General features: G+C 34.7%; 38 protein-coding genes and 1 pseudogene. 31 read left to right on the top strand and 8 right to left on the bottom strand.

The annotated features are described in order from the left end of the window. Both LEP1GSC202_RS00400 and LEP1GSC202_RS00395 read left to right on the top strand, forming a co-directional pair. A partial coding sequence (locus LEP1GSC202_RS00400) for an integrase core domain-containing protein (protein WP_015675666.1) occupies positions 1 to 564 on the top strand: 564 nt, incomplete at its 5' end. Positions 565 to 1,161: 597 nt separating this feature from the next. Then, positions 1,162 to 1,611: a MarR family transcriptional regulator gene (locus tag LEP1GSC202_RS00395; protein ID WP_015675691.1), complete on the top strand. Its 450-nt coding sequence runs from the start codon at positions 1,162 to 1,164 to the stop codon at positions 1,609 to 1,611. A 147-nt stretch (positions 1,612 to 1,758) separates the two neighbouring features. Here the strand turns inward: LEP1GSC202_RS00395 and LEP1GSC202_RS00390 are convergent, their stop codons facing one another. Continuing rightward, positions 1,759 to 2,415 carry a tyrosine-type recombinase/integrase gene (locus LEP1GSC202_RS00390; protein ID WP_015675672.1) on the bottom strand — a complete coding sequence of 219 codons (657 nt, stop codon included), beginning with the start codon at positions 2,413 to 2,415 and terminating at the stop codon, positions 1,759 to 1,761. Positions 2,416 to 3,233: 818 nt separating this feature from the next. Here LEP1GSC202_RS00390 and LEP1GSC202_RS00380 point away from each other — a divergent pair. The 27 genes from LEP1GSC202_RS00380 (at position 3,234) to LEP1GSC202_RS00235 (ending at position 38,646) form a co-directional block, all read left to right on the top strand. Beyond that, complete coding sequence (locus tag LEP1GSC202_RS00380; protein WP_156825317.1) at positions 3,234 to 4,031, top strand: hypothetical protein; 798 nt, start codon at positions 3,234 to 3,236, stop codon at positions 4,029 to 4,031. Between the two features lie 313 nt (positions 4,032 to 4,344). Continuing rightward, positions 4,345 to 5,553, top strand: coding sequence for an FHIPEP family type III secretion protein (locus tag LEP1GSC202_RS00375; protein WP_015675682.1), 1,209 nt, complete (start codon positions 4,345 to 4,347; stop codon positions 5,551 to 5,553). Between the two features lie 98 nt (positions 5,554 to 5,651). Beyond that, positions 5,652 to 5,963 carry a hypothetical protein gene (locus LEP1GSC202_RS00370; protein ID WP_015675684.1) on the top strand — a complete coding sequence of 104 codons (312 nt, stop codon included), beginning with the start codon at positions 5,652 to 5,654 and terminating at the stop codon, positions 5,961 to 5,963. 164 nt (positions 5,964 to 6,127) lie between these two features. Then, complete coding sequence (locus LEP1GSC202_RS00365; RefSeq protein WP_015675687.1) at positions 6,128 to 6,625, top strand: hypothetical protein; 498 nt, start codon at positions 6,128 to 6,130, stop codon at positions 6,623 to 6,625. A 1,557-nt stretch (positions 6,626 to 8,182) separates the two neighbouring features. After that, entirely contained in the window at positions 8,183 to 8,383 is a 201-nt protein-coding gene (locus tag LEP1GSC202_RS00350) for a hypothetical protein (RefSeq protein ID WP_015675680.1), read from the top strand. Positions 8,384 to 8,397: 14 nt separating this feature from the next. Beyond that, a complete protein-coding gene (locus LEP1GSC202_RS00345; protein ID WP_015675676.1) occupies positions 8,398 to 9,072 on the top strand; it encodes a hypothetical protein in 675 nt (224 codons plus the stop codon). Between the two features lie 944 nt (positions 9,073 to 10,016). Continuing rightward, positions 10,017 to 11,930, top strand: coding sequence for a hypothetical protein (locus LEP1GSC202_RS00340; RefSeq protein WP_156825316.1), 1,914 nt, complete (start codon positions 10,017 to 10,019; stop codon positions 11,928 to 11,930). 146 nt (positions 11,931 to 12,076) lie between these two features. Continuing rightward, on the top strand, positions 12,077 to 12,523 hold the full coding sequence (locus LEP1GSC202_RS00335; protein ID WP_156825315.1) for a hypothetical protein: 447 nt from the start codon (positions 12,077 to 12,079) through the stop codon (positions 12,521 to 12,523). 339 nt (positions 12,524 to 12,862) lie between these two features. Next, positions 12,863 to 13,306, top strand: coding sequence for a WapI family immunity protein (locus LEP1GSC202_RS00330; RefSeq protein ID WP_156825314.1), 444 nt, complete (start codon positions 12,863 to 12,865; stop codon positions 13,304 to 13,306). 26 nt (positions 13,307 to 13,332) lie between these two features. Continuing rightward, entirely contained in the window at positions 13,333 to 13,938 is a 606-nt protein-coding gene (locus tag LEP1GSC202_RS00325; RefSeq protein WP_015675665.1) for a hypothetical protein, read from the top strand. Positions 13,939 to 14,314: 376 nt separating this feature from the next. Then, positions 14,315 to 15,070: a ParA family protein gene (locus LEP1GSC202_RS00320; protein WP_341830630.1), complete on the top strand. Its 756-nt coding sequence runs from the start codon at positions 14,315 to 14,317 to the stop codon at positions 15,068 to 15,070. An 11-nt stretch (positions 15,071 to 15,081) separates the two neighbouring features. Then, entirely contained in the window at positions 15,082 to 15,897 is an 816-nt protein-coding gene (locus tag LEP1GSC202_RS00315) for a ParB/RepB/Spo0J family partition protein (protein ID WP_015675690.1), read from the top strand. A 572-nt stretch (positions 15,898 to 16,469) separates the two neighbouring features. After that, positions 16,470 to 17,084, top strand: a complete 615-nt coding sequence (locus LEP1GSC202_RS00310; RefSeq protein WP_015675677.1) for a helix-turn-helix domain-containing protein — start codon at positions 16,470 to 16,472, stop codon at positions 17,082 to 17,084. A 66-nt stretch (positions 17,085 to 17,150) separates the two neighbouring features. After that, positions 17,151 to 17,525 carry a tetratricopeptide repeat protein gene (locus tag LEP1GSC202_RS00305; RefSeq protein WP_039927745.1) on the top strand — a complete coding sequence of 125 codons (375 nt, stop codon included), beginning with the start codon at positions 17,151 to 17,153 and terminating at the stop codon, positions 17,523 to 17,525. Next, positions 17,518 to 18,375 carry a hypothetical protein gene (locus LEP1GSC202_RS20125; protein ID WP_244147597.1) on the top strand — a complete coding sequence of 286 codons (858 nt, stop codon included), beginning with the start codon at positions 17,518 to 17,520 and terminating at the stop codon, positions 18,373 to 18,375. Before LEP1GSC202_RS00305 ends, LEP1GSC202_RS20125 begins: the two co-directional genes overlap by 8 nt. 179 nt (positions 18,376 to 18,554) lie before the next feature. Further along, the gene (gene brxE, locus LEP1GSC202_RS00295; protein WP_015675661.1) at positions 18,555 to 19,178 is read left to right on the top strand and encodes a BREX-6 system BrxE protein; all 624 of its coding nucleotides are present in this window, start codon (positions 18,555 to 18,557) and stop codon (positions 19,176 to 19,178) included. Continuing rightward, positions 19,171 to 19,950 (top strand): hypothetical protein, encoded by a 780-nt coding sequence (locus LEP1GSC202_RS00290; protein WP_015675698.1) that lies wholly within the window; start codon positions 19,171 to 19,173, stop codon positions 19,948 to 19,950. The genes brxE and LEP1GSC202_RS00290 overlap by 8 nt, the downstream gene beginning before the upstream one ends. Then, entirely contained in the window at positions 19,947 to 20,564 is a 618-nt protein-coding gene (locus tag LEP1GSC202_RS00285; RefSeq protein WP_015675658.1) for a BREX protein BrxB domain-containing protein, read from the top strand. Before LEP1GSC202_RS00290 ends, LEP1GSC202_RS00285 begins: the two co-directional genes overlap by 4 nt. Then, complete coding sequence (gene brxC, locus LEP1GSC202_RS00280) at positions 20,565 to 24,176, top strand: BREX system P-loop protein BrxC (RefSeq protein ID WP_015675681.1); 3,612 nt, start codon at positions 20,565 to 20,567, stop codon at positions 24,174 to 24,176. Further along, a complete protein-coding gene (locus LEP1GSC202_RS00275; RefSeq protein WP_015675697.1) occupies positions 24,176 to 26,875 on the top strand; it encodes an Eco57I restriction-modification methylase domain-containing protein in 2,700 nt (899 codons plus the stop codon). The genes brxC and LEP1GSC202_RS00275 overlap by 1 nt, the downstream gene beginning before the upstream one ends. A gap of 7 nt (positions 26,876 to 26,882) precedes the next feature. After that, entirely contained in the window at positions 26,883 to 28,667 is a 1,785-nt protein-coding gene (locus tag LEP1GSC202_RS00270) for a GmrSD restriction endonuclease domain-containing protein (RefSeq protein WP_015675694.1), read from the top strand. A gap of 227 nt (positions 28,668 to 28,894) precedes the next feature. Beyond that, positions 28,895 to 29,674, top strand: coding sequence for a type IV toxin-antitoxin system AbiEi family antitoxin (locus tag LEP1GSC202_RS00260; protein WP_051125262.1), 780 nt, complete (start codon positions 28,895 to 28,897; stop codon positions 29,672 to 29,674). Beyond that, positions 29,667 to 30,578 carry a nucleotidyl transferase AbiEii/AbiGii toxin family protein gene (locus LEP1GSC202_RS00255; RefSeq protein ID WP_039927740.1) on the top strand — a complete coding sequence of 304 codons (912 nt, stop codon included), beginning with the start codon at positions 29,667 to 29,669 and terminating at the stop codon, positions 30,576 to 30,578. Before LEP1GSC202_RS00260 ends, LEP1GSC202_RS00255 begins: the two co-directional genes overlap by 8 nt. A 174-nt stretch (positions 30,579 to 30,752) precedes the next feature. After that, on the top strand, positions 30,753 to 32,327 hold the full coding sequence (locus LEP1GSC202_RS19825; protein WP_156825313.1) for a hypothetical protein: 1,575 nt from the start codon (positions 30,753 to 30,755) through the stop codon (positions 32,325 to 32,327). After that, positions 32,210 to 35,221, top strand: coding sequence for a PglZ domain-containing protein (locus tag LEP1GSC202_RS00245; RefSeq protein WP_083929960.1), 3,012 nt, complete (start codon positions 32,210 to 32,212; stop codon positions 35,219 to 35,221). Before LEP1GSC202_RS19825 ends, LEP1GSC202_RS00245 begins: the two co-directional genes overlap by 118 nt. Before the next feature lies 1 nt (position 35,222). Further along, positions 35,223 to 36,533, top strand: a complete 1,311-nt coding sequence (brxD, locus tag LEP1GSC202_RS00240) for a BREX system ATP-binding protein BrxD (protein ID WP_015675659.1) — start codon at positions 35,223 to 35,225, stop codon at positions 36,531 to 36,533. A gap of 1 nt (position 36,534) precedes the next feature. Beyond that, a complete protein-coding gene (locus LEP1GSC202_RS00235) occupies positions 36,535 to 38,646 on the top strand; it encodes a DEAD/DEAH box helicase (RefSeq protein WP_015675660.1) in 2,112 nt (703 codons plus the stop codon). Positions 38,647 to 38,680: 34 nt separating this feature from the next. On the opposite strand, the gene LEP1GSC202_RS00230 is transcribed toward LEP1GSC202_RS00235, so the two are convergent. The 7 genes and pseudogenes from LEP1GSC202_RS00230 to LEP1GSC202_RS00195 all read right to left on the bottom strand — a co-directional run bounded on the left by LEP1GSC202_RS00230 (position 38,681) and on the right by LEP1GSC202_RS00195 (position 49,013). Beyond that, positions 38,681 to 39,304 (bottom strand): hypothetical protein, encoded by a 624-nt coding sequence (locus tag LEP1GSC202_RS00230; protein ID WP_015675679.1) that lies wholly within the window; start codon positions 39,302 to 39,304, stop codon positions 38,681 to 38,683. A gap of 463 nt (positions 39,305 to 39,767) precedes the next feature. After that, a pseudogene (locus LEP1GSC202_RS20120) lies at positions 39,768 to 40,903 on the bottom strand (IS256 family transposase). 315 nt (positions 40,904 to 41,218) lie between these two features. Beyond that, entirely contained in the window at positions 41,219 to 41,545 is a 327-nt protein-coding gene (locus LEP1GSC202_RS00215) for a YnfA family protein (protein ID WP_015675663.1), read from the bottom strand. A gap of 328 nt (positions 41,546 to 41,873) precedes the next feature. Next, the gene (locus LEP1GSC202_RS00210) at positions 41,874 to 42,185 is read right to left on the bottom strand and encodes a hypothetical protein (protein ID WP_039927737.1); all 312 of its coding nucleotides are present in this window, start codon (positions 42,183 to 42,185) and stop codon (positions 41,874 to 41,876) included. Positions 42,186 to 42,626: 441 nt separating this feature from the next. Next, positions 42,627 to 44,633: a heavy metal translocating P-type ATPase gene (locus tag LEP1GSC202_RS00205; RefSeq protein WP_015675689.1), complete on the bottom strand. Its 2,007-nt coding sequence runs from the start codon at positions 44,631 to 44,633 to the stop codon at positions 42,627 to 42,629. Positions 44,634 to 44,677: 44 nt separating this feature from the next. Beyond that, complete coding sequence (locus LEP1GSC202_RS00200; RefSeq protein ID WP_015675664.1) at positions 44,678 to 47,785, bottom strand: efflux RND transporter permease subunit; 3,108 nt, start codon at positions 47,783 to 47,785, stop codon at positions 44,678 to 44,680. Next, positions 47,775 to 49,013: a TolC family protein gene (locus LEP1GSC202_RS00195; RefSeq protein WP_015675696.1), complete on the bottom strand. Its 1,239-nt coding sequence runs from the start codon at positions 49,011 to 49,013 to the stop codon at positions 47,775 to 47,777. Before LEP1GSC202_RS00195 ends, LEP1GSC202_RS00200 begins: the two co-directional genes overlap by 11 nt. Positions 49,014 to 49,625: 612 nt before the next feature. On the opposite strand from LEP1GSC202_RS00195, the gene LEP1GSC202_RS00185 reads away from it, so the two are divergent. After that, complete coding sequence (locus tag LEP1GSC202_RS00185) at positions 49,626 to 49,892, top strand: transposase (RefSeq protein ID WP_015675631.1); 267 nt, start codon at positions 49,626 to 49,628, stop codon at positions 49,890 to 49,892. After that, positions 49,889 to 50,653: an integrase core domain-containing protein gene (locus LEP1GSC202_RS00180; RefSeq protein ID WP_015675670.1), complete on the top strand. Its 765-nt coding sequence runs from the start codon at positions 49,889 to 49,891 to the stop codon at positions 50,651 to 50,653. The genes LEP1GSC202_RS00185 and LEP1GSC202_RS00180 overlap by 4 nt, the downstream gene beginning before the upstream one ends. Positions 50,654 to 50,707 lie beyond the last annotated feature (54 nt).

The raw sequence follows: 50,707 nt of genomic DNA, 5'->3' as shown, positions 1-50,707 counted from the left end.
TATCGACTATATTGCTTAGAAGGGCTTAAAATAAGGACAAAACCGAAGCGAAAGAAAAGAAATGCATCATCACAGCAACTACCATTGCCTAAGAATTCAAACGAAGTTTGGTCAATGGACTTTGTTTTCGAACGGACGATTGATGGAAGAAAGCAAAGAATTTTAACAGGTATTGATCATTTAACAAGAGAGAATACCATACTTCAGGCAGAGTTTACTTTTTCGTCAGAAAAGTTGATCAGATATTTAAACACCCTCGAAAGACTTCCAAGAGCATTTGTTTTGGATAATGGAACAGAATTTACATCCAAAGACTTCCAGAAATGGGCAGAAGATAAGGGGATAGAAATTCACTTTATTGAAAAAGGAAAACCAACACAAAATGCATTTATAGAAAGTTTCAATGGTAAACTTAGAGATGAGTGTTTGAATCTACACTACTTTAAAAATCAAAGAGAGTTAACCGATGCTTTGCGAATTTTCCAAAAGGAATACAACGACGAGCGTCTTCACTCTTCATTGAATTACTTGACTCCTTCAGAGTTTAAGCGATCTTATGGTTGAAATGTTTAGAGAAAACTAACTTATCCATTGGTACTGAAAATGGGGGCAGGTCACTGGAGGGTGGAAAAATTGCATTTCAGCAGAGGAAAAATAAATACAATTTAATCTGAAATATAGACATTCTTAAACCGCATCAACTTACCTTTATTGAAATCTAAATTTTGGATCTATCAGGTGATTTTTTTATTTTAATACGGCATAAATCACAATAATCATTTTTAAAGTATTCAATATACGAGACCACTTCTCTTAAATTAAAAAATATATTTTTAAAATTGCTAAATGAATAATCAGGTATCGAAGTCAACCCGCAGAACGAAAGTATTTTCTTCTCCGACACCAAAGTAAAAATATGAATTTCTTTTTCGATTTTATTTAATATCTTCTGGAAAAAATTCCATATCCGATGTTTAAAGAGTTTTAAATTTTAAAAGAGCAAAAAATTCAGAAATTATAACTCAAACTGAAAATCAAATATTTGATTACTACTAATTATATATTACGAGATATACAGCAAATATTTAAGCCAATCATACAAATCGAAATGGCGAATATTGAATGTTATAAGTAAAATTTAATTGCACCAGGTATTCAAAAATGAATGGGAGAGAAAATAAAAAAGGGAAAATCCCAGAGAATCTAATTAATAGACTCAACAGATCAATCAATATTGCTTTAACCAAATTCAATCAAGAAAATGATTTGGATTTGGATGATATGTACTTAATTAACATTTATAAAAAGGTAAATAAGTCTCCAAAAAGCAAAGGAATTGGAAGGTCGAATCCAGTCTTATGGGAAGATGATTTTACCGAATTAGAAGGTCTGATTCTAACTAAAATAGCAGAACATCCAACTACAAGAAGAGAATTAGCATTCAATCTCAATATTCAAGCATCTAGTGTTGCTGGAATTGTTGGCGGAAAATTGCTCAAATTTGGTTGGGTGGAAGTTGTACGTTACCGTAAATGCACTGTGACCCACAAGACTGTTCAAGAGCTTTCGATTACAGAAAAAGGCAAAATTGCTTTAGCCAATCATTCATAATATTGGGTTATCTGAAATATTGATTTTCAATATACTACTAATTATTTGAGGAATTGAAGAATTTATAACAGGAAAATAAGATAATGCAACTGTCTGATCAATTTAAATAATTTGAGGTATGATATGATTTGGTGAAAAATGGATCTTCTAATTCCATACAAGAAGATCGGTCGCATTAAAGTAAGGCTTTGTGTAATAATTTGCCGTTGTTATCGGACTTGCATGAGCCAAGAGTTTCTGAGTTGCAATGGAACCATACATATCCATCACTCTTTGAGCCACTGCATGACGAATGCTATGTGGATGTATTGTCCTTCCTGACACTGTTACCTTATTCCATGACTTAACTATGTTTTGGAGTGTTCTCGTTGTGATAGGATGCCTAGACTTTCTGTTTTTCTCTGGGAGAGATAGAAAAAAATAATCTGATCTTATCCCAATGTAGCTATGGTATTCTGCAACGAAGTTCATGGCTTCAGGATTCAAGACGACTATTCCCCATCCCCCGCCTTTCTTACGATATTTAGCTAATTTAAATTCTTCAGGTGAGTTGAATACAGAAGAAAATTTTAGCCCCACCACTTCCCTAGCCCGCAGACCCGTAGTTGACATTATTCCGAAAATGGCACGATTCCTATAATCAATTTCTGTTTTAGGATTCTTAAATTCATTCGCTAAATCCTTCATGGTAGCGTAGCTTAACCCTTTTGAGAGCATTACCCCTTCTTCTCTGGGTCTTCTAGGAGGTTTCTTTGATCCAGTTCTCTTATAGTCTGAAATCTTAATAACATTTGATGAATTCATTGCGTATCACCTCCGTTATACGTACAATTATATGTACACATAACATAGAGTCAACTCTTATTTTTTGCAATAAATTCTAGCTTAAAAGAGATGTTGTATCTAATCGCAATTTCTAAAAGTATTTCAAGGCTTACATTAGGTGGGTTCTTTTTGAGAAGATTTTGGACAAGAGTTTTTGATTTCCCTGTTTCATTAGAGACTTTTCTCACTGAGAGACCCAGTTCTTCAATTCTGAATCGAATTTGCTCTATTAACTCCTTTTTATTTGTAGCAATAGGCATATTTGAACAATATTTGAGACGGGGAGACAGTCTTCACGCCATTTTGCTTCCGAATTCCTACATTTTTCGGAATCCAAATAACCCGAAGTCCATTAATAATTAACTAAATAGGCGTTGCCAGTTCCAAATAAAAACGTTTTGAAAAGACAATTCGAAATAATAATTTTCTGAATTTCTATTGTTCCATTGTAATTCATTAAATGATATAATACGCAAGATTAATCATGAGCATAGTTATCTAGGTAAAAAAAGAGCTGAAATACCCCAGAGTTGTCTTCGATTGGCGAAAAAATTTTAAATATTAGAAAAAAAAATCAGAAAATCTATGAAAACCTAGTACATATACTAAGTTTTTGACAAATCAAAAAAGTCCGAAAATTCAACTTCTTAACTAATAGAACGTGAAGATGAGCTAGAATACAAAACGCGATTTGCTTCGGTTTTCAATTTTTTAGCTCTAGAAATAATTTTTTCTGAAACCTCATAGGTGGCTTGGGAGAAGTTATGCATTCAACTAAATATCTGAGAACCAAACATATGAATAAAGAATTTTCATTATCTAAAAAACACTCATGCAATAACCAATACTTTGAAAAACAACGTAATGATTATAGCAAAAGAGAAAATACTACTCAATTCATCAAGGATATAGATTCAATAATTGAGGAATACAGTGATATTTACCAACCATACCTGATTACATTCAATGTAGATAAAACATTAGGTTATTGCTACATAACTGAATATCCTGACAGAAAGATACTTACACAAATCTTAAAGAAGACCTTTAATCGTATCCATAACCACTTTTTTGGTAAGCTCGATAAACATAATTACTTAGATTTTATGAAAATTGGAACTTACGGAATCGGTATAGAAGAATCTTGTTTCGATCATTATCACTACATATTCTGTTTACCACCGTTTTTAATACCTAAACTTGAGGAGGAATTCAATAGACAAGTGAAGAAATTACTTTATGGATTTGAAGGTAAAATGCATTATAAAACTTATAATAAAAGTATCAAGAATTTTCTGGGATACGGAACTAGATATTACTCAAACCTAGAAACAAATAATGCAAAATTCGATGGTATAGACCTCGATGTTTCATGTTTGAATTTCTCACTCAATCAGCTAAACCATATAAGCGAAAATGAAATCAAAACCATGCACGAAAAAAATCTCGAATTTTATAAAAACAAATATTCTTTATCAGGTATCGCTAGCTTTAAAGCACCTAAGGTTACAATTGTGAAACCGACGCGAAGAATCAAAGAAACCCCGTTTTCAGATAGATCCTTGTATGATTTTAATTATCGAAGTATGTTTTAATCGAATTTCTAAGGTTAAATCTTTAATAATGTTAACCCACAAGTAATGCTACTAGATTCATTCTGCTAATGAACTTATGCCATTCCCAATTCTCAAATTCCCTTAAGGAAAGTCAAAACGACGCAATTCAATTCATATTTTTGCATCTGAGTGAACATGGCTTCTTTGCGGAACGGACAGTTGAAAAAGAAGCTTTGCCCTGAAAATCACAATGAAATTCGCGTAATTTTTAGAAATTATGAGAATTAATCGAAAAAGGAAAAAAAATGCCACTTGGACTTATTTTGTCCTACCCAATTGTTAGAATGAAAATATGAACCTAACTCCAGATACAATTGAAGCTCTCCTTCTCACAATTCCTTTTGTTTATCTAGTTTTTTTCTTCTCCTCTGATTATATAACAAGCGAATATACTAGAAGCTTTATAAATTCATATCTCGAAAGCAAGAATCCGAGAGAAATATCAATTGAAAAACAAAACCAACCTCAGAACGAAACAGAATTTAAGATTATAGACATTCTGAACTATCTAATTCAATATAGATTGCATTTTCGTTCTTTCGGATTTATTTTTATAGCGATTTTCTCATTACTGATTTCTTTTGAAATCATAGATTCGACGGAATTTTATCTGGGGATTTTATTCCTTGCACTTGTCACATCAATATATCATTGGGTTTTAAATTATTACAGAGAGAAGTTAATTGGGAGAAAGATAACCTTCTTCCAGGAATTCTCTAAAGTAACCATATTGATTTGTTTTTTATACTTACTTATAGAACCTACGAAAGGAGTTTTAATTGATCTATTCATTTATTTTTACATTTCCTTGGAACTATTCATTTTAAGTAGGATTTGCTTTGTAAGGGAACGGATTTATTTTAAATCATTTCCTAAATTAATTTTTATGATTTCTATTTTCCGTCTACTCATTACCTTTTCAATAACGAGATCGGTTATTTCTAAAGGCTTTTTTATCGACTCAAGCTTCTTTAATTTTATTTTCAATCTTTTACTAACTCTGGAGAACTCAACTCTCCATCCAATCTACGGTATAATTTCCCTCGTATTTTTGACAGTAATTGGATATACGCTTTCAACTTATGTTTATCAGATTACAAGTTTTGCTACAGAGCATAGTGTATTTAGAGAGCCAGCGGATCGAATGTTTATTGATTCGGCAATCAATATGGGTAACTTTACTGAAAAAGAAGCTAAATTCAATCAAAAGAAGTTATCAGAAGATCTTCATTTTATGGCTGAACTAGATAGTACTTTGAACAGTGTTATCAAGCAATTTCGGTTTTGTTTACTACTTTCTATTTTAATTCTCATCGGCAGTATCATGATCGGATTTATATTTCGAGGAGAATCATTCACTGAAATTAAATCTACGTATTTAATCTACTCTGTAAGCCTTATTTTGTTCTGCATAGTTTCTGGTTTGTTTTCCTTTTTAAGTATCGTCATAGCCATTCTAAAGCCACGTAAAATAGGATTCTCAAACCTAAAGGAATTATAAACATAAAGTTTATTCTAATTTGTCATACCTAGTGAGTATAATCCTCAAAATAATGAAATATACTGTGAATGAATTTTTAATTATCAGGAGTCATTTAAATGAAAACCATTTTATATCTTAAACCCGAAGACTTTGTCTTTCCTGCTTCCTTGTCGTTGGGGCAAAGATTATGTAGAGAATCTGAATCTGCAATCTATGATGAAATTTTTTTGGAAGTAAACGAAGGACATGCAATCAAACTTCGACCTGGACAATTTACTATAACCGATGATTTAGTTGCTCGTGCCACTGAACTTTGTAAGGACAAAGATTCATTGACTACATCTTATTTGCAAAGGAAGTTGCTCATCGGTTACGAGCTGGCAGACAAATTGAGATTGGAGATGATTTCGAGCGGGCTTACGAAATAAGTTCTTTGGTTAGAAAAGGTAATCCAAAATTCAGATCTACGAAACTTACTTCATTTAGAAAATGATTAAGTTTGGAAGAAATATTTTGCAAAGGCAAGCGATTAATCTTCCAAGTTCCTCACCGATTTGCTAAATAAACTTATGGCTCTTGAATGGATATTAATATGATGCAGATACTAGGGGCTGAGAAATTTATTGATACAAATTTAGAATACCTAAACGAAAATCTTAACTATCCTTTGGTTAAACTAAATAAACAAAGGGGAAATACGAAATATCGCTTTGATAAAGTAAACGAAAGAATTCAATTAAGCGTAACTTTTGATACTGCAGAAGTTTGGTATATTTTTGATAAAAATAAAAAAGATTGGCTATTTGATTTATCTCACTCAGTAAGTAAAGACTCGAATGGAGATCTTTTCTGTGAAGAATGTAAATCTCCGAAGTTTAAAAACGAATCAGAATTTTATCTTTATTATCTTCAAAAAGATTTGCTGAGAATTCAGAAGTCTTATTTTCAAAATGATTCTTATTTATTCTATTATAGAAACAGAAATCGAGAGATCTATTTCAGTGAATTTATTAAAAAAGACAAGTTACTCATTGAATTAAAGAAGAAAAATTTGGAGAAAATAATCTCAATTGAAAAAGTGGTAATTTGAAACTCTACAAGGGTGATCTTTCCCTCCCGTAAACTTGTGAATTCTTATCCACCCCTTCGATAGCTCTTATCCTCATTTGCTTCATTTTCCAAAAATCCCATCCTCACTAGTAAGTCTAGATCAGCTAGCAGGCATGAATACCTTCGCATGTTTGCAGTTATCTCATCTACATACGTAGGATGTACAAATTTGGACTGAAATTTACCTCCCTTCCGAGAAGGGAGTATAACATGGGGAGACGAAGCGAAATAAAGGTGATTCCCTTCTTCAAAATCTATTTGCAACTTTTGTTTAAAATCCCTCAATAGGCTATCACCTAAGTATGGGAAATTTATTTTGAATATTATTAGTCCATCATAGAGTTCTTCTGATTGTCCTGGAACTCTGGGTTGATTTGATTTCACATAACGAACTAAGACATCAATGTATTTTGTTTTAAATCTAAACTTTTGCAGTGCTCATACCTCCTCTTTGTATTAAATTGCCAATTGTAAATTCAATCAGATCTTTGATATTTTACCTAACTCTGCCATTGTGAAATATTTGATGAAAGCAAAATTAGAATCTCTATAAGCCCAAAGAAAACCGACATCTTCCAATTCTGGCTTATAGAGAAAAAGAAATTTAGAATCTAACTTCATAACAAACGAAGTAGAATTGAAACAGAGGAGAGCTTCTTTGTGTATCTTTAAAAAGCTACAGTTCTTTATTTTAATTTTACCTAGGTCTAGATCATTGATGGAACTTGTTTCGATCAACTTTGTAGGTAGAACCACTCGCGAATAAACTCTTTGCTGGTCACTAAACCATTCTCCGTTCCATTTTAAGGATTTAATGAATCCGTAAGAAGTAATGATTTTTTTAATAGGATACCTCCGATCCTTTATCTTCAAACTTAGAAGATCAAAGAACTAACGGCTACTATATCATTAAGCAGAAAATTGCAACCCTTTTTTCTTAGACTTTCAATTTAACGAGGAATTTAAGCAATAGAAAATGGATTCGCAAAAGTTTTAAACCATAGTTAGACGAGTTACTGCAGTTTTTGCATTCAGGTCAGAAGTATCTGAAGTCTTCCTGTCAAAAGCATAGACCATAAGCTACGGTTCCGTTTCCCAAAGGGTGATGTACTTTAGTCCCCTCCCCCCAACTTTTACACTTCGAACAAAGTTTAGAATTGAACTAAATAGATTTAGGACGAAGTTTTCTATTTTTTGCATGTGGCATCGACTCTTCAAAATACCAGTTTGGTATCTAATTTACGTATTAGAAAATTAATTTTTATACCTTTATCCATCATAGGACATTAGAAAATTTTATTTTTGTAACTAATGTTAATGGGAATTATTGTCATATTGCCGTTAAGTATAAAGTTGTGGAATTCTCGGATAGATACAGAAATTGGAAAAACGAAAACTTGGTTGGGGAAATTGTTGAAAAAGCAGTTTTGGAGCAAGCGTTTGAATTTCTACTTAACAAATAAGTAGGCAAATTAATGATTGACAAATTTGTCAACCGTTTAGAATTCAGAATAACCCAGGTATACTGGATTAAAAAATGTTAGAATACGGAAAAATTTTTACAGAAATTACCAAGAAAACTGTTCCCAAATCCGTGGAGGAGTCTTGGGATGCTGTTACCAAAACTAAAGGTATTAGAGATACAAAAATTAGAGAGGTTGGAAGTAATTTAACTCCTATGAGAGGTAATGTATTTCCAATCAGTAACCTAACAACAGACATCGATAAATACCTCTAGAAATAGCCTATCTTGTGTCGTTGAAGAAGAATGCTAAAGTTACCCGCTTCGTTACATTTTATCAAGAAAAATACATTCGCATATATTCTGATCTGACGTCTTTTGTAGCAGTCAAACCATCTCAAATTTTAATAGAAAATGAAAACATAAATTCGCATTTAGTTGTGTATTTATCTGAACCAACCTCTAAAAAAGGAATTGAGAATTTGGATAAAGCCTACAATCACCTTGTTCGCTGTACTATAGATGCCTCTAAAATGCTTTGGATTGAAATGAAAAAGCATTTAGAACAAGAATTCAAAAGATTTAATATTTCGAAATATAGCTATAATTTATCTGAAAGCGAATTATTAGACAATTATAGCAAATTCCTCAGTAAGGGACAAGAAGCTCGTAAAAATGAATTGAATGGTGTTGGAAAAACACCTGAAATGTGTATCGATGATTATTATCAAGCAATTGAATATGCTTGGGCAATTATTAAAAACCATGACAGAAATAAAGCAAAATCATTTGGCGTGTTTAGAATATATCAATGGATTAAAGGAAATATTATTCAAATTATTGCTTCTTTCCTTATTGGTATATTCGCTTCCTGCGCAAGTATAAATTTAGACTTAATTTATAGCCTATTCACTTCTAAAGAAAAATCTCAAACTGATCAGCCAAACTTAAACAGTAAAAAATAATCTTTAATTTGTTATTCCACTGTTATTTTCTTCATTAGTTTCAAATTTAGAACAGTTTAAACTTAAAATCTTCTACAAAATTTATTTTTTTAAGCAGTGTTTTTTGCGGAATATAGAAATAAGAGAATGATGATATTTGACATTAAAACTTAGGATTCCAATTCTTTAAATCTAAGGTAAAAAGCTGATTGGATTGATCCTAATGACTTACTAGAATCTTTCTTTCATCCTTAGAATTAATTCTCTAGTTCATGAATTGTTTTCGAAATCATTCAATGAATTCAAAGGTATATCTTTAATTTCGTCTTTAATAATCTCAGATACAATTGCGACATAAAGGAATTTGAACCATAATTTTAAATATAGTAAAACTCTTTCCTTTCCGCTTTTTTGAATAATTCGCTTACTGTTTAAAGGATTTCTTCTTTTTCAGTGCATAGTTTCGCTTCGATATATGAATAGTTGATTTTGTTCTTATAAAACCAATTTATTTGAAAATGTTCTATTTCATGTATTATTAGGGATAGGAAGATTTTTTTCATAGGGCATGAAGTATTGTGGTGCCTGAAAACACCATAAAATCAAATTCCACCGCTCCGAAATCGAAAGCCACCTCCGATGTATGAATTCTTTCTCGAAACCTCTAGAAATCTAAAAGAAAGCGAAATTAAAGGATTATCGGGAGCTTTTTGAACTAAAAAATCATAAATTTGTCAAGTAAAATTATGCAATAACATCTGATTGGTGATTCGTTTTGACATTTCAGTCTAAAATATGATCATGTCATTGTTACTTATGGGCAACTGTTATGAAAATAGGAGCATTTACATGCTTTACTCTAGGAACGAAGATACTTTTTATTTTTTAAAGAGAAACTAATTAATATTGTAATTATGAACACTTGTAAACAAGCATACACTGCATTCGAATCTAAATGTATCAAATTGAACGAAGAGAATGAAGAAAAATTCATCGCTTCAGTCAATTTACTCGTGGATTCTAAAGACAAGTCCAATAAATTCATATTATCAAGAGAATTTAATCAAAAAATAATTTTCCCACTTTTTACCAAAGTATTAGGTTTTTGCACAGATATAAAGGGCGGGTATATCAACAAAAGAATCAATCTTCCAGAACAAAAATACTCCACATTTACGGTTAACGACAATCAATTACTTTTCAGGTTGATTCTAGGACATTATCAAGCTTGTAATCAACAACCTACTTATAATCCAGAGATTATAGAGAATAAAAATTGGAATGAGCAAAAGATACAAAAATACAATGCGAAAACTAAAAACAATATTTCATTAAGGGAAAATTACAATTCTCATATCCTTTGCATCGACATTGACACTCACGAACTCAATAAACATGATATCTACAAAAACAACAAACTAGTTTACGGAGAAGATTATTATCGAGATTTAATTCAATTCCTTTATGAGAAACTTGGAGTACACCCTATCTTATGTCAAGTTTCAAAGCTTCAGAGAGGAATCTATCTTTACTACAAAACAGACGTTATCCGTAAAAATGAGAAAAAAGAACTTTTTGAAATTATTAAGAACCTTATATCTGAATTCGACGAACCTTATCATGGGAATAAACCTGGAAGAAAAAAAACTATAACCTATAAAAACATTACGGGAATCGAATTAAGGACTCCAAATCATTTAAACAGGCTACCATTATCCTATGATTATAAAGTGTATGATAATAACTACAAACGAATAAATAGCCTCGTAAAAATCTTTCAGAACGTTGCTCAAAACCTAAAAACAAATATTCTACTGTATGATGCAACAAAAAGAGCTTACCCGAAAAATGAGGATCTTGATGTATCCGATGAAGAGATTAAATCTCTATTGGTAAATGCATTCTCAGAGGAAGAAACAGAGCCTCCAAAAATTTGGAATAGAACAAAATCTATCAAACTTAATTCCGCTAATATAAAGGTACCGATAGAAGGAGGTTCTAAAAACAAAGGTCTCTTTCGATTGGCTTGTTTATTTCTCAATTCGGATAAAGCAGACGACCATCAGGTTTTTTACAATTTAGTCTACCTGAATAATCAATCGAGTGGCGATGTATTATTCTGGTTCGATGACTATGCAACTATAAAATACAATGAAAACATTGAAGATAAACAAAGTGATGAAATTTCCTGGATTCCGACTTACTATGGAGTAAAAGCATTAGATGGAATCCTAAATGGTGCAAAAAAATATTTAGAAGCCAATCCTTACGAACACAAGACCAAAGAAAATGAACCAAAGAAATATTACAATGAAGTGGTCTTATCTTCGAAAGACAAAAAGGTTTGTAATCTTATTATAAATGAACTAAAGAACGAGTTTTGCAAAAAATACCCCTACTCTTATTTACACAACGTAGTATTTGAAATAGTCTCAAAGATAAGATATGAAGAAAACAATAAACGGGAAATTAAGAAGGATGCGAAATTTAGAAAAGTTACAAAAGAGCAGCTTGGTTTAGGTACTCAATTTCCTAGAAACTTTCAAGACTTAGTAAAACAAAAGTACAAGTTAAAATGTAATCATTATAAAATGTTTAACTTAATCCTTAAGTCGCCAATCTTTAATCAGATATTTGCTACGAAAAGAGGATACTTATATGGTAAACTAGGAGGATCTTGTAGGCAATTTACTTTTAATAAAGATAGAATTGATTTAATACTTAATCTTAAAGAAAGAATTACTAAAGTAATAAGAATAGAAGAAGAAAACAGAGAGGAGATATCACCTAACCCCCAATCCTTTATATTATGTGAGTCAACAAATATAACAATCGGGGAAAATAGAATTGATATTCCGCCCCTGATAGAAAGTAGTTGAGCATTTTGCAAGAAAACCAATAGATAATCACAAATGATTAAAAAGTTTGGGTTGACAAAACAAAAATTTATCCTCGACATTGCGGGAGCTTTTCTAAAGAAGATTGAATATGCTCCTCTCTTGATTGCTTCGGGAAAATATGCAAAGTGTTGGAGAAATTACATATTTTTAGAAGTATCGGTAAGCATATAATGCCAATGGATTTTGACGCTGATGATCTTTCAATTTTTCTTACTTGGGTGGAGACTTTTCAAATTCAAAGCGGGATGAATGATAATGAAGAATTTGCAGGACGCTTTTTTACACGAATTCTCAATTCATTTAATGAGAATACGCCTGAGAGAAATTTGATAAAAAAACAAAATGAATTTTTAATTCGAGGACTTTATAGCGGTTATGATGGTATCGTTCCAAAAAATTGCACGGAAAAAATCCTCACTCCCCTAGCGAAAGATCTAATCGAATTTGGCTGGAGTCGCAAATTAAACCAGGTTAAATTAAAATTTGGTGAGCTAAGATTTTATATTCCAGAAAAAATCGATATTCTCGAACAACGTATCGAAAACGCCATGTTTGAATGGGGACAAATTTGAATTAATTTTTGGCTGAATCGGACAACTCAAGCCTGATACATTACAAGCATAACCTATAGCATAATATTCTATAATATATATGTATTTAATACCTATCAAATTAATATGCCTTAATTGATTCATCACTGGAGAATCAAGATTTTTTTAACTTTATCACGAGGAGCGGGTCAATTTTCTTCTGGAGTTCAATCAGTAATTTATTTCATCCTATTGGTTTATACTTGTAAACATTGAAATTCATTGTTTACCTACTCAAATTGGGAATAGTCTATCCTGCCTTTTCGTTAAATTTCAAGAATATCTAATTTTTTTGTCCTACCTCGATGATATGGTAATTACATGATCGAATTTTATTGCAAACGACTCAATCAATCGATTCGAATGAAAGCAACTGGGTACCAGTTCCCCTACGAAAATGAATCCTATTACGATGACAATTGGCTGAATTTTGAAATTGAAATTCAAAAGAATGAACAGCATTTTAAAATAAAAGATCCACTCTTTTTAACCTGGGAATGCATAGAGCTAGCAAAATGGTTTCAAAACTTTGATTCACATACCCTGAACACCGACATAATGAATCTTGAGAATACTTTCTGTTTCAGTCGGATTAATAAGACCAACGAAGAGAAATCCAATCTTATCATTCGAATTCATCGGACTTTAGTTCCATATTTGACAATTGCCGTAGAAGAAGAATTTTATTTCTGCCTTGATAATTCTGATTCTCAAAAGGTTTTTCTTGGATTTAAAAATATTTCAAATGAGTTTCCGATAAGATGAGAAGAACAGGGCTAATGGATTAAGATATGAATATTTTTAATACATTTCTATCAAAATGCAATCAGACGGACAACTACACTCGATTTTACCATACAAAAGAATATCTTAGGTTCAAAGGTAGAGAAACCCTAATAAATAAAGCCAAATTAACAGAACTTGGTCAAACCCTTGGTTATAACACGGATAGTTCTTCATTCCTTGCAAAAATTCACAAAAGAATCCATGGATTCGAGAGTTGCACAGGACGAATTCCGTTTAAATATTTAGAAGCAATCGATGTAAAACTAGAAGAATTAAAACTCTGCCAAGAATTGGATTTTGAACTTTTTGAAATTGAAAAATCCGAACCGAGATTTCCTAAAAAAGGGTTCCACAGATTAGCACCAGCCATTTTTCGAATGTCTGAATTTCAAGAGAATACATCCGAGGAAGACGCGATCCAATATATGATACAGGGTGACCTCTGGATGTTATATGCTTCAATCACTTATCCAGAATTACTTATTATTATTCTATCTTCGGGCAAAAAAGAACCTTCATATCACTGGTTGACCCCAGAATTTACTGTTGCTAAACAATGGCTTGATTTTGGAACTTTGGGATATGCAAATGGAATAACTAGAATTGGGTGATAATCTTTTTCGCTGAAAGGAATTTCTATAAAGAATCCCCTCCAGGGACTTACTTTATTCAGGACGTAATCAATGATTCAACTCGCTGAATCCAGGTAGTTTAGGAAACAAATAGCTAAAACAAAGGAAAGCGTCTGCAAATTTTCTTGTTTAGTTGAAATTCTTCTTATTAAGCACGATCGAACTTTATTAGGTGTTTACGAGAACTGCCTAAATTGCGAACAAACTCCCGATCGAGCGAAAGTGCGTTCGTTCAATTCTAAATTTGATCTGAGACTTAGCCCTCCTCCTTCTGATCTATCCTATTCCCCTCCAAAAAGTGCGACTTCGCACTTTTCTAAAAACTTTGCTTTTCATTTTTTATAACCCAGATAATATGAGACATAATATGGAAGTTTTCGATTTCTGGAATGTTAAGGGCGGATCGGGAAAAAGTTCGAATTGTTATGCGAGTGGAATTACACTCCGAGACGCTGGGAAAAAAGTTCTCTTCATTGATCAAGACCCTCAACGTTCCATTACTAAAACCCTGAATGCTCATGCAAAGAAAACTTCTACGCTCTTCGATGTGTATATGAGACAATCAAGTCTCCAGAGTTCAATAATTGAAACAGAAGGGTTTTCCATTTGCCCTGGGGATTTACGATTACTCAGAATCCAGGAATCCGTAGATCAGAATCGGCTAGCCGAAGAATTACAGACTATTTCAAAAAATTTTGACTATGTGCTGATTGATAACCAACCCACATGGAATGCAATTGTCCGAGCAGGAATTGTGGCATGCGATTTATTGATTATGCCGTCTAGAATTTCAATTTTTGATTTAGATGAAGTTAAGTTTTCTTACGAGGAAGCAAAGATCCTGCGTAAAAATGTTCCAATCAAAATTCTCCTAAATCAAGTGAGCAATGCCGAGAAAGCTTCAAAAGATGAAGTGGAGTATATTGAGATGTTTCTAGAAAAATTCAAATCAGATCTCTTAGAATCTAGAATTCCATTCTCTGCATTTATGAAAAAAGTCATCGATAGAGGCGAGACTCTATCAGGGAAAGACCCATCAAAGGCAAGGTTACGATCCTCACTATACTCATTCGTTGCCGAAATTACTAACAACAAAGTGAATTTGAATTAAGGGCAACAGAAATGGCAAAGCAACTCAAAAAAATATTCTCTGATTCTGAATTCAAAAGTGCGACATCGCACTTTGAGGGTATTCAACAATACCTAAGTCTTCCAATTCAAGACATCGAATTGAATTTATCGAAAAATATTCGTGATGATTACGATGAATCTTCATTGGAAGAATTGGCTAAGTCTATTTTAGAAAATGGTCAACTAGAGCCAGTGGGAATTTCTCCAGAAAGGAATCGCAATGGAAAATATGATCTTGTATATGGTTATCGAAGGTGCTTAGCTGTAAAAAAATACGCACCACATGTTTCAATCAAGGCAGTTACAGTCATTAGTGACACTGATGATGATACGATCCAATTACTAGAGAACATTCAAAGGGAAGATTTAACAGACTATGAAATTGCCAAGGCTTTGCTAACCATAAAAGAGAAGTCCAATTTACGAAATGAAGATATCGCAAAAAAAATCCACAAGAGTTTGGATTGGGTAAAAAAAAGAATCATTCATGGAAAGTCCGTAACCCAATTAGAGGGAGCGGGTCAAACTAATCCTGAAACTATTAGAAAATTGACTACTCATCAAATGAGTCAAATATCCTCTCTTGGCTTAGAAGAGAAGATCAAGATAGTTAACTCCTTTGAGAGCAAAGAGAAATCTAAAGTTAAAGATTTCAAAGATTCAGCAAAAAAGCAAAGGACTCCTAAATTAACTTCAAAGGAACTAGCTAAGAGGTTGAAGTTAGAGAAATCTAAACTTGAAAAGCAAATCAAATCTGCAAATATTCGAATCAAACAGATCAATAATGAATTAAAGAAACTGATTTAATGCCCAAATTATAACACTGCATCAAACTCAGAGATATAAAGAAAACGCCGATTCGGAAATATGATCTGAATTCAATGTCCCAGCAAAGATTTGCTGACCAAAAATGAACATTTACCCAACTTAAATGCCCAAAAAAAATTTCCCTCAGAAAATAAAAAAGTGGTACCAATTTTCGTACCCCGATAGCATTGTACTAATTAATCCATTACTGGGTTGTTAATCAAAATCACTCTGGGGCGGTGTGGTAGCCAAACCAGAGACATTTTCCAAAAGTCCCAAATAACTTAATTATGTCTCTAAAAACTATTGACGAGTTTCCATTTCTATTCGATAAATGGATTTGGCTGGATTAACACGTCTTGCCACGGCACTACCACAATGCCGTTAGATTAACAGCCTGGAATCCAAAAAGTTCCAGCTAATTGAACGTTCGAAAGAACTTTCAAAAATTTGACAACCTGACTTAGCCGAAGGCATAACTTCGTCGGAATAGGGGAGTTGAGTATGGCAAAAAAATGAAATCGTTTGCTCTAGCCAGAGGCGTGTTCTCTCGATTTACAACGGAACCTAAAATGAAAGCACAAATTAGAACTGGTGTATGGACACCTGTATGGATCGAAAATTTAAAACTATCTCACAGCCAAACAAGGCTTCTTGCAGAAATAGTTTCTTTGCATGAGAAAGAAGGCTGTTTCGCATCAAACAAATATCTGTCAGAGATTCTCGGATTAAAAACAGACACGGTCTCAAGATTAATCTCAGAACTAAAGAGAAGGGGATTACTCATTCAAACTGGATTTGATGGTCGACGAAGATTCCTGAAACCGATTTATCCGAAAATGAATACAGAAACTGCATTGGAGAAAAATCCAACTCCCGTTACGGAGATTAAAGAAAAAATCCAAATGGCACCCATCGGAAAATCCAATGCTGACTCTCATTTTGATGCACCTCCTATAAGTACAATTGAGGTACAAAATAAAGTACATAAAACTCAAAGAAAAAGTGAAGGAATCAAATTAGAAGAGCTGTGGAACCATTTTGCCAAATGGAGTGAGGAAAGAGTTTCTCCGACAACCTGGGCAATGATCCAAAAATGCCAAGATCCTGGTCAGTTAGGTGGTTCAGCACGGATTTTTTGGGAAAATTGGAGTTCTAGGAATTTGAAAAACCAATATAGCCTATGACTTTTCAAATTGTCCTAGGTCATTGCTAACATATACTTGGTTAAAATCAGGTTTAAGAATTAAAGTATGGAATTGATACATAGATTAGATGATTTCTTTTATTCAATATTCCCAAATATTGAAAGAGGTAATGAAAAATCTATTATTCAAGTTCTGGCAGATTTTTATAGAGTAGGGGTTTACGAGCCTTTAATTGTCGTTTCCAACGATATTGTGACTATTAAGGTTGATATTCAATCCATCGAAACTTTGGATAAAGATTACAGGAAAATAGTATCTTTATGTGAAAAAGGTAAATTTGAAGAAGCAGAACGATTATTAATTCCGATAGTTAATCAGTATCCAACAAATTCTGAATTTCATCGTCTTTTGGGACAAATCTTCTCTGAACTAGGTAAACAAGACCAGGCAATAGATTCCCTTCCATGGTTTTTTGACTGAGTTAGAAAAGAAGAATAATTCCATAAATATCAACCAATACTTCAAAAAGCTTCATGATGGTTTAGTATCACAGATTTTCAACGCCCCCATAGACTTATTCATTGAGAAATATTTGTTTGATCGTTTTGAACGGTTAAGACCTTTTCAGTTGATCTCACTCTTTTATATGATGAAAGAGTATATTGAAGCCTCGACAAGTAAAAAGGTTCAAGAGTATGCTCCTCAGTTTGTAATTTCTAAAAACAGAATTTTAAATCTAGTTTTCGCCATGCAATTTGGAGAACTATTCTGCATTGATTACGTGAACGATTTCAAGTCAAATGCAGAAGAACTAAAAATTGCAAAAGATTTTTACGAACAATTTTTGAATTTAGGCAAAGAAAAGCCCGAAGGCATAGAATACGATTTAATTCAAAGATGGGCGAAACGACTTCAAATCGATTATTTATTTAATTTGGTCGATGAAGAAGATCATGTGGAGCCATTACCTGCCGAAAATAGAGTCTCGAATGAAGATATCGAAATGGCTCGGTTTCTACAATCCCAGGAAATAATCGGGACGAATCATGCTGTAATATTACACATGATAGGTGCTAGAAAGTATTTTGCTAATTTGCCATCTGAAGAAGTGAAAAATATAGCCATTGAAATTGCCACAATTGGAACAAATGGAATCAGCCCAGATAAGAGTGGGTATACTGTTCAAAAAATACCTGGGAGGAGTTTTTCTGGTTATGAACTACTTTCTTATTACTACGTTAGTTTTGCAATTGCCCTTCCTGAACTTCTTCCAAAATTAGGGCTACCTTTTCATGATGAGTTCAAAATTGCTTCGAAATTCGAAATTTAGCATCATTTTATAAATATTTAATAAAACTATCTCAGATTTGTCCTATCGCAATGATATTGTAAAAATTACTTCATTGGCTTCTTTCACAAAGTGATAACGGGAATTAGAATTTTATAAGGGTTTCTTTTTTTGTTAGTCGCCAATTTTCTATAAAACTGGGTTGAATTTTAAGATATTGAATGAAAAATATTGTAAAACTTATGGGAAACGCTAAAATCGAAGCAAATCTGACTTTTTCTTTAGAGGATTTAGATTCAATATTGTCGATTCGATTTCTAGTAGCTCGTCTCGGAGAATCTCCACGTTTTGCTTGGTGGGATAAAAATTTGGATGCGACCGATTTGGATGGGGGAGGTACGTTTTTTCGTAAATTATTGCCTTCCGATGATCAACTTATTGGAGAGATCTCCGCTATGGAAGCAATTGTTTCTTCCGCAAAAGATTTTGAGTGGAAGAAACTGAAAGATGCAAAGAACCAAACTATAACTCTTTCCATTTTTATTGCACCTCCTTACTTAGAATCCGAATTAAGTGATCGTATTTTCCATTTGAAACGTTTCCCGTCTGAGATTTCAAGCAACATAAAGAAAATTATTAATTCTTCGGCTAAGAAAGAGGAGTTATTAGAAGAATTTAAGAATATATCGATAAACGAATCGAATCCGAATACAGAGGGAACTGCTTTTGGTGTTAAGCTGAAAGAAAAAATTAGTTCAAAAGACATTTCGGTCAGCCATTTTCGGAACTTACTTTCTGCTATTTCATTGAAAAAGGGTGAATGGAGTTTTCCTTATTATGAATAGCCAAATCGAAAAGGTAAACGACTCTCTTCTGGCATTGCCGAAAATTGCAAATAAAATCAATTTCCACTTACTAAAAGTAAGCTCATTCCCAGAAGAATCCAAAACCTATGTAGAAAGGTATTTGCTAGAAAAAGATCCAATCGATGTTGATACGGTGATTCGTGAGCGGTGGTATTCGAACAAAACTGACAAAAGGGTAAAAAACCTGCTTTTAGTTTTTAAACATCGCTTCCTGAACTATGACATTGCATTTCGATTTCTGCAATTGAATCTTGGATCATTCAATCGAGTCGATTGGGTTTGGGTGATTTTAGCCCACCTATCACTTTCAGATCCATTATTCCGATGGTATATGAACCAGTTTTTGTATCCCCTGCCCGAAAAATCTACTTTCACGAGAGATCAATTGTCCCGTGAATTATCAACAGTAATGTCTGAAGAGACAAGAGCATTTACTCGAAATACATATTCTGCAAAATTAATCACTGCGACAAAATCTTTAAAGTTAGTGCATGGGCAAAAGATATTTGTTAAAGAAAATCTTTTGTACTCTAGTCTTGGTTTTTACTATTTTTTGTTTTTGCTAAAGTCCATTAGTTTTGACATCGATCAATTGCATCAAACCTCATTGTATCGAGGTTTTTTTAAATCAAAGCAAGATCTGTTCGATGGTTTTGAAAAACTAAAATCTGAAAATTATATCTCGCTTATGTGGTATGGCGAGCAACCATCCATACAATTGAAACAAATGTCAGGTTTGGTTTATCCATGAATACTGAACTTTTAAAACGTTTGAATGATTTAAAAAAGGATATCACTCATCCAGAGGGGATTCAGGTAACTCAAAGCCAGAATTATCCTTTCTCAATCTTTGTTTATCCACCATCAGAAGAGTTTTTTATACGTTCAAGATTTTTGGAAATGATTCAAGAGATCAAAAAAGATGGAATCGAAATTCTAGAGATTAATTTGGCACACGAGTGCTTGGCTTTAATAGGTCAGAGAGATGGTGATACGTCTATTGATGATATTATAAAAACAGAAAAAGCTTTGTTTGAATATGCAAAGGATTATAGTAGCTCCTTTGTATTCATAAGTGATGTATTCTCCAATCTACTTGAGAGTGAGGAGGGTATTTCGAAATCCATATCAAAAAAGATAGAAGATTTTCATAAGAGTCTTCGAGGTAAAAAGGGAGTCGTATTTATTACGAGGGCAGGATTTCTGTATCCCTTCTATCGAACTTCTTCCTTATTAACTTTCTTAACTAACACAAGAGGATTACCTGTCATATTTTTATATCCTGGTGTTAGGACTTCAGAAACGTCGTTAAGTTATATGGGAGTTTTAAGTCCTGATTCAAATTATCGTCCAAGGATGTACTAAATGATTATCAAAGAGATTCTTGCTAGAGATATCACAAAAACTATAGATCCAGTAATTTACTTCCAACAGAGATCTCCTGAAATATTGGAGAGGGAAGTTAGTGAATATGTGATTACGACAAACAAGGAGGGTGCAGAGACAGGAATTCATGAGCAGTATGTGAATCTTCTCTCATCAATTTCAAAATCTCTTGATGCTAATGAAGGATTGCCTGCGTCTTGGATTTCGGGATTTTTTGGATCAGGGAAGTCTTCTTTTGCTAAGTTATTAGGATTGTCGTTTGGAGATATTAAGTTACCATCTGGGAAGTTGCTTTCAGAAGCATTGGTGGATCGAGATGATAATCCAAATGCAAAGGAATTCCAAGAAATTTGGAAAGAATGCAAGAAAAAGTTTGGAGATGCAATCGCTGTAGTTTTTGATATTAGTTCTGTTGCAAAGTCATCTGAGTTACCATCGGCAACGATTTATAGGCAAATTCAGATTGAGTTAGGTTACAGTAATAAGGAACCAATCGCAAGATATGAGTTGTCTTTGCAAAAAGAAGGCAGGTATGAAGAGTTTTTAAAAGTTTATCGCCAGAAATATAATTGTGAATGGAGTGAGGACAAAAATAAAGATAAAGCACCAGATCAATTTTCTCGTGTTTATCATATCCTTTATCCGAATGAATTTCCGAATCCTACAGATTGGTTTTATTCAAGATATGTAAATAAGACGTTAAAAGAAGGCGAAGCGATCCGTAATGCTGTTCAAGAAATCAAAGACATGATGCAATTGAACCATCCAGACAAACGTTTGCTAATTGTTATCGATGAAATGAGCCAATATATCGGAAAGAACACTGATCGTATGCTTAACCTTCAAACTTTTGTTTCAGAAATTGGTTCGTTGCAGAATTCTCCTATCTGGCTTTTTGTGACTGGTCAAGAGAAACTAGAGGACAATGTTCCAGGAATCGAAATCTCTAAAATGCAAGATCGGTTTCCCCCTAGGTTCAGGGTTCACTTACATAAAACGAATGTAAATGAAATCGTTAGAAGAAGGATCTTAAAAAAGTCCGACTCAAAAATCCCCCAACTAAGGGAGTTTTTCTCACAAGAAGTGGTGAGTAAGATTAAAAATAATGGGTATGAATCAGAAAACGTCACTCAAAATGAGCTTATTGATTTCTATCCTTTACTTCCTTCCTATATACCTCTTATCCTCGATTTAAGTCAGGCAATTAAAGCTTATTCTACAAAAGCGCAAGCGGATTCTGCATCCGTTCGAAGTGTTCTGCAAACTATTTTCGATCTCTTTAATCATCACCGAACCAATTTTAAAGATAGAAGTCTTGGTGATTACATTACCATGAAAGATGTCTATGACATAATAGGATCTGCGTTAGGTTCTGAAATGGCAGGAACGATTGATACCATTTCCAATAAATTGAAGGAAGAAATTCCGATTGCAGTGGATATTGCAAAGATAATTGCCATCATGGAATTGAATTCTGAATTGAAGCCTGTTACAAATGAGCTGATACAAAGAATGTTGTTTTCGAATGTAAACAAGACGCCAGCGAAAGAAGTTGTCACTCAGGCAATTGAGAGGCTTGAAAAGGAAAACTTTATCTATCTTGAAGATAAGAAGGGATATCGAATTAAAGATCATGTCGCCCAGGAATGGGGAAAGGACAAGGCTAGACTTGCTGTTGATGAGGAAGAAGCATCGCAACTGATCTTAGAATTTTCTAAAGATGTTTTTGAATCTGTATCAAGACCTAAGATTTTTGATGTTCCGATTGAGGTGGAATTTTCTCATCAAGGAAGAGTCGACAAACCAAAGCAACTACCAAAAATACGCATCGATCTTAACTTCCGTGAAGATACTATGTCTACAGCAACTAAAGATTACTTTATTTCGGAAAGTGCCAAAGAATATAAAACATCGGTAAATGGGGTAAAAGAAAAGGTTATCTTTTTTATCCCAGGAGAAACAAGTCGAGTTGATACATTCGCAAGGCAAATCATCCAATCAGAAAAGATGATTCGAAATAACAGCGGGAATCTTTCTTCATCAAAACAAAGAGTTTATGATGATGAAAAAAGAAAATTAGAGAGGGACAAAGATAAATTAAAACAAGAAATCCTTCTGTCTTGGGCAAGTGGTCGCATTTTTTTTAATGGTAGGGAATATAAGATCCAGAATTCCAATACAGCCGACCAATATTTGCAGAAACTCAAATCACAACTAGAAGCATTTCTTCCCGAAATTTTCTTTCGATTCAGAGATGCTCAGTTTAATATCACAACAAAGGATATTGAACAGTTATTTAAGCCAGAAATTATTTCTCCGTCACCCACTTTGTTAGATGAAAAAGATGGGCTTGCAATTTTGACAAAAAAATCAGGTAGATATGAGCCACTGATCGATAAAGGGATTCCTCAACGGATGTTGGATTATATTAAAGATAAGATTGCTGTAGATGGCGATAATCTGCTAGATTTTTATGGATCACAACCTTTCGGTTACCCTCAAAATGTAATCCAGGCAGTCATTGCAGGATTACTCAGAGCAGAACAAATCAAAATAAAAATGCCTGACCATCGGGAAGCATCGAGTTATCGAGATGAAGGGATAAAGGATTCCATCCTTAGTATATCAATTTTCAAACGCCTAAAAATATTAAGTCAAAATATAACATTCACTACTATTAGAGAGAAGAAACAATGTGTAGATTTTCTAGAATCTGATTTAGGAATTCAGGGATTACAGATTGAATCTGTTAGCATATTCGATGCCATATTTAATCACTTCCCTTCTTTGTCGGAGAGTGTATTGGAGCTTCATGGGAAAATAAAAAAGCTAGGATTAAGATCAATTGATGAATTGAATCGCTTGCATAAAGCTTTAGATCAATGTAGAAAAGATAAATCGGTGGAGGAGTCAGTCCGTACATTATATAACCATCTTCCTGAATTAAAAGAAGATATTCAGTTATACAAAGAAGCTAAGTTCTATTTTACGCCCGATGGTGAAGATCGCATCCGAAAGCTGATCGATTTGAACCAACACCAAATCCGCCAATTGAAAGAATTGGGCGAAGAGTTGGGGATTGAGGAAGATATTAAAAAAATTGAAAGTAAACTTGGTTCTGATCGACCTTGGAAAGAATTGGCTGATCTTAACTCATCTCACGAAGCAATTCGAAATGCTTACAAAGAAATTCGAGAATCCATCGTCTTTAAAAATAGAGGCGAGGTGGAAACTGCTTACTACCAAATCAAATCGAGAAAAGGATTTGAGCAACTTACTGAAGAAGAGCAAGTGCAAATCAAGACTGTGTTGGAGGCTTCCCTCCAGCAACAAGATGTGGAAAGTTTGTACCCAACTTTACTTCAAATTAAGAACTATGGAAATCAGATAGCAACTGACAAATCCAAAGCAAATGATTTGTTCGATGAACTTCTATACAAAAAAGAGAAACGTATTGAGATTCGAAAAGTAAAACATGGCTTAGACAATCGAGATATTGTAAGTGAAGCTGATTTGGATGAGATGCTTTCAGAGCTAAGAGATAATTGTTTGGCTGAAATTCGAAAAGGATATTCCATTCGGTTGGTGTAATGTTAAGTAGCTCGGATCGTTCTAAACTAAAATCAAAAGTAGGAAGATTAAAAAGCCTTCTCATCGAAAAATTTACAGATTACGCAAACACTCGTTATTATTTGCAAATCTCGGAAGAGAAACGAAAGAAAGAACTTTTTGAAAATCATCCGATAGGTTATCACGAGTGGGAGCAAATTGAAAAGAAATTAGCAACCACAGGGATGAGTGTCAAAGAATACATCTTTGAAAGAAGTTACACCTATCTCAATCGAACCTTTTTCCTAATGAGGCTCGAAATCCTTGGGATTCAAAAGTATCCCGTTTTTCACGGAATGAAAGAATCCAATGGTTGGAAGGAATTTAAATTATTTTGTCCTAATCTTTGCCAAGATGCGGATGAAGGTTTTTTATTCTTAACTAGGCAAGTATCGGACTATTATGCAAGGGAACTTCCTGGGTTATTTTTAGATGATTCGGCGGATCGGGCTTTTGGGATTCCCAGGGAATTGATCTACGAATTGTTTTTGCAATGGAATGATCCTGAACTTTCTTCTATTTTTTTAGATGATACTACGGCAGGATGGATCTACCAATATTGGAATGATCCTGATAGGGAAGCCATCAATGAAAGAGTCAAAGACAAAGGTAAAATTTTAGGGAAAGAAATCGCTTCAGCGACTCAGCTATTTACCGAGCGTTATATGGTAGAGTGGCTGATTCAAAACAGTGTGGGAAACCTTTGGTTTGCTATTTGCAAGAAGAACCAGTGGAATACGAATGCGATCCAAGTTCTTGGAGAATTGAAAGAACGAAGGAAAGCCCATAACCAAAAGATCGCTAAAAAAGTTATCTCCGAGGATACAGCTCTCTTAATTGAAACAGAAGAAGAGGAATACTGGAAGTATTTTCTCGAAAGGGAACTATCGGAAGAAGAAATCCAAAATGTAATTGGATCGATACGAGAGATCAAACTTTTAGATCCAGCCTGCGGTTCAGGTCACTTTTTACTGTATGCCTTTTATTTTCTTTTTTATCTCTACAAAGAAGAGGATCGAATTCTAAAGTCGATCCATCCAAGTTATGTGGAAGCTTCTGATGCAGAGATTGCGAAATCAATCTTAGAGAACAATTTGCACGGTGTGGATCTTGATCCTCGTGCCATCCAAATCGCTGTTGCCAGTTTGTATACGACGGCACGAAGGTTTGGAGAGCTTCAATTGAACCATTTGAACTTGGTTGCAACGAGACCAAGTATCGGAAGTCATACAAGCGAAGAGGAGTTAAACCATTTTAAGGATCTCTTTTGTGAATCTTTAAATGTTCCAAGAAATGTTGCGGACTCCCTGATTGAACTTCTTGGAACATCAGATGTCTTGGGATCTCTTTTGCAGATACGAACAGAAATTCGAAATCAAGTGGCAGGACTTGAGTTGTATTTCCAAGATGCTGAAGGCAATATTTTTTCCAAGTTAGAAGAATTCTTAAAAGACCATGACCTTGGAAATGACTTAGGTGTGTTTACCCTTGGAACTCAGTTGAGTCGCGGGCTTCGATTGATCCGCATTCTTGACTCAAAGTATGATGTAGTTGTTGCGAACCCTCCTTATCTTTCAAACTCCAAAGTGGAAGAAAGTGCCTCTGGTATTTTTGTAAATGGTGCAAGTGAACTTTATGAATCGTTTATCTATGCTTTTAAGGATCGATTGAAGGATAGTGGACACTTCGCATTACTTACTGCTCATAATTTCTTATTCATTGAAAAGTTTTTCAATTTAAGGAAATATCTCTTAGAAAACTTTACCTTAGATAGTTTGGTTCAATTAGGAGTTTGGACATTTAAAGAAATTTCACAGCCAGGAGCATTGGGATTTGCTTGTTTCATACTTAGAAACGAGAAATCCAATAAAGATAGTCTGTTTTTTAGAATTGGAAGTGGGAATTTCAGAAAAGACCCTTATGTAAAAGAACCATTTCTTCTCAACCAACCCCAGAAACGCCTCTACCACTTCGACCAACGCAAGTTTGCTGATATCGAAGGAAGCCCCATGATCTACTGGTGGACGGAAAATTTTAGGAAGTGGTATTTGCAGGCGGAGAAGGTGGGTGAATTAGGAGAAGTTATGAATGGTATGTCAACAACAAACAATGAAAGGTTTTTGTTGAAACATTGGGAATGTAAAAATTCGGATATATCGCTTTATTTGCAAGAAAGTAAAAATGATATTGAGAATGAGAAAAAATTTGTACCAATAATTGATGGTTCTAAATACTCCATCTTTCTTGAAAGTTTATCTTCGGTTATAAGGTGGAGAAATAAGGGGTTGGAGATTAAATCTTTTATTGTCTCAAGATACGGAAATTATGGGAAAAGAATTTATTCGGAGGAAAATTATTTTAACCAGGGGATTTCATTTAACTTAATCGGTGCTAGTAATCTAGTATTTAGATTACGAAAATTCAAATCAATTTTTCTTAATTCTGCACCTTCAATTTTTAACCATAAGGGTAGCGAAATTATTCCAAGCTTACAATCAAAAATTCAGGTATTCATTGCTAATTCAATAAATCCAACAATTAATAATACTTCTGGAGATATAAAAAATTTACCAATCCCAAATGTAATACATTCGAAAGATTTTGTTGAAAAAGCTAGGGTCTTATCTCAAGAAGAATTCTCCATTGATGAAACCAATATTGAGTATGAGTATGAAGGGTAGGGGATAGATGCAAAAGTATTCTGTTAACCAACAACTTATTGAAACTCTTTTAGCATGGGTAAATTCAGGAGAAATAGCGATACCAGAGATCCAAAGACCTTTTGTTTGGGATGGTTCCAAGGTTCGTGATCTAATGGATAGTTTGTACCAAGGGTACCCAATTGGTTACGTAATTGCTTGGAGAAACCCCAATATCCGATTGAAAGATGGTACTTTGAGTGAGGGTAAAAAAATACTCATTGATGGGCAACAGCGTGTCACAGCCCTAACATCCGCAATCCTCGGAAATTATGTAATAGATAAATCGTATGAAAGAGTAAAAATCAAAATTGCTTTCAACCCAACAAATGAAAAGTTCGAGGTTCAAAACCCTGCCATTTTAAAAGATAAGACTTGGCTACCCGATATCTCGCAGGCAATCAATGGGGATCTATTTGAGATCGTAAACAATTACTTCGAGCTAAATCCGAATGTAGATAAAAAACAAGTCCAGAATGCATTTTCTAATCTATTCAACATTCCCAAAAAACAAATTGGGATCATTGAACTGTCAGCAGATTTAGATATCGAAACTGTTACAGAAATTTTCATACGAATCAATTCGAAAGGTGTAGTCCTTAGCCAAGCAGACTTTGCGATGAGTAAGATCGCTTCAAATGAGGAATACAAAGGGAATGAATTACGAAAGGCAATTGATTACTTTTGTCATCTTTGTATCTCTCCCGAATTCATGAATCACATCGTTGATCATGATAAAGAATTTGCAAAAACGGATTTATTCCAAAAAATGCTTTGGCTGAAAACAGAGAATGATGACCTGTATGACCCCGATTACAATGATTTGATTCGTGTCGCATTTACTACTCAATTTAACAGAGGTCGATTGTCAGATCTCGTGAGTTTGCTTTCAGGAAGGAATTTTGAAACAAGAACTTATGAAGAAGCAATTGCTGAAAAATCATTTTCTACATTGAAGGCAGGAGTTACTAATTTTATCAATGAAACCAATTTTAAAAGATTTTTGATGATCATAAGATCAGCAGGTTTCATCAATTCCAAACTGATTCGTTCCCAGAATGCGATTAATTTTGCATACATCGTTTATCTCAAACTAAAAGATATGGGAGTTAATTCAGTAAAAATTGAAAGTTATGTAAGGCGTTGGCTAGTTTATAGTATTCTCACGGGAAGGTATTCAAGCTCGCCAGAGAGTATTTTTGACTTTGATATTAAGCAAATATCTCAGAAGCCATTTGATGAATATTTAAAAGAAAAAGAAGAAGGAGAACTATCCGATGCTTTTTGGAATGCATCTCTACCACAGAGTTTGGATACTTCCGTTGCGAGTAGTCCTTGCTTTCATGTATTTTTAGCTTCACAAGTAAAAGCAAACGATAAGGGTTTTTTATCAAAGGATGTTCTTGTTTCTGATCTGATTTCACTTAAAGGTGACATTCATCATTTATTTCCCAAAGACTATTTGAAAAAGAATGGCTTGGACAGAAGTCACTACAATCAAATCGCTAACTATGTGTATATGCAGTCAGAGATCAACATCAAGGTAGGGAACAAACCTCCCGCAGATTACTTTTCACTTATCAAAAATCAAATGTTAGATAACAATCAGAATGTAAGTGGAATTTCCACTGAACAAGAATTGTTGGAAAATTTAGAAATGAATGCCGTTCCAGCGGAGATCATGCAGATGAAAATTGATGACTATAAGGATTTTTTGCAACTTCGAAGAAAGCGAATGGCTACAAAGATTAAGGAGTATTATCTTTCGTTATGAAAGGTAACAATCTTTGATGCCTACCTCTCTCCCTATTTTTCCTTCTGCGAATGACTCATTCATCAACGGAGGCATATGGAATCGCCTTTTCTCCACTCAAAAAGACATAATTATTAGAATTAAGTTTATTCTAGGTCTAAAATTCATACTTAAACTATTAAAATATGCTCTAAATCAAGAAAAAGAATGGATTTGTTTGAAAAGGTGCTAAAATTAATATCAATACTATGAAAAATGGAACTAAAATAAGAAATTTAGTTACTGGCTGGGTTCCAGGCGGAGTCTATTCAGCCAGATGGCTCAGAGAACAGGGCTACAGCTATTCTAATTTGCAGATCTATAGGAGGAGTGGTTGGATACAAGCCATAGGATCTGGAGCTTATACCAGAAGTGGTGATGACTTACAGTGGCAAGGGGGGGTTTGGGGTCTCCAGAAACAATTAAACCTCCCAATCCACGTTGGTGGGAAAACTGCCATAGAAGAGGCAGGTTATGCCCAATATTTAAATCTAGGGAAACAAAAGGTCTATCTCATCGCAGATCCAGATACCAAACTTCCAACGTGGTTTCAGAAAACAAATTGGAATGCTCAAATCGGATTTTCACAAAGTTCATTGTTCGGTGGTTTCAATCGTAATCAAAACAATCTGGATCAAAGTTTGAAAACAGTCTCTTTCGGAAAGCTTGATATTCTATACTCAACGGTTGAGAGAGCAATACTCGAATATTTGGATTGGGTTCCCGATAAACATTCCTTTGACGAAGCACATGAAATCATGGAAAATCTAACCTCCCTTAGACCAAAGTTAATGCAAAGTCTATTGGAACGTTGCCATTCCGTAAAAGCAAAAAGACTGTTTTGTGCAATCGCAAGCAAAGTCAATCACCCTTGGTTTTCAAAACTTGAAATCGACAAAGTAGATTTAGGAAGTGGAAATCGACATCTGATAGATGGTGGCGAATACGATTCAAAATATAAAATCACAATAAAGGCTCGTAATGAATAAGTATACGGCTTATGTGAAATTGTTGTTAAAGGTGCTTCCTCTTGTCTCAAAAGAGAAATGTTTTCATTTGAAGGGAGGAACTGCAATCAATCTTTTTGTTCGCAATATGCCTCGCTTAAGCATTGACATCGATTTAGCATACGTTGGAAAAGAACCCAGGTTGCAGGCATTCCAAAAGTCAAAAGAGGCTCTAACTCGCATTCAGCAAAACATACAACATTCAATTCCAAATGTGAAGGTATTTTATTCCGAAGTAAATGATCCCAATCAAATCGGAAAGTTGTTTGTTTCCCAAGATGGGATTCAAGTTAAAATAGAAGTCAACCCTGTCATTCGAGGAACCGTATACGAAGGTGAAGAGAGAGATTTAGTACAAAATGCGGAGGAAGAATTCGGAGTATCATTTGCGGTTCCAACTGTTTCTTTAGCAGACTTGTATGGAGGGAAAATTGTTGCATCACTCGATCGGCAACACCCAAGAGATCTATTTGATGTGAAGCTCCTTCTTGAAAATGAAGGCATCACACCAGAAATCATGCAAACCTTTGTCATATATCTTTCCAGTCACAATAGACCATTCCATGAAGTCTTAAAGCCCACCAAAAAGAACATGGAATCTCTATTCAATCAAGAATTCATTGGGATGACCTCATTGGATTTTTCCTACAAGGATTTCGAATCCACCAGAGATCTATTGATTGATGAATTAAGCAGTAAATTAAATCAAAATCAGAAAGAGTTCCTGATCACCTTACAAGAAGGAAACCCTAAATGGGATTTATTGGGGCTGGAGGGAATTGATAAACTGCCAGCTGTTTTGTGGAAATTGGAAAACATTCAAAAAATGGAAGAATCGAAAAAGAAAGAAAGTTTAGAAAATTTGAAACGAGTGCTTGCCCAATGAAACAAATATTGAATAGGATTACCAGGTTAGGTGAATGTTGACGATCCTTTTTATACAATATTTAAAAGAGCAAGATTCCACTCTAAACATGTGTAAAAAATTGAAATATTTACCTACATCGAAGCATTCATGGGTAAAAAATGGAGAATTTTACCCATGAAAAAGGGGAATAGAATGGAAAACGATCTCCCAATTTCCTTGGTAGTGCCTTCCGAGGACTTTGAACTCAAGGAGATCCTCATTCGAGCGGACATTGATCGAGAGGTTTTTTCGACCTTTGACAGTGAGACAGTAGAAGCGATTCAGGAAGAGGTAGGGCTTTCCGCTGGACTTTTACCACAGCTCTCCGATGCAGAGATTCATAAAATCACCCGAACCGAGACTTGTAATATTGAGCGATTAGAGGACATTCCAGAAGTGAAGTCACCTTCTTTTGGTTCGTACTTTGCGGATGTTTATCTAAATGGAACCTATAAATTTGAAGGTGGGTATGTTACCTATTCCAAAAAGAATACAAAGGAAAGGGACAAAGTATTAAATTTAGAAGGGTTATCACGAGAATTTTTGCTCCATCCCGAAACTATCGTTAAGATTCGAAGACACTTAAAACTCATACGCAAATCAGATCGAATTGAACAGTCGTTACGCCACCTTGGATTTGCTTTTGGAGTTCTCTTGGGACGATTCGATTCACAAATGGGATGTTTGGTGGATCTAGCCGATGACAAACGAAAAGAACGTAATCTAGAGAAAGATAAGTCAGCACCAAAGCCATTACAGGAAGGTGCTTACTTCACAAATCTTGGAGATCTAAGGACAACGATTTCTTCGCCAGTTAAAATTGTCGACGAAGCCATTATAGAAAAGCTCAAAGAGGTGTTAGTTTACAAACTGAGAAAAGAAAAGGCAGATGAAGTCTGGAATGAGATGGAGATAACCTTCCTTCAGGATTGTGGTGAAGTGGCAACTGATCCTAAAAAGAATTGGTCTTGGTTCTTTAGGGAGTCTTTCTTTGCACTTCATTTGTCGAAGTATGAAAACCGACCCATTTACTTTCCACTCTCATCCTCAAAGAAAAATTTTGTTTTTTATTTTAATATCCACACCTGGAATCCAGGAACCTTTTCTTTTATATTATCCGATTTTCTAAATCCAGATTTAAAGTCGATGAAGGCAAGATTAGCTAGTTTACAAGATGCAAAGATAAAGGCTTCTTCCTCCGAATCAAAACAAATCGATAAGGACATTCTCAATTTACAGAAGTATATTTTAGAATTGGAAGACTTTGTAAATACCTTGGAAGTTATCAATACAACGGGAATAGATTCCAACCAATTAGAAGCAAAAGTAAGTTATTATATGGATTTAGATGATGGAGTGATGGTCAATAGCTCCGCACTTCATCCACTCTTAGAGCCTCAATGGAAGAAACCCAAAGAGATTTGGGATGCTATATTAAAACCAAGCGGCAAAAAAGATTATGATTGGTCGCACCTTGCAATGCGTTATTTTCCTAAACGTGTATTAGCAAAATGTAAAGTAGATCCCTCTTTGGCAGTCGCTCATTCCGATTATGGAGAGCATAAGGGAAGAGATTTATTCAAAGAATTCCATTCTGAAGCTTCAAAAAAATGGGAAGAAAGGAATTCGAAAGAACCAAAAGTCAAAGAAGAGTCAGCACTCCCTGGAATGGAAAGTTTAAGCGATACCGCTACGAAGAAACCTGGAGCGAAGAAGAAAAAGAAATGAGTCTTCTATACAATGCGATTACATCTTATATCGATTTAAAAATCAATCGAGAGTGTTTGGTTTCGTGGGTTGATCCTTCGGGTACCTTTTCTAGTTATATTGATCAATTGGAAGAGGAGATCAGGCAAAATAAGAAAAAGTATCATCTCGTTCGTTTTAATGGCTCATTCTTAGAGTCAATACTCGCCTTACATAAATTGATGCAAGATGTAAAAAAGCCAGATTGCCTTGTTTATATTCCTAATATCCCGCAAGAAGAAATAGAAAAAACTCCATTTCTTGAGGTGGTTAAATCATCAGAGCAAATTCCTTTTGATGCTAGAATTGTATTAGAAAAAGTCAGCAGTGGTTATCTATCTCCCGATCAACTTAGGAAATGCATTGAGAGTCTACCTGCTAACTTTGAAAAATTAGAATCTATTCTATCAGGGGAAGATGTTGATCTTTCTATGTTTGATTCTCCACAGTCCGTGATAGAATTTACTAAGGCACTGCTTTCAGGGAAAAATACAATCCTTGATAATACTGAAAAGCACCCTAAAGGAACTCTACTTCAATTACAAAGGGGATTTGAAAAAGCATTCGGTTATATTCCGCAATTAACAGAAGATATAATCGACCAACGAACATTGAATTCCGCAAAAGAGAAAGAAGATCACAGCATCTATCGACTTCCACTAGGTGTATTTTTACTCGGAAGAGAATATGTAAATGATCTTCAAAATTATAAGCCAAGCTCCTCTCTATTAATACAATTGCAGGAGCAGGGTTTGGTTTACTTGGATACCATCAAGGATCTATTAAATTCGCTAAGAGATGAATCTCCTGAAGCTTACAAATCACTAGCTTTAGAGATAGAAGAGCAAGGTTTCTTTGGTATTGAAAAAGAAAACGTAAAGTCAAAAAATCTAGGATCAATCGATACTTTCAATTTTGAAGATTCAATACATCAAGTTGAAGTCATACGATTGATTGAAAATACATACTATAAAGAGGCGATCGCATTAGCTAAAGGAAGATATAATTCATTTTGGAAGAAGAATGACCCGAACGTCTCCCAATTTTGGGATTGGATTGACGTAGCTTTGAATATTGCGATATCTATCCAACAGACATCGAAAAAATTTCAAAACGCAAGAACACTTCAGAATGTATTAGATGAGTATTCTTCTGAGTTGTATAAAATCGATCGTGAATATCGGTATTTCAGTAAATTGACAGAGATATTGATGCATTCCTCGAATCAAAAGTATTTGAAAATTTCGCTCATTCGAAAACAAATCTGGGATGATTACTCGGAATGGATCAATAGTACAAATAATCATTATCAGAGTATATGTGAGAAAAATGGGTTTCTGCCATCTCAGTCCCAACATCTACAAAGGTTCTATTTTCAAAACCATTTAAAGCCATTAGTAGATGCAGGTAAAACGGCTGTTTTTTTTGTAGATGCGATGAGGTATGAAATCGGTGAATTGTTAAAAACAAAACTTGAAGAATTCACTCTGAAACCAACAATCGAGCCGATCTTTGCTGAATTACCTACAATAACTTCTGTTGGTATGAATGTCATTGTTCCTACGGAAGTGAATGGTGAGTTGGAGCCAATCATTGATAAGGATGAGAGGTCAATCAAAGGATTCAGGACAGGGAATCGGAGTGTAAGATCGATAGAAGATCGTAGATTGATCTTAAAAGAGATTAGTAAAAGACAAGTCGAATGGGTCGATTTGGAAGTCTTCCATCGAAATTTTAAGCAAAACGAAGCGAAAGCTAAGTCTTCGGATTTGTATGTAGTTCATTCCCTTGTCATAGACTCGGCAGGAGAGAACGGGTTTTTGGAACAAGGCTTTGATTTTTTTGAAGAAACTATTTCTAAGATAAAAATTGCTATTGATCGACTAAGAGAGATTGGATTCGAGAATTTTTCTATTGTATCTGATCATGGTTTTATTCAATACGACACAGCATCAGAGCAAGCACGCTCAACAGTATCGATTCCTTCCAACTTCAGGGGAGCTAGGCGATATGTTTTACAGGAGGATAGAATAATTTCCCCAACTTATTCGAGAATTGAAATGTCGAGCTTACGATACAAAGGATCGTCGCTAGATCTTGTTTTCTTAAGAGAGCCAAAAATATTTAAAAACGCTCCGTCAAATAAAGGTTTCTTCCACGGTGGGAATTCGATGCAAGAGAGAATTATCCCTGTTATCACATTGAAGAGTGAAAAGAAGAAAGGTGAGATACCAAATGATATTTCGTATGAAATAACTGCAGAACTTTTCTTGGGCAATGGCAAACATCGAATTGAATTATACTTAAATACAAAAAATGAGAATATCTTATTCAAAATGGAGCAGGAATTGATAGTTGAATTGGACTCGGTGGATAATGCTCGGTTGAAAATTTTGACTTCTGATGCGATTAAATTTGATAGTAATAGTATCATCGTGAAGCCAAATTCAAAAGTAAATGTCGAATTTGAGATTGTTACTTCTAATAAAATTTATCAGGAAAAAGCTTCTGTAAGAATTTGGAGTCCATCTTTAAATTCTAAACTAAAACAATGGATTTCATTTGTAAAGGTTCCGCTTTTCAGCGTTGACCAGTTAGTTGAAGTATCAATGGAGGAAAAGTATTCAAGTATTGATATAAATCTTTCGCACGATGCAGATGAGGATGTTTTAATCATTCTGAATGCTCTTATAAAGCAACCTAGCAAACTTATTACAGAAGAGGGAATCAAGAGAATTTATGGCGATCCAAGGAAGTCTGCAAGAGCTGTTAGAATTTTATCTAATTTCCTTCAAAATAGATCAAACGAACTAGACTTCACTGTCTCTATTGATCATGGGACAGAAGGGAAAATTTTTAAGATAGGCAAGAAATAATATGAAAACCGATACAACGACAATGATATTTGAACAACTTAGGAAAGGCACCGTACCTGACGAAGGTCACGGAGCTTTTGCAGTTGGTATCGAACCAGTAATCAATGAATTGTTGCGTAATTTAGAATCGGTATCAAATGGAGAGAAGAAAGGGAATATTAAATTCCTTCGTGGAAATTATGGATGTGGTAAAACATTCGTTGCGAAATATACTCTCTCTTTGGCAAGAGAAAAAGGCTTCGTAACGTCCTTCGTCGTCATTTCGCCCAATGATACACAGTTCCATAATTTTCAGGTAGTGTATCACAAAATTTGTCAAAATTTACATTCAAATTCTGCAAAATCCGTAGGAGTCATTGCAGATGCCTTAGATCGATGGTTTGGCTTGATTGAAGATTCCTTGATCAACATAGAGAATCTAAGTTACGATGATCCAAAGTTTGATGATGCGGTGATCAATCGATTTGAAACAGAACTAGTTAGCTTACTGAAAGATGACGTCTCTCAAGATTTTCTTTCTGTCATTCGAGCCTACTTTATTGCCAAACAAGAAGGGGATGTTGCAAAATCTGGTCAGTTACTGTCCTGGTTATCGGGGAGTCCAAATGTCAGTGCACAGGCGAAGAAATCAGCAGGTATCAAAGGCGAGATTGATTCTAAGACTGCTCTGACATACTTAAAAGGAATCTTAAGTATTTTGAATAGTGCAGGTTATAAAGGTCTTATGATTGTTCTGGATGAGATGGAAACAATTCTTCGAGAACGCAGAGATGTTCGAGAGAAATCGATGACTGGCTTACGTCAAATCACAGACGCCGTTGAAGGATTTCGAGGTTCATTATGGGTGTTCACTGGGACAGAAGAATTCTTTGACTCTCCAAAAGGAGTGAAAGGATTACAGCCATTACATGACCGAATTGGTTTTCAGCGGGTAGGTGAATTTGTTAGTTTAAAGCAGGCACAGTTAGAATTGAAGCCAATGAACCATGAACGTTTGTTAAACGTATCGATTCGATTGCGAGATCTCTATAATCCTTCAGAGAATAAGGATAGACTGAACCAAGTCGTCGATAAGGATTTTTTGGAAAAATTTGTGAACCTATTTACGGACGGTTTTAAAGGTCAATTAGGTGTAGTCCCTCGTATTTATATCCGAAGTTTGATCAATATTTTCGACTTAGTAGTTGAAAATGAAGATTTTGATCCAAAGAAAGAGCTAAAATTGCCTGATGATGCGAAAGAAGAATTAGCAAAGGCTTCGAGAATTGCAGATGATGTAGAAGAGTCTCCTTACGCAGAGGTTTCGTTCTAAAGTGAGCACCTTTTCCCGATTCCATCCAAGATTACAGCAACAGATAGTGAATGTTCTTGGCTGGGCATCATTGAGACCAGTTCAAGAAATGGCTGGTGATGCCATTCTCAGTGGAAGTAATTGTGTTGTACTCGCTCCAACCGCAGGAGGAAAAACAGAGTCTTCCTTTTTTCCTGTTATATCAGAAATTCTCCAATATCCAAAATCAGGCGTAAGAGCTATTTATATTTCGCCACTGAAGGCACTTCTCAATAATCAGGAAGAAAGAATTGATCAGTATACTAAAATGGTTGGGATTTCTTCATTCAAATGGCATGGCGATGTGAACCAAGCAGGAAGAAAATCCTTTCTCAAAGAGAATGCTGAGATTCTCATGACCACTCCTGAATCTTTAGAAGCAATGCTTGTTTCCACGAAATTCCCAAGTGATATTGTGTTCAAACATTTGGATTTTGTGATCATAGATGAAATTCATGCTCTTGCTTCAGTCGATCGGGGATCTCAATTAATTTCCATATTAGAAAGAATTAAATACAAAAATCAGAATGATTTTATCCGCATCGGTTTGTCAGCAACAGTGGGTAATCCTAAAGAAATCTTGGATTGGATGCAAGGGAGTTCCAAAAGAGAAAAGTCACTAATAGATCCCCCAAAACAACCTAGCAATAAACGTTTATACATATACTTTAACGAAGAATTGCCTCATTTAATTTCCGAGGCTACCAAACTAACTAAATCAGGAAAAAGTTTAATTTTCTGCGATTCAAGATCGATGGCTGAAATTTTCGGAACAAAACTATCCGAAGCAGGTGTCGATTCTTATGTACATCATTCATCATTATCTTTAGAAGAAAGAGAAAGAGCAGAATTAAAATTTGCTAAAGGTTTAAATTCTTGTATAGTTGCCACTTCAACTATGGAATTAGGAATTGATGTTGGTGATCTAGATCGGGTTTTGCAGGCGGAAACACCTAATAGCGTTGCTTCATTTTTACAGAGAATTGGACGGACTGGTCGTAGATCAGGCTCAATTGCGAATATGACTTTTCTCATCCAAAAAGAAGAGAGTCTATTACAGGCGATCTCATTAATTGAAAATACGAAAGTGCATTGGGTAGAAGATGTTCGATTTTCCAACAGAATGTGGCACTTGTTAATACAACAAATCATGGCTATACTTTTGGAATATGGGGGTATAAAGCCATCAACCTTACGTGAGTTAGTTAAATTGTCATATCCCTTCTCTGGAATTACCTCCACTGAATATGAAGAGTTTATCTCGTATCTAATCGAAAAAGATTTCATATTTCATGCTGATGGATTGTTCTCAATCGGAATGAAAGCTGAGGAAGAGTTTGGAAGAAGAAATTTCATGAAGATTCTTTCCGTCTTTCAATCTCCAGTCGAGTTTAACGTATACACAATGGCAGAACGTCACATTGGAACTATCCAGCGAGAATTTGTAGAAAAATTGGAACCTGATGAAAGTAGCTTTATGCTAGGTGGTAAACCCTGGTTACTCAAGTTTATCGATTGGAGTGGGTTGAGAGTCTATGTAGAATCAGCTCTAGCGGGGTTCAAAACCAAGTGGAGTGGGTTTCTCCCACGTTTATTGCAGTACGAGGTAGCTAGAAAAATGAGGGAAATCATTTTAAGTGATGAAGATTTCCCTTATCTAGATCCTTCGGCAAAAGAACAATTGAGTTCATTGAGAGAGACCACTCGCCTATTGATAAGTGGGGAAGAGCCAATTATATATCATGATGGGCAAGATATCATTCTCTACACATATGCAGGTGGATATGTAAACTTCACCTTAAAATTTGCTCTTATGAATGAATTCAATTGCGAAGTCATTACTTCCAATGAAGAAATCAAAATAAAAAGACAAAACATAACTATCGATAATCTTTTAGAATACTTACAAAAATTCAGAAATCCAAATTATTGGGAAACAGACGATCTGCGAGAGAAACTTTCAAAAAAGTTTCCGAATTATCGGATCTCAAAATTTCAGGACTACTTGCCTGAGAAATTTTCCAAGGAAATTCTAGGTCAGATATTGTTGGATGTTCCGAGCACGATTCGATATTTGAATGAGGTGCTGGGGTAGTAATTGGATTTCCATCAGTTAATTTTGATAAAGATTATAAATTTATGTTTCTTGTAATGTCTGTGTAAAATGACCCACCTAAATCAAATTTTGAGGATGAATGTTCCACAAGTAACGAACCATCTTCTTTTCCAACATTAATCATCAGTAGTCCATCAGGTAATCTTGTTTTGGTAAAATATCTTTTCCATATCAAAAGAGCTTCTTCTTCGCATATGTTTCGTAGCTTTGAACTAAGGTCGTTTAATATATTCAATGCTTCAGAATTTAGTTTGAAGATGCTTATACCAAAGATAGTTTGCCCGTCCTTTGTATTCGCAATGACTTCATTCATTGGAATAAATTCATTTGTTTTGGCAGAAATATCAAAATCTAAATCAGTATGTGCACTAAATTTATCTCTCAATTTAATGATTTTGTAATGAAATTCGCGATATGCTTCAGGTATATATTTCTCTTCTAGTCTAATTTCCATTCTTTGCTTAAATGGTTTCGCATAAATAGTATACAAGCTGATTACCAAATGATCATAAATTTTATTTGAACAATCATACTGATTTTTTTGAAAATATTCACACAAGTCTTGAACCATTTTGAAATGAGTCATACTCGATATGTATTTAAAAAAAGCTATCCGCTCTTCATACGCTACTATCATTGGGCTTTCCTTAAGTCTATTATTTCAATCTATGATATAATCAAAATTTCAATTGGAATCCAGAAATAATTATCTCTAATAAAAGAAAATTGTTGCAAAATAAGAATAAAACACTATTTTCAGTAGCGTTTGAACTAGTATTTTATCATGCTTTTTGTAAAGTATGTACCAGGACAAAACTGTAAAGGATGTACGAGTACACTCAAATCATATAACGCAGGTTATGCGACATAATAACTATTCTGGGAAGTTGCATATTTCTCCATAATTACAGGTAATCGAAATCTAGATAAGAAAACGAATACTCATGTTCAGGTAATGACCATGAAGCTCACGTTATTGGAACGTTCTATGATGATTAAAGTGTTCAAAGAGAAGTACCTTTGGGCTTCAAAAAATGAAAAAAGTCTGCGGTAGTGTGCAGAATCTTTCGCAAAATTAAAATTAAGCTCTCGAAATTTAATTATTCTAGTCTACTTACGTCAAGATATTTTTTGTTACCCCATTAAGAAATAGCAATATGGTGTAATCTTGCCTTGACGAGCATTAGAGCAGCTCTCCATCTGGGGATTATCCAATGACTCTTGTTCGACGTCGAATTCCTTCATAATTCGTTCTAGAGGATAGTTTGTACGTATCCTTGTCCAATGTGTTCTAGGATAATTCATATCGTAACGAGTCTCCAATATTCTTTTTTCAATAATATCAGCCACCGAGTTGTATTTCATTGATCTCAATTTTTCAATGACTAATTTAGATTTGCCGATGGCTACTTGGCTATCTTCTTGATAATGAATAGCCTTTAACATTGCAACAGTTTCCCGCATGAAACTAGTTTGAACTTTAGCAAAAACATTTCTAAAATTTGTACCATACATCTTTGCCAATCAGTTTCAGGAAAAAAGTCAGGGATTGATTCAACTAGTCCTAGGCATTTGTCAGAATTGATTAACTTTACGCCTGTCAGTCCTCTTTCTTTTAAATGCCTTAGAAATCCATACCAGGCTTCCTTATCTTCATTGGCTCCTTCCATTGATCCCAAAACCTCTCTAAAGCTTTCAAAATTGACGCCTATAGCAATTTATATGGAAATCTTTCGGACTTCACCACCCCAGATTTTCTTCAGATATATCCCATCGAGATAGACGTATGGATACTTATCTTCTAGCTTGCGATTTCTCCATTCTTCAATCTGGGAGTATACTTTTTTGTTTAGGTTACTAATTGTTCATGGGGAAACTCTTGTGCCCCAAAACTATTCTAAAACATTTTCGATGCGTCTTACCGATACTCCAGCCAGATACAATTCGATCAAAGCTTCTGCAATAGAACTTTCCCGACGTTTGTATCTTTCTATGATTTTGGTTTCAAATTGAATTCTTTTCAGCTTTGGAATTTTTAATTTAACTTTGCCTGACTTTGTTTCGAAATTTCTTGTATGGCTTCCTAACCTATGACCTTCACGATTTTCTGCTTCATGTCTAAGAGTTTATTCAATGTTTGTTCGACTGTTTCCCTTACAAGTCCAGTAAGCTCTGTCCTTATCTTTTCTTCATTGACGGAAATTATTTTCTCATTTACTTTGTCTTCTGTATGCATACTGGTTTTCCTGTTAGTTGTTCTTTTTCCAATAAACTTATCGGCTGGCAGAATAACTTTTTACTCTTTGTGAAAGAATTCTGACGTTACATAAGCTAATGCATATTAGTATAACAAAGAATTTAAAAATCGAGAACTTTGACCAAATCTAGTTACTTCCATATTACCAAAAGTACCTATCTTGATATTGCTAATATAAATTAGGAATTTATTCTGTGTAAAATTATTTGAGCGACTAATTATATTAAAGAATTAAAATCAAAACATAGATTAGAAATGTATCTCAATCACTTCAATATGAAGTTAAATCAAATTTTACCTAGGAGCATAATAGATAATCCCTACACCAACCAGGGCAACAAATGCCCCGATGAGATCGAATCTGTCAGGAATATAACTATCAAATTTCATAGCCCATAATAAGGACATTGCGATAAAGACTCCACCGTAAGTAGCATAAGTTCGTGCAAAATTAGCAGGTTGAAAGGTGGCTACAATTCCATACATTCCTAATAAAATAAAACCTGCGAAGCCAAGCCAAGGCGATTTGTTTTCTTTAAGCCAGAGCCAAACGAGATAACCTCCTCCAATTTCACATAGTCCAGCTAGAATGAAGATAGATGCTGTTTTTAAGATCATCATTTGCTTTTCCAGTTAACACGAAAGACAAGAAGGGATTTTTTTATCAAATTTGCAACATTCATTATAAGTAGATTTAACGGATACTAGTTTTTTTTATTTGTTTTAGTCTTTTCATTTCAGAATCAATTATATTTAATTTTACAACAACATTATTTTTTAAGCTTTCGCATTGTAATTTCTTTTCCAGAGAATCAGCCGATAACTTTTTAATTTCTTCACGAGAAAAGGATAGTCTTCGTACCACCTTTACTAAAAGTAACTGTTCTAATACATCGGAAGAATATTTTTATCCTTTTTTTATAAGTTCTCTATTGACAGTGGAGTATAATCAATCGTTTAGAATGAGGTAAAAATTCAATAAATGGAAAATTGGAATAATGACCTTAGAAAATAGACTTTTAGCTTTAATTAAATAATTCGGAATTTTAAGAATAGGTTTACGTGGGTTTTGTTGCCTTGCTCCAGTATTTTTTGCATTACTAGGAATATCCTCATTAACCTGGCTATTTTTGTTATCAGAATAAATTGGAATACTTAGAATTCTGATTTCTTTGCTTTTGCTAGGTGCTTGGGTATTCAAACGGAAATTAGGTAAATCTTGTTCAGTTGACTGTTCCTGTAAGCCTGAAGCGAAAACCAATTTATTTCAAAAAACTGTCAAAATAAAAACAGACCTTTCCCTGCCAGTTTCCTATATCCTTATACTTCGGAAGACTTGAATTCAAAGAAGGAGAATGAATAGAAAACAATCAAAGATAACTTCGAGGATGTAATAGAATTGAAGAATAGCTACTCCTTTTCCTTTATAAATGTGGATATTCATTCAAAGGATTTAATAAATACCATTCTTATGGAAAAAAGATTTTGTCCATTTTTAAGCTTCCACCTCCGATTTCCTTATAAAAATGAACTTATGTTTTTGGATATTTTTGGTGAAGAAGATGCAAAAGAATTTATAAAAGTGGAAATGGTTCTATGATCTGATCTGAGAAGGTAATCTACAATTTTTCAATCATTGTTAATTTGAAATCTCTCTCCTGATTAAGAAAGAGAGAGATATATACGTTAAAGAGTTATTTGTTTAAAACTTTTTCATTTGCATTCTAATCGAATTCAAAATAGCTAGAAATGCAACCCCGACATCTGCGAAAACAGCTTCCCACATTGTTGCCAGTCCACCTGCACCTAAGATCAGTACAATACCTTTTACCACAAAAGCCAGAATGATATTTTGCCAAACAATCAGTCTTGTCTGCTTCCCGATATTGATTGCCAGAGGTATTTTACTTGGTTTGTCGTCTTGTATTACTACATCAGCAGTTTCAATTGTGGCATCACTTCCTAAACCACCCATCGCAATACCCACGTCACTTAACGCTACAACAGGTGCATCATTAACCCCGTCTCCGACAAAAGCCACGGTTTCTCCTTTCGATTTGATTTCCTTTATCTTGTTGACTTTATCTTCGGGAAGCAAATCCCCAAAAGCACTCTGTATGCCTAGTTTTTCTGCAACAAATTTTACTATCGTACTTTTATCGCCACTTAGCATTGTTGATTTTACACCAAGCAAATTTAACTTATCAATTGTGATTTGAGCATCTTCTTTTATGCGATCAGCAATGGTAATATAACCGATAAACTCTTTATCGTAAGCGACCGCAATGACCGTATAAACAATATTCTTCGGATCAATGTCGTAAACGATGGCAAATTTATCCATCAGCTTAAAATTCCCGACTAATAACTGCTTTCCATCTACCTCAGCTTTTAACCCATATCCAGGGATTTCCTCTACACTCTGTAAGAAAATCTCATCACTTACTGAGTCAACAAAGTCGACGATAGCAGTTGCTACTGGATGACTACTATGACTTTCCAGAGCTTTTACCATTTTTAGAATTTCAATTTGGTTAAATCCTGGATTAAAAACAACTTCCTGAACTTTAAAAACTCCCTCTGTCATCGTCCCAGTTTTATCCATTACTAAGTTTTGAATGCTAGCAAGAGCATCTAAAAAATTACTACCTTTGAACAAGATACCGTTTCGACTAGCTGCACCAATGCCACCGAAGTAACCCAAAGGAATGCTTATCACTAATGCACAAGGGCAAGAAATAACTAGAAACACCAAAGACCGATACAACCAATCGTTAAATTGATAATCTGATATAAAAAAATAAGGGAGCAAACATGTTGCTATAGCTAACAGAACAACAATAGGTGTATAAATCTTTGCGAATTTCCTAATAAGTAATTCTGTAGGTGCTTTCCTAGAAGTAGCGTTTTGTACCAACTCCAAGATCTTACTAAGTTTACTATCAGTATATGACGCGGTTACTTTTACTTGGGCAACTGTATTAAGGTTAATCATACCCGCCAATACGGTATCACCTTTTGTTTTAGTATCGGGTTTACTTTCACCAGTTAAAGCTGCTGTGTTGAACGATGTTATTTCTGACAATAATATACCATCAAGTCCAAGCTTTTCTCCAGGTTTAAGTTGTATAATCTCATCAATAGTAACACTTTCTGCTTTTACTGTTTGTTGTAGATTATTTCTTAACACCGTAACTTCATCAGGTCTTTGATCAAGTAAAGACTTGATGCTAGACTTCGCCCTTTTTACTGCTATGTTTTGAAAAATCTCCCCAATGGCATAAAATAACATGACTGCAACACCTTCTGGATATTCGCCTATGGCAAATGCTCCGATCGTAGCAATACTCATTAAGAAGAACTCAGAAAAAATTTCTCCTTTTCCAATATTAATGCCAGCTTCTTTCAATACAGGCAAGCCAACAGGAGTATAAGAAAGTAGATACCAAAGAATCCTAACCCAACCTTTAAACCATTCTGGCTTTAATACATTATCGAAAAAAATAGCACCGAGTAATAACACTAGAGAGATGATACTCGGCAAAAATATTTTTATCGGATGACTATGATCATGCTCATTATCCTCACCATGTTCATGATTATCCGTTTCGTTTTTCAATCTTTTTGTATCTACTTTAGAGTATTCGTTTTCGTCTTCTGCGCAACAAAGAGACTTAACCGGAGCTTTCTGAATATATTTATCTTTCATGATCAATTTCCTCACCTATAATCGCAAAATAATTCGCATTCTGTTTAATCTTCCTCAAGCCATTCGTAAAACACGGGAAGTAGGAATAACGTTAACAAGGTGGAGGAAACAAGCCCACCTATGACTACAGTTGCCAACGGCATTTGCACTTCCGCACCTAATCCTTCACCGATTGCCATAGGAATAAATCCTAAAGATGCAACCAAGGCTGTCATTAATACAGGTCTTAGTCTCGATACAGCAGCTTCTTGGACAGCTTCCTTAAGAGACATTCCTCTCTTACGTAACTGATTTATATTATGTATTTTTACAACTCCATTGAGTATGGCAATGCCAGATAAGGCGATAAATCCAATGGCTGCTGAAATGCTAAAGTTCATTCCTCTTAAATAAAGAGCGAAGATACCTCCTGTCGTTGCAAAGGGTATACTTAAATAAACCAAAATCGCTTGTTTATAACTATTTAAACTTTTGAGTAAAAGAAAAAATATAGCGAACAAAGTAACGGGAACAACGATCGCAAGTTTTGACTTTGCTTTCTCTAAGTTTTTAAATTGCCCTCCCCAAAAAACCTGATAATTATTTGGAATACTAAGGTTTGAATTAATTTTCTCCTTTGCTTCTTTAACAAAACTCTCCATATCACGATTTTCCAAATTAATAGAAATCGCAGCATAACGCCTACCGTTACTCCGAGAAATAGTCATTACTTTTTTTTCCAAAGTATAATTAGAAACCTCACGCATAGAAATAGCACCCAAATCCAGAGTTCCTATCGGCAATTGGCTTAAATCGGAAAGAGACTCACGGTATTCTTCCGCAAGCTTCACAACAATAGGAAATTTTTTATCGTTTTCATAGTAGTTGCCAACACTTCTACCACTTAGGTATGCATTATATGTATTGTTGAAATCTTGAATGGTGATACCGTATCGAAGGATACGATCATAATCAGGCTTAAAATCCAAAACTTTGCCATGCCTTAGTGCTAAAATAGGATCAAGTTCAACATCACCAACTCCATCGATTGATTTCAAATTCTCTTCAGCAGCGTTTTGAAGTAAAATTAATGTCTCTAAATCGTTTCCTAAAATACGAAATGTAATATCAGCACGACTACCTTCCAATAACTCGTTGAATCTTGCTTCTACAGGTTGTCCAATGGATATTTCATCCTCAGGAAATTCATCATTTAAGCGAACCCTTAACCTTTCTATAAATTCATTCCAGTTCTTTTCTCGAATCAAAGAATCGATAGAGTCCTTTTTAAGGATAACAAAAGTATCCGACATATAAATTCCCATTGGATCATTAGCAACTTCGGTAGTTCCAGTTCTTGAAAATACATACTCAACTTCTTTAAATCCACGCAAAAAAGTCTCCATTTTCTTCTGCATTTCGGTGGATTTGGATAAACTGATATTACTATCCCGAACAACAGTAATCATCATATCTCCCTCTTTCAATTGAGGAATAAAATCTCCACCTAATCTAAAGAACATTAAGCAAGAAACACAGAACAAAGAAACTGCAATTAATAAAGCAAATCGCCTCTGTTTAAATCCGAAAAGTAGGATAGGAACATATAAATTCTTAATTTTAACGAACCTGCCGTTCTTTTTAGATTTTTGGATATATCCTTTCACTATGAACAAACATAACGTTGGAATAACGAGTAATGTGATTAAATAACTACCGCCAAGTGCTAACAATACTGCCTCTGCCATAGGACGAAACATCTTCCCTTCCACTCCATCCAAAGTTAGAATCGGGACGTACACAGTTGCTACAATAATGATACCAGATGTCACAGGTGCCAAAATTTCCCTAGAAGCTTCCAACACAAATTTTATTGGATCAGAAACGGGACTATCACCTAACTCTTCTCTCTTCGCAAGCACATTCTCGACCATAACGATCGCGGCATCAACGAGTAACCCAAAATCAATTGCACCTAGGCTCATTAAATTTGCAGATATGTTAAAATAATACATCCCTATTGCGGTAAACAACATAGAAAGAGGAATGATGATTGCTACAAAAATGGATGCCCTGAAATTTCCCAGAGCCAGAAAAAGAATCAATACAACAAGTAGTGCACCTTCCGTTAAATTTTTAAATATCGTTGCAATCGTAGCATTCACAAGAAAACTTCTTTCGCTTAATATGTTGATCTCTACATCTTCGGGTAATTGGATCTTATCCAAAAAGTCTTTCAATTCACTTACAGTTTCCCTGCTATTCGATCCCATCAACATCATCACTGTCCCAAGAACGATTTCTTTTCCGTTATGCGTTGCTGATCCTAACCTCTGCATTCCATGAACTCTTACGACGGCGACATCACCTACTCGAACTAAATTACCTAAACCATTCTGACGGATTGGAATTTTTTTCAATTCTTCTAATTTCAATCCACTTCCGAAAGATCTGGCGATGATCATTTCATCGTTTTTCTCTATATAACCACCGCCAAAATTATCTCCAACGGAATCAAGAGCATTAACGATCTCATTAATACTAATACTTTGTGCTTTTAACTTATTTGGGATTAAGTCAATATGTATTTCTTGTGCATACCCTCCTATTGTATCCACTTCAGCAATGTTCTTCACATTAGATCTGATTTGATTTCTTATACTTAAATCTTGTATCGTTCGGAGATACGTCAGTTTTTCTGATTCATCTAACATATCTAACTTAGAGCCAGATTTTGCAGTAACAGAATACATCAATATCTCGCCAAGCCCTGTAGTAATAGGTGTTAATTCAGGCATAGCCCAAGGTGGGATTCTATCTTTTACATTCTGAAGTCGTTCCATTACGATTTGTCTCGCACGATAGACGTCAGTCCCATCTTCAAATGTCAAAACCACATTAGATAATCCGAACTTGGACAAAGATCTTATATCTACCACACCAGGAATTCCCGATAACTCCGTTTCGATAAAGAAAGTTATTGTCTTTTCTACCAGTTCTGGGTCTAAGGAACCTGATTTCGTATTCACTTCGACGATTACATTGGAAATATCTGGCAATGCATCAAGTGAAACCCTCGACAAAGAATACAATCCGAGAGAAATCAAAAGGCACGAAAAAATGACTACAAAACTTCTATTCTTGAGCGAATACTCTAATATTTTACTTAACATTGATGGCTCCTTCAAAATCAGGATTATTAGTTAGAAACAAAATCTCGGTAATGTTGTCTACAAACTGCATTTGATAGTCGTATATAGCTTCATGAGTCTCATGAAGTTGTGTTTCAAGTTCCAAATAATTAATTAGGCTGATACGACCTTTGATAAATTCATTATCCGCATAACTTAGTTTTTGTTCTATGGAAGATACTAGAGAAATGGAAAATTTATCTAAGGATTTGTTAATGGAATCGTATTCTATTAAGCTGGAGTTTAGCCTGGTCGTTAAGATTCTTATTTGATGATTGAGAAGATAGTTCTCAGATAAGGTTCTAGCTTGCATACTCTTAACAACATCCTCGTTAGTGTCCAACGACGGTATAGCAAACGAGACACCTAAGTCAAAGAATCTATTGGCAACCCCAGACTTATCTTCCCCAACCGAACCTTGCAGTTTAAAATCTGAATACTTATCTAATCTTGCAAGTTCTACTTCTTCCTTTGCTTGTTGGATTCTGCTCTGAGATTGTTTTAATACAGGATTCTTACTGATCATTGCTGACAAAAGATCACTTTTAGATAGAGGTTTACCTTTCTGAAGCCAAGGAGATCGAATTGAAATTTCCTTTTCAAATCCTAAGAAAAAATTCAGCTTCTCCCATTCTACCGATCTATTTTTCTCAAGAACAATCAGGTGCTTTTGAAGGGTTAACAAACGATTTTGTACAAGATACAACTCAACTTTTGTTTCAGGAGAAACGAAAACTTTCTTCTCGATAAAGGATTCAATTTGAGAGACTCGCTTGATCCTATCCTGAATGTGAGAAGCCTTTTCTGAAGCGATTAAGTAGGAGTATACCAACTTAATCACACTGAATCTATATTCTAACTTTCTTTGTTCTAGCTCTGCTAAAAGGGACTTTTCATTTGCTTCGGCAATTTTGATTCGCAAGTCTCTCTTTCCTGGATAGTAGAAGTCTTGGCTTAAACCCAATGCGTATTCGGGACCAGATTCATTACTTGCCCGTCTTCTACCGTAATCCAAAGAAATGTTCGGGTTCTTATATTTTCCCGCTTTTTGTTTTAAATTTTCAGCTTCTTCTACTTTCGCCTGTCCAGAGAGGATTAAATCCGCTTTGGATTCGGCAATACTCAGTATCTGATCAAGAGAAAAAGACTGAGAATATAGTGGTACCGTCAAGACGAAGCTGAACGCAAACGCATTCCTTAATAATAACATATTTTACTCCAATATAATATAAAGCGAAGAAAGAAGTGGGCTTTATATCAGATTTGAAGCTTTGTTTGAGTTAGTTGTTGGGAAAAATAAAGATCTGAAAATACCAACTCAGGATTTTGGTATTCTAGATGGTCAATTAATGAGATTGAAATTTCAGAAATAAAGGATACGGAAAAAACGATAAAAACAGGTTTGAAATACTTAGTCGATTCGAAGATAGAATAATCTTTCTGACAAAAACAATCTTCGAAGCTATGGCTTTTTCCATCACAGGGGGCTTCCGAATTTTGATGTTCCTGATCGATTACTTTGGAAATAAACTCATCATTTAAGCACTGAATATCAAATGTCTCAAGGAAATTACAGAATACAGAGATAGATATTCCGAATAACAATATAGATGTGAATATTTTTCTTAACATTCTTTTAAGCCAACATAATACAAGGAGACGATCTAACTTTCCAAAACATAACTAGATTTACAAGAAAATTTATTACCTAAATGCAACAGGCTATCAACATCCCAAAAAAAAATTAAAGATCTCTGACCTGCTCCCCAAAAACTGCACCGATATTTAAGTTAGTTTTCTCCGATATTAAGGAGAGAGCATTATGGCAAGAAAGAAGATAGAAGAAAGCGAGATTTTTCGGATATTAAAGGAAGCAGAAACAGGTATTCCAATCAAGGAACTTTCACGAAAATACGGAATCACTGAACAAACATTTTATCGCTGGCGTAACAAGTATGGAGGAATGGAGCTTAGCGAAATCAAGAAGATGAAGGCACTCGAGCAGGAAAATTCAAATCTCAAAAGATTGGTAGCTGACATGGCTCTCGAAATCCAAGCAATTAAGAATGTTTTGGGAAAAAAGTTTTGAGCAGATCAACGAAGGAGAGAGCAGTTGATCTGCTAGTTGAAGAGGGACTTTCTCTAAACAGAAGCCTAGATGTTGTTCTTCTTCCTAAATCAAGTTATTATTATCAGCCGAAAGCTATTGATGAAGAGACAATGAACGAAATTCGAAGACTTGCTTTTCGATGGAAACGGGAAGGCTATCGACGAATTTACCGAAGGTTAAGAAGGTCGGGTAGGACAATCAATCATAAGAAAGTATATCGACTATATTGCTTAGAAGGGCTTAAAATAAGGACAAAACCGAAGCGAAAGAAAAGAAATGCATCATCACAGCAACTACCATTGCCTAAGAATTCAAACGAAGTTTGGTCAATGGACTTTGTTTTCGAACGGACGATTGATGGAAGAAAGCAAAGAATTTTAACGGTATTGATGTATTTAACAAGAGAGAATACCATACTTCAGGCAGAGTTTACTTTTTCGTCAGAAAAGTTGATCAGATATTTAAACACCCTCGAAAGACTTCCAAGAGCATTTGTTTTGGATAATGGAACAGAATTTACATCCAAAGACTTCCAGAAATGGGCAGAAGATAAGGGGATAGAAATTCACTTTATTGAAAAAGGAAAACCAACACAAAATGCATTTATAGAAAGTTTCAATGGTAAACTTAGAGATGAGTGTTTGAATCTACACTACTTTAAAAATCAAAGAGAGTTAACCGACGCCTCTAGTGAATTTTCCAAAAGGAATACAACGACGAGCGTCTTCACTCTTCATTGAATTACTTGACTCCTTCAGAGTTTAAGCGATCTTATGGTTGAAATGTTTAGAGAA

The sequence above is a fragment of the Leptospira yanagawae serovar Saopaulo str. Sao Paulo = ATCC 700523 genome (assembly GCF_000332475.2).
GTDB lineage: Bacteria > Spirochaetota > Leptospiria > Leptospirales > Leptospiraceae > Leptospira_A > Leptospira_A yanagawae.
This window is presented reverse-complemented; position numbering and strand designations above follow the sequence as displayed.

What these genes read in the sequence shown, in the direction of transcription:
- LEP1GSC202_RS00395 (WP_015675691.1), top strand. Translation starts at nt 1,162, where the DNA reads ATGAATGGGAGAGAAAATAAAAAAGGGAAAATCCCAGAGAATCTAATT.
- LEP1GSC202_RS00390 (WP_015675672.1), bottom strand. Translation starts at nt 2,415, where the DNA reads ATGAATTCATCAAATGTTATTAAGATTTCAGACTATAAGAGAACTGGA.
- LEP1GSC202_RS00380 (WP_156825317.1), top strand. Translation starts at nt 3,234, where the DNA reads ATGAATAAAGAATTTTCATTATCTAAAAAACACTCATGCAATAACCAA.
- LEP1GSC202_RS00375 (WP_015675682.1), top strand. Translation starts at nt 4,345, where the DNA reads ATGAACCTAACTCCAGATACAATTGAAGCTCTCCTTCTCACAATTCCT.
- LEP1GSC202_RS00370 (WP_015675684.1), top strand. Translation starts at nt 5,652, where the DNA reads ATGAAAACCATTTTATATCTTAAACCCGAAGACTTTGTCTTTCCTGCT.
- LEP1GSC202_RS00365 (WP_015675687.1), top strand. Translation starts at nt 6,128, where the DNA reads ATGATGCAGATACTAGGGGCTGAGAAATTTATTGATACAAATTTAGAA.
- LEP1GSC202_RS00350 (WP_015675680.1), top strand. Translation starts at nt 8,183, where the DNA reads ATGTTAGAATACGGAAAAATTTTTACAGAAATTACCAAGAAAACTGTT.
- LEP1GSC202_RS00330 (WP_156825314.1), top strand. Translation starts at nt 12,863, where the DNA reads ATGATCGAATTTTATTGCAAACGACTCAATCAATCGATTCGAATGAAA.
- LEP1GSC202_RS00325 (WP_015675665.1), top strand. Translation starts at nt 13,333, where the DNA reads ATGAATATTTTTAATACATTTCTATCAAAATGCAATCAGACGGACAAC.
- LEP1GSC202_RS00320 (WP_341830630.1), top strand. Translation starts at nt 14,315, where the DNA reads ATGAGACATAATATGGAAGTTTTCGATTTCTGGAATGTTAAGGGCGGA.
- LEP1GSC202_RS00315 (WP_015675690.1), top strand. Translation starts at nt 15,082, where the DNA reads ATGGCAAAGCAACTCAAAAAAATATTCTCTGATTCTGAATTCAAAAGT.
- LEP1GSC202_RS00310 (WP_015675677.1), top strand. Translation starts at nt 16,470, where the DNA reads ATGAAAGCACAAATTAGAACTGGTGTATGGACACCTGTATGGATCGAA.
- LEP1GSC202_RS00305 (WP_039927745.1), top strand. Translation starts at nt 17,151, where the DNA reads ATGGAATTGATACATAGATTAGATGATTTCTTTTATTCAATATTCCCA.
- brxE (WP_015675661.1), top strand. Translation starts at nt 18,555, where the DNA reads ATGAAAAATATTGTAAAACTTATGGGAAACGCTAAAATCGAAGCAAAT.
- LEP1GSC202_RS00290 (WP_015675698.1), top strand. Translation starts at nt 19,171, where the DNA reads ATGAATAGCCAAATCGAAAAGGTAAACGACTCTCTTCTGGCATTGCCG.
- LEP1GSC202_RS00285 (WP_015675658.1), top strand. Translation starts at nt 19,947, where the DNA reads ATGAATACTGAACTTTTAAAACGTTTGAATGATTTAAAAAAGGATATC.
- brxC (WP_015675681.1), top strand. Translation starts at nt 20,565, where the DNA reads ATGATTATCAAAGAGATTCTTGCTAGAGATATCACAAAAACTATAGAT.
- LEP1GSC202_RS00275 (WP_015675697.1), top strand. Translation starts at nt 24,176, where the DNA reads ATGTTAAGTAGCTCGGATCGTTCTAAACTAAAATCAAAAGTAGGAAGA.
- LEP1GSC202_RS00270 (WP_015675694.1), top strand. Translation starts at nt 26,883, where the DNA reads ATGCAAAAGTATTCTGTTAACCAACAACTTATTGAAACTCTTTTAGCA.
- LEP1GSC202_RS00260 (WP_051125262.1), top strand. Translation starts at nt 28,895, where the DNA reads ATGAAAAATGGAACTAAAATAAGAAATTTAGTTACTGGCTGGGTTCCA.
- LEP1GSC202_RS00255 (WP_039927740.1), top strand. Translation starts at nt 29,667, where the DNA reads ATGAATAAGTATACGGCTTATGTGAAATTGTTGTTAAAGGTGCTTCCT.
- LEP1GSC202_RS19825 (WP_156825313.1), top strand. Translation starts at nt 30,753, where the DNA reads ATGGAAAACGATCTCCCAATTTCCTTGGTAGTGCCTTCCGAGGACTTT.
- LEP1GSC202_RS00245 (WP_083929960.1), top strand. Translation starts at nt 32,210, where the DNA reads ATGGGAAGAAAGGAATTCGAAAGAACCAAAAGTCAAAGAAGAGTCAGC.
- brxD (WP_015675659.1), top strand. Translation starts at nt 35,223, where the DNA reads ATGAAAACCGATACAACGACAATGATATTTGAACAACTTAGGAAAGGC.
- LEP1GSC202_RS00230 (WP_015675679.1), bottom strand. Translation starts at nt 39,304, where the DNA reads ATGATAGTAGCGTATGAAGAGCGGATAGCTTTTTTTAAATACATATCG.
- LEP1GSC202_RS00215 (WP_015675663.1), bottom strand. Translation starts at nt 41,545, where the DNA reads ATGATGATCTTAAAAACAGCATCTATCTTCATTCTAGCTGGACTATGT.
- LEP1GSC202_RS00205 (WP_015675689.1), bottom strand. Translation starts at nt 44,633, where the DNA reads ATGAAAGATAAATATATTCAGAAAGCTCCGGTTAAGTCTCTTTGTTGC.
- LEP1GSC202_RS00200 (WP_015675664.1), bottom strand. Translation starts at nt 47,785, where the DNA reads ATGTTAAGTAAAATATTAGAGTATTCGCTCAAGAATAGAAGTTTTGTA.
- LEP1GSC202_RS00195 (WP_015675696.1), bottom strand. Translation starts at nt 49,013, where the DNA reads ATGTTATTATTAAGGAATGCGTTTGCGTTCAGCTTCGTCTTGACGGTA.
- LEP1GSC202_RS00185 (WP_015675631.1), top strand. Translation starts at nt 49,626, where the DNA reads ATGGCAAGAAAGAAGATAGAAGAAAGCGAGATTTTTCGGATATTAAAG.